This is a genomic window from Streptomyces sp. NPDC002309, assembly GCF_053593375.1.
Genome location: NZ_JBSFCI010000014.1, coordinates 57,672 through 115,342 on the forward strand (window position 1 = coordinate 57,672; position 57,671 = coordinate 115,342).

Annotated in this window: 36 protein-coding genes, 1 tRNA gene and 2 pseudogenes (2 of these 39 cut by a window edge); 13 read left to right on the forward strand and 26 right to left on the reverse strand. The window is 69.7% G+C overall.

Features of this window, described 5'->3' with window-relative positions; all coding sequences use genetic code 11:
- Positions 1–3,806: the 5' portion of an AAA domain-containing protein gene (locus ACWCPM_RS14215; RefSeq protein WP_450976431.1), read on the reverse strand. 2,173 nt of this gene lie to the left of the window's left edge; only the first 3,806 of its 5,979 coding nucleotides appear in the window; the start codon lies at positions 3,804–3,806; its stop codon lies beyond the left edge, outside the window.
- Positions 3,807–4,106: 300 nt separating this feature from the next.
- On the opposite strand from ACWCPM_RS14215, the gene ACWCPM_RS14220 reads away from it, so the two are divergent.
- The 4 genes from ACWCPM_RS14220 (at position 4,107) to ACWCPM_RS14235 (ending at position 10,028) form a co-directional block, all read left to right on the forward strand.
- Positions 4,107–5,018 (forward strand): hypothetical protein, encoded by a 912-nt coding sequence (locus ACWCPM_RS14220; protein ID WP_450976432.1) that lies wholly within the window; start codon positions 4,107–4,109, stop codon positions 5,016–5,018.
- A 162-nt stretch (positions 5,019–5,180) separates the two neighbouring features.
- On the forward strand, positions 5,181–7,727 hold the full coding sequence (locus tag ACWCPM_RS14225; RefSeq protein ID WP_450976433.1) for a GmrSD restriction endonuclease domain-containing protein: 2,547 nt from the start codon (positions 5,181–5,183) through the stop codon (positions 7,725–7,727).
- Positions 7,728–7,805: 78 nt separating this feature from the next.
- Complete coding sequence (locus ACWCPM_RS14230; protein ID WP_450976434.1) at positions 7,806–8,864, forward strand: EcsC family protein; 1,059 nt, start codon at positions 7,806–7,808, stop codon at positions 8,862–8,864.
- A 78-nt stretch (positions 8,865–8,942) separates the two neighbouring features.
- Positions 8,943–10,028, forward strand: coding sequence for a DNA polymerase III subunit beta family protein (locus tag ACWCPM_RS14235; RefSeq protein WP_450976505.1), 1,086 nt, complete (start codon positions 8,943–8,945; stop codon positions 10,026–10,028).
- Positions 10,029–10,092: 64 nt separating this feature from the next.
- Here ACWCPM_RS14235 and ACWCPM_RS14240 read toward each other — a convergent pair whose 3' ends face one another.
- The 3 genes and pseudogenes from ACWCPM_RS14240 to ACWCPM_RS14250 all read right to left on the reverse strand — a co-directional run.
- Entirely contained in the window at positions 10,093–11,160 is a 1,068-nt protein-coding gene (locus ACWCPM_RS14240; protein WP_450976435.1) for an ADP-ribosylglycohydrolase family protein, read from the reverse strand.
- Positions 11,161–11,229: 69 nt separating this feature from the next.
- Positions 11,230–12,867: an ADP-ribosylglycohydrolase family protein gene (locus tag ACWCPM_RS14245; RefSeq protein ID WP_450976436.1), complete on the reverse strand. Its 1,638-nt coding sequence runs from the start codon at positions 12,865–12,867 to the stop codon at positions 11,230–11,232.
- Positions 12,868–13,150: 283 nt separating this feature from the next.
- Positions 13,151–13,534, reverse strand: a pseudogene (locus ACWCPM_RS14250) (CCA tRNA nucleotidyltransferase); the annotation flags it as partial.
- A 630-nt stretch (positions 13,535–14,164) separates the two neighbouring features.
- Between ACWCPM_RS14250 and ACWCPM_RS14255 the strand changes: the two are divergent.
- The gene (locus ACWCPM_RS14255) at positions 14,165–14,764 is read left to right on the forward strand and encodes a hypothetical protein (RefSeq protein WP_450976437.1); all 600 of its coding nucleotides are present in this window, start codon (positions 14,165–14,167) and stop codon (positions 14,762–14,764) included.
- A 428-nt stretch (positions 14,765–15,192) separates the two neighbouring features.
- The gene (locus tag ACWCPM_RS14260) at positions 15,193–15,891 is read left to right on the forward strand and encodes an 8-oxoguanine DNA glycosylase OGG fold protein (protein ID WP_450976438.1); all 699 of its coding nucleotides are present in this window, start codon (positions 15,193–15,195) and stop codon (positions 15,889–15,891) included.
- A gap of 29 nt (positions 15,892–15,920) precedes the next feature.
- Here ACWCPM_RS14260 and ACWCPM_RS14265 read toward each other — a convergent pair whose 3' ends face one another.
- Entirely contained in the window at positions 15,921–16,448 is a 528-nt protein-coding gene (locus tag ACWCPM_RS14265; RefSeq protein WP_450976439.1) for an ATP-binding protein, read from the reverse strand.
- 297 nt (positions 16,449–16,745) lie between these two features.
- Here ACWCPM_RS14265 and ACWCPM_RS14270 point away from each other — a divergent pair, with 297 nt between their 5' ends.
- Entirely contained in the window at positions 16,746–17,540 is a 795-nt protein-coding gene (locus ACWCPM_RS14270; protein WP_450976440.1) for a helix-turn-helix domain-containing protein, read from the forward strand.
- Positions 17,537–17,743 carry a DUF397 domain-containing protein gene (locus ACWCPM_RS14275; RefSeq protein WP_450976441.1) on the forward strand — a complete coding sequence of 69 codons (207 nt, stop codon included), beginning with the start codon at positions 17,537–17,539 and terminating at the stop codon, positions 17,741–17,743. Before ACWCPM_RS14270 ends, ACWCPM_RS14275 begins: the two co-directional genes overlap by 4 nt.
- A gap of 85 nt (positions 17,744–17,828) precedes the next feature.
- Here the strand turns inward: ACWCPM_RS14275 and ACWCPM_RS14280 are convergent, their stop codons facing one another.
- The 4 genes from ACWCPM_RS14280 to ACWCPM_RS14295 all read right to left on the reverse strand — a co-directional run bounded on the left by ACWCPM_RS14280 (position 17,829) and on the right by ACWCPM_RS14295 (position 27,814).
- Entirely contained in the window at positions 17,829–22,145 is a 4,317-nt protein-coding gene (locus ACWCPM_RS14280; protein ID WP_450976442.1) for an Eco57I restriction-modification methylase domain-containing protein, read from the reverse strand.
- The gene (drmD, locus tag ACWCPM_RS14285; RefSeq protein WP_450976443.1) at positions 22,142–25,393 is read right to left on the reverse strand and encodes a DISARM system SNF2-like helicase DrmD; all 3,252 of its coding nucleotides are present in this window, start codon (positions 25,391–25,393) and stop codon (positions 22,142–22,144) included. The genes ACWCPM_RS14280 and drmD overlap by 4 nt, the downstream gene beginning before the upstream one ends.
- Before the next feature lie 138 nt (positions 25,394–25,531).
- Positions 25,532–26,797 (reverse strand): protein kinase domain-containing protein, encoded by a 1,266-nt coding sequence (locus ACWCPM_RS14290; protein ID WP_450976444.1) that lies wholly within the window; start codon positions 26,795–26,797, stop codon positions 25,532–25,534.
- A 99-nt stretch (positions 26,798–26,896) separates the two neighbouring features.
- A complete protein-coding gene (locus tag ACWCPM_RS14295; RefSeq protein WP_450976445.1) occupies positions 26,897–27,814 on the reverse strand; it encodes a serine/threonine-protein kinase in 918 nt (305 codons plus the stop codon).
- Positions 27,815–27,981: 167 nt separating this feature from the next.
- Between ACWCPM_RS14295 and ACWCPM_RS14300 the strand changes: the two genes are divergently transcribed.
- On the forward strand, positions 27,982–29,967 hold the full coding sequence (locus ACWCPM_RS14300; protein WP_450976446.1) for an N-6 DNA methylase: 1,986 nt from the start codon (positions 27,982–27,984) through the stop codon (positions 29,965–29,967).
- Positions 29,968–30,040: 73 nt separating this feature from the next.
- On the opposite strand, the gene ACWCPM_RS14305 is transcribed toward ACWCPM_RS14300, so the two are convergent.
- The 5 genes from ACWCPM_RS14305 to sucC all read right to left on the reverse strand — a co-directional run bounded on the left by ACWCPM_RS14305 (position 30,041) and on the right by sucC (position 35,143).
- On the reverse strand, positions 30,041–30,811 hold the full coding sequence (locus ACWCPM_RS14305) for a hypothetical protein (RefSeq protein ID WP_450976447.1): 771 nt from the start codon (positions 30,809–30,811) through the stop codon (positions 30,041–30,043).
- Between the two features lie 311 nt (positions 30,812–31,122).
- Positions 31,123–31,207: transfer RNA gene (locus tag ACWCPM_RS14310), tRNA-Leu, on the reverse strand.
- 169 nt (positions 31,208–31,376) lie between these two features.
- Positions 31,377–32,945, reverse strand: a complete 1,569-nt coding sequence (locus ACWCPM_RS14315) for an aldehyde dehydrogenase family protein (protein ID WP_450976448.1) — start codon at positions 32,943–32,945, stop codon at positions 31,377–31,379.
- 171 nt (positions 32,946–33,116) lie between these two features.
- Positions 33,117–34,001 (reverse strand): succinate--CoA ligase subunit alpha, encoded by an 885-nt coding sequence (gene sucD / locus ACWCPM_RS14320; RefSeq protein WP_450976449.1) that lies wholly within the window; start codon positions 33,999–34,001, stop codon positions 33,117–33,119.
- An 11-nt stretch (positions 34,002–34,012) separates the two neighbouring features.
- The gene (gene sucC, locus ACWCPM_RS14325) at positions 34,013–35,143 is read right to left on the reverse strand and encodes an ADP-forming succinate--CoA ligase subunit beta (RefSeq protein WP_450976450.1); all 1,131 of its coding nucleotides are present in this window, start codon (positions 35,141–35,143) and stop codon (positions 34,013–34,015) included.
- A 177-nt stretch (positions 35,144–35,320) separates the two neighbouring features.
- On the opposite strand from sucC, the gene ACWCPM_RS14330 reads away from it, so the two are divergent.
- The 4 genes from ACWCPM_RS14330 (at position 35,321) to ACWCPM_RS14345 (ending at position 41,902) form a co-directional block, all read left to right on the forward strand.
- On the forward strand, positions 35,321–37,003 hold the full coding sequence (locus ACWCPM_RS14330; RefSeq protein WP_450976451.1) for a thiamine pyrophosphate-binding protein: 1,683 nt from the start codon (positions 35,321–35,323) through the stop codon (positions 37,001–37,003).
- A gap of 9 nt (positions 37,004–37,012) precedes the next feature.
- Positions 37,013–38,245 carry a formyl-CoA transferase gene (gene frc, locus ACWCPM_RS14335; RefSeq protein WP_450976452.1) on the forward strand — a complete coding sequence of 411 codons (1,233 nt, stop codon included), beginning with the start codon at positions 37,013–37,015 and terminating at the stop codon, positions 38,243–38,245.
- Positions 38,246–38,249: 4 nt separating this feature from the next.
- Positions 38,250–40,394, forward strand: a complete 2,145-nt coding sequence (locus tag ACWCPM_RS14340; RefSeq protein ID WP_450976506.1) for an acetate--CoA ligase family protein — start codon at positions 38,250–38,252, stop codon at positions 40,392–40,394.
- A 122-nt stretch (positions 40,395–40,516) separates the two neighbouring features.
- Complete coding sequence (locus ACWCPM_RS14345; protein ID WP_450976453.1) at positions 40,517–41,902, forward strand: OFA family MFS transporter; 1,386 nt, start codon at positions 40,517–40,519, stop codon at positions 41,900–41,902.
- Between the two features lie 96 nt (positions 41,903–41,998).
- Here ACWCPM_RS14345 and ACWCPM_RS14350 read toward each other — a convergent pair whose 3' ends face one another.
- The 12 genes and pseudogenes from ACWCPM_RS14350 to ACWCPM_RS14405 form a co-directional block, all read right to left on the reverse strand.
- The gene (locus tag ACWCPM_RS14350; protein WP_450976454.1) at positions 41,999–43,192 is read right to left on the reverse strand and encodes a sugar phosphate isomerase/epimerase family protein; all 1,194 of its coding nucleotides are present in this window, start codon (positions 43,190–43,192) and stop codon (positions 41,999–42,001) included.
- A gap of 91 nt (positions 43,193–43,283) precedes the next feature.
- Positions 43,284–44,678 (reverse strand): alkaline phosphatase family protein, encoded by a 1,395-nt coding sequence (locus tag ACWCPM_RS14355; protein WP_450976455.1) that lies wholly within the window; start codon positions 44,676–44,678, stop codon positions 43,284–43,286.
- Positions 44,675–45,844 (reverse strand): metabolite traffic protein EboE, encoded by a 1,170-nt coding sequence (gene eboE / locus ACWCPM_RS14360; protein WP_450976456.1) that lies wholly within the window; start codon positions 45,842–45,844, stop codon positions 44,675–44,677. The genes ACWCPM_RS14355 and eboE overlap by 4 nt, the downstream gene beginning before the upstream one ends.
- A gap of 3 nt (positions 45,845–45,847) precedes the next feature.
- Positions 45,848–46,696 carry a TatD family hydrolase gene (locus ACWCPM_RS14365; protein WP_450976457.1) on the reverse strand — a complete coding sequence of 283 codons (849 nt, stop codon included), beginning with the start codon at positions 46,694–46,696 and terminating at the stop codon, positions 45,848–45,850.
- The gene (locus ACWCPM_RS14370; protein WP_450976458.1) at positions 46,696–47,415 is read right to left on the reverse strand and encodes an EboA domain-containing protein; all 720 of its coding nucleotides are present in this window, start codon (positions 47,413–47,415) and stop codon (positions 46,696–46,698) included. Before ACWCPM_RS14370 ends, ACWCPM_RS14365 begins: the two co-directional genes overlap by 1 nt.
- Positions 47,412–48,386, reverse strand: coding sequence for a sugar phosphate isomerase/epimerase family protein (locus ACWCPM_RS14375; protein ID WP_450976459.1), 975 nt, complete (start codon positions 48,384–48,386; stop codon positions 47,412–47,414). Before ACWCPM_RS14375 ends, ACWCPM_RS14370 begins: the two co-directional genes overlap by 4 nt.
- Positions 48,383–49,306, reverse strand: a complete 924-nt coding sequence (locus tag ACWCPM_RS14380) for an SCO3242 family prenyltransferase (protein ID WP_450976460.1) — start codon at positions 49,304–49,306, stop codon at positions 48,383–48,385. Before ACWCPM_RS14380 ends, ACWCPM_RS14375 begins: the two co-directional genes overlap by 4 nt.
- 266 nt (positions 49,307–49,572) lie before the next feature.
- A pseudogene (locus ACWCPM_RS14385) lies at positions 49,573–50,727 on the reverse strand (inositol-3-phosphate synthase); the annotation flags it as partial.
- 85 nt (positions 50,728–50,812) lie between these two features.
- Positions 50,813–54,532, reverse strand: coding sequence for a ThuA domain-containing protein (locus ACWCPM_RS14390; RefSeq protein ID WP_450976461.1), 3,720 nt, complete (start codon positions 54,530–54,532; stop codon positions 50,813–50,815).
- Between the two features lie 395 nt (positions 54,533–54,927).
- Positions 54,928–55,926: a sugar phosphate isomerase/epimerase family protein gene (locus ACWCPM_RS14395; protein WP_450976462.1), complete on the reverse strand. Its 999-nt coding sequence runs from the start codon at positions 55,924–55,926 to the stop codon at positions 54,928–54,930.
- Between the two features lie 12 nt (positions 55,927–55,938).
- Positions 55,939–57,144: a Gfo/Idh/MocA family protein gene (locus ACWCPM_RS14400; RefSeq protein WP_450976463.1), complete on the reverse strand. Its 1,206-nt coding sequence runs from the start codon at positions 57,142–57,144 to the stop codon at positions 55,939–55,941.
- Positions 57,145–57,229: 85 nt separating this feature from the next.
- On the reverse strand, positions 57,230–57,671 hold the end of the coding sequence (locus tag ACWCPM_RS14405; protein ID WP_450976464.1) for a substrate-binding domain-containing protein. It continues 599 nt past the right edge of the window; 442 of the gene's 1,041 nt are visible here — the last part of the coding sequence; its start codon lies beyond the right edge, outside the window; it ends in the stop codon at positions 57,230–57,232.

The following is a 57,671-nucleotide window of genomic DNA, read 5'->3' on the forward strand; positions in this document are numbered from 1 at the left end:
TCACGCCGATAGCGGTGCTGGTACTTGCCTTTGATCCGGCGGGCGGCCTGCTGGTACGCGCTGAGGGCTCGGGACTGGTCACCGTTGAGCAGTCCGAGACAGCGGTGCCAAGCGCGTGCTGCGGCGAGCCTCGCGAGCATGATGCGTGCCTCGTCATCGGCCTCCGTCAGCCGCTTGCGCAGGGCACTCTCCGCCTCCGGATCGGTGAGCCGTTCCATGCGGTCGCGCCACGCGGACCAGGCCCAGGCTTCGATGAGGAGGGGCAGACGTGCGTCCCACATGATGTCCTGCGGGGCGTCCGTGATCCGCTCGGCGAGCGAGGGGAACGCCTCCTGCACATGAGTGAGCGCAGCGTGTTGTTCGGCCCGGAGCCGGGCAGCCTCACGGACCTCGGCGATCTCGCGGCTGAACTCCCGGTAGCCGTCGGGGTTCTGGGTGCGCACGGCTTCGAGTGCGCGTGTGACCGCGGGCGAGACACCCGGCCGGTCGTTCCAGGCGCGCAGGAGTTCTGCGGCGTCCGCAATGACCCGGCGAGATCGTTCGGCGGCGCGCAGCGTGCCGGCAGCGCGGAGGAGGGCTCGTACCGCGCTCTCGACGGACTGGTCGTGCCAGGTGGCGACGGTCAGCGCCGGCGACGTCGCGGCAGCGGTGAGCACATCGGTGCGGGCGGTGGCAACGGCGAGAAGCGCTTCGAGTGCCTCAGCGTCCTGCCGCAGGCGGGCCAGTCGAGGACCGTGCCCCTGCCAGGCTCCGGCAGCGCTTCCCCACTCGGACTCGACCTGGGCGAGCCGCAGTTCGAGCTGCACACGGGCAAGGACGACAGCCGCGGTTTCGACGTCGTCCGAAGTGCGCCCGTCGACCCGGACACCCTCCACGAACGAGCCGACGGCTTTGGCCAGCTTCGAACGGATTCCGAGCGGGCCGCGCAGCTTCTGCCCTTCACCGAGTCCGTCGTGCAGGGTGGTTGCCTGGCTGAGGGCCACGGCCGGGTCGTACTGCTCGAGGCCACTGACCATCGCGGTACCCAACGTGGAAAGCGAGGCATCGACCGCCGCGAGAGTCTCGGTGACGGCTGCCTGGCGGCTGCGAGCCTGCCAGTCCTGACCCGCGTTCACTTCCTTCAGAAGTGCCCCGGCCCATTCGCCGGCCGCGGCGGCAAGTGACGCGGCCCGGGCACGAGCGGCGGTGAAGGCGTCGAGTGCCGTCGACAGCCGCTGTTGCTCGGCCTCCGTGAGACCGCGCACCGCGGTGTCGTACTCCTCGCTCAACGGATCCTGCCGCACCGTCGCGTGCGCCTGTTCCGCGGACAGCACAACGGAGACAGCTTCCTCGAAGTGGCCGGGGCTGGGCAGTTCCGTGGGGCCGGGGACGTCGGCCGCAAGGAGCTGGTGGTGCGGTGTGAACGCCCGCGTGGTGCGGAGGAGGTCAAGCACGTCGTCGGCAGTCAGCGCGGGCTGTTCCTGCGGGACCTGACCGAGCCACTCGTACTTCCCGGACTCGGAGGTGAGGCGTTCCGCGATCTCCTGGAGGCTGCCGCAGTAGTCGCCGATCTCCCGTTCGAAACGATGGGTCTCCTGTTCACGCAGAAGGGCAAGATCGCGCAGCATGGCCTGCTGGGCGGATCGTGCCGCGGTGAGTCGTGACTGCAGGCCACGGATCTCACGCTGTGAGGCCTTCTCGTCATAGCCGGCGTACTCACTGAGGATCTGCTGTACCGACGCCTCCAGCTCACGCTGAGCGGCGGCACCGTCCTCGGTGCGGCTCACGCACAGGTCACGGATGGACTCCGGCAGCTTGTCGCGCAGCACGCGCAGGGCACGCGGAGTATGGCTCGTGATGAGGACACGTTTGCCCTGCGCGAGCAGGTCCGTCACCAGGTTGGCGATCGTGTGCGTCTTGCCGGTACCGGGCGGGCCCTGCACCACGACGAGGCGGTTGGCGCGCAGACGTTCGGCGATCGTGCGCTGCTCCTCGTTGGCCGGGAGCGCGAAGTACATCTCGCCCGTGTCGGCCTCTGCCCCGCCGTCCTCCACCGCCGCCAGGTCGGCTGCGGTCAACGCCCCGTCCCGACCTGCGATATAGCCGAGCAACTCAGTGGGAGAGGTGCCACCGTCGATCTGTCGGGCGATGGCTTTGAGAGCGTCCATCGTGGAACGACGGTTGCGTTCCCGCAGAACGAGTGCGGGGGTGAGCCCCACCTGCGGCACATCGAGAGTCCGCGGTGTCGTGCGCTCCACGGTCGGAAGGTAACTGCCCGCGCTGTGCACGGCGTTGGCCCAGCTGCGCAAGGCGGTGTGCAGAGCTTCGAGGTGTTCGGGATCGGTCACGTCCAAGGCACCTTCTAGTACCTCGACGATCTCCTCCCGCACCGGCCCCGGGACGTGCTGGGCCCCTTCCAGCATGCCCTCTTCCAGCTCCAGACCTACGCCGGTCGGGTCGGGTGCGGCGGTGAGCATACCGGTGGACGGGTCGAGCTGAAGGGTGGCCCGGCGGGTGACAAGGTGCCGCTCCACACGCTGGCCGCTCGTCGTCTGCCAGGTCAGCCGGCCGAGTCCGAGTACGAGTTCGTACGCTTCGCCCAGGTTGGCGGCGTCCTCATGCATCTTGTGAAGCCGGTCGTACAGTTTGACGAGGGGATCGATCGCGCGCCGCCGCTCCGCCCACACGAACCACGCCTGTTCCCAGGCGGCATACAGCTTCTCGATCGTCTCCCGCTTGGGGTGTGCGTCGAGTTCGTGATAGGCCTTGTCGAGCGGTATCCCCTGGGACCAGTCCGGGAACTCGGGCTCGATCCGGCGACGCAGGTGCGGAGCGCGGTGCTGCTTGAAGTCACGGATCCGCGTCTCGTCCACCCACGGCGCGAGCATCGCCGCCGGGTGTGGGGCGTCCTCGCGTTCAGGGCGCACTACGGTCAGCCAGGCCGGGTCGTCCGTGATGAGCGCCCCGTCAAGCATCACCTCGACGCCGGGCATGTCCGGAAGCTCCTCGAACCACACGGTGCCGGCTGCGCCGTCGAGCGTGCGGACAGGCCGGGCCTTCGATTCTTCGGCTTCTGCGAGGAACCGAAAGATCTGGCGCACGCGCGTGGCGTCCGTCTCGTCGGCGGCCGGCGCCTGCGTCCGGGCGTGCGTGCCCCGTAGGCTTGTGCGACTCGGCTGCGTCGGTACGTCCCCGAACACCTCCCGGACGGGAGCCCCCAGATTTTCGCTGACGTCGGCAAGGCCCTGGCCGGCCACGGCATCCGGCTCCTCGTCCGCGAACAGGAACTGTTGCCGGTCGCCGAAGAGCGAGGTCTGGTCAGGGAGCGGCGTCGCCGTGGTTCGCGCCAAAGCCCCGTGTGCGGGGGCGGGAGCACCCGAAGCGGCAACGGCCGTGGTGAACGTGACGCTCTCACGTTCATGCCCATCCGGGAACCGCACCTCGATGTCCAGCTCCGCGGCCGTGCCTGCCGGGATGCTGTAGGCCCAGGTCACCGAGATCCTGCGCCCTTTCCGCAGGGTACCGTCCAGCTCCTCGTCCAGGACTTCGGTCTGGTGGTCCTGGACCTGGCGCCCCGCCTTTCCGTACGGTCCGCTTCGGACGAGCAGACTGATTCCGTTGACGTCGATCGGCTGTCCGGTTGCGTTGCTCAGGTGCAAGGTGCACCTGACAATGTCGTCGCCCTGCCGGTAACCGTACGAGTCATTGGGATCGACGAGTTCATACGGCACGACGTCGTCGATTCGGACGTGAAGCCCGTCGTCGTACTGATAGACGGAGCCGACCGGCCTCATGCCGTCACCCAGGCCACTCTCACCCTGGCTCACACGCCACCCCACTGTTTCCGAGGGCCACATGGTGGCCACCTTGTGAAATCCCGCCCCGGCCAGCCGAGTTGCGAGCGCGACGCACCCCCCGGCACGTCAACTTCTAGTGTGAACTGAGCACACGGATCGAGAGTATCAGGAACGACGCCCCGACAACCCCTCAAGGGAACATCCGCCACGTCGCGACCCATACAAACCGCCTGAGCGGCACCCGAAACCGTTCAGTCAAGCCTCACCATCGACACCGCGGGGGCGCATTCGACACACCTTCTCACGTTGACTGAGTTCACATTAATCTGCATGATGGTCGTCGCGTCACCCGATCAGCCCCCAATCGCTCCAGGGAAAGGCGCACACGTCATGCGCATGGAAGTGGTCCACGTGTCACCCGAGCTGGCCGCGCGGTGGCTCACCCAGAACACCAACAACCGGCCACTCAGCAAGAACACCGTGCAGCAGCTGGCCAACCAGATCCAGCGCGGGGAATGGCAGTTGACGCACCAGGGCATCGCGTTCGACGAGGACAACGCACTCATCGACGGTCAGCACCGACTGGCGGCCATCGTCAGAGCTGGGCTCACAGTGCCACTGACCGTCACACACGGCGTCCCCCGCACGGCCTTCACGGTGATGGACACGGGTCGCAAGCGCACCGGCCGGGACGCACTCGCGCTCGCGGGTGAAGCCAACGCGACGCACCTGGCCGCGGCCCTGCGCGGACTCCACCTGTACCTCCACGCACCCAACTCCGCATGGAGCGGGGGCTCATCCGTCACCAGCAACGATCAGCTCCTGATCGCTCTGGAACAGCACCCCGGCATCCGTGACGCCCTCCTGCACGGCATCGCGATCAATCGCGCATGCCGCATCACTGTCACCGCGGCGACCATCGGCTGGTACGTCACCACCGCGGCGCGGCCCCACATCGACCAATCATCTTGGAAAGACGGGGTTGTCACCGGTGCGCGGCTGGAGTCCGGCGACCCTCGCCTCACCCTGCGCAACACCATGCTCAGCCTGGCCGCCGGCAAGACCCATCGTCGCCGCGATGACTCACGCGAGCACCTTCTCTACTACCTCAAGTCATGGAACGCCTGGGCCGAGGGCCGCACGATCAAACTGCTGCGCCGGTCCCCCAACGAGACGATGCCCAGGATTTCCGACCGGTCCGTCGCCGCGCCAAGGGAGAGGACCGCATCACGGACAGCCTGACGACTTGCAGGCATGGCAGACATGGCCGCGCCGGCTCCATCGGGATGGCCAAACCATCCTGCCATTGACTGAGTTCACGCTAGATTCAGGTAACCGCTGTCCCCCAGCACGCGTCATCGGGCACATGGGCCGCACTCGTGCGCCCGGCAGGAAAGGAAACGCATGCGCGCTCAGGAGATCACCTTTCTCAAGCTCGTCCAAGGGGACAAGCAGTTCCAAGTGCCTCTCTACCAACGGACGTACAGCTGGGGCCGGGACCAGCTGAAGCGCCTGTGGGAGGACGTCGGTGAGCTCGTCGAGCAGCACGTGTCAGGAGAGTCCGCAACGCCTCACTTCCTGGGATCAGTGGTGCTGGCCCCCGGCCAGATCCAAGCCGGCGGCGTACAGAGATGGCTCGTCGTGGACGGTCAGCAGCGCCTCACCACACTGATGCTGGCCTTCACCGCCTTGCGTGACCACCTCAAGGAGGGCGGTGACTCGCGTGCCGCCGACAGGGTGCACCGACAGGTCCTTGTCAACGAGTTCCACGAGGGATTCGATCACTACCGGCTGCTGCCCACCCAGGCGGACCGAGAGGCGTACACCGCATGTATCCAGTCCCGGGCCGAGGCGGGCGGAGGTGACAACATCGGTACGGCCTACCGCTTCTTCCGCGGTGCACTCGCCGAGGGGCAAGAGGCGGACGTACAAGGCTGGGTGGAAACTGTGGAGACCGTCCTCAAGGACCTGCTCTCCATCGTGGAGATCACCGCCGAGCCGGGCGACAACGTCTATCGCATCTTCGAATCGATCAACAACACGGGCGTCGGGCTCAGTCAGAGCGACCTGCTGCGCAACTACGTGTTCATGCTCCTTCCCAGGCGCGGTGAGCGTGTCTACCAGGAACTGTGGTTGCCCATGCAGCAGGCCCTCGGGCCGAAGAACCTCGAACTCCTCGTCTGGCTGGACCTGATCGTGCGTGGCCACTACAAGACCAAGCAGAGCGAAATCTACCGCGAGCAGCAGAAGCGGCTTCAGCCGCTGGCCGGCGACGAGGACGCGCTGCAGCGCGAGATCGAGCAACTGGCCGAGCGGGGTCGGAGATTCCTGCGCATCGTCGACCACACCCGAGAGCAGTCCCCCGCCCTCCGCACGGTCCTGGAGCGCCTGGCCTCGTGGGGCGGCCAGACCCATTATCCGCTCGCACTGCACCTGCTGGACCTGCTGGACGCCGGCAGGACGACACCCAAGGACGTGGCGCAGGCGCTGGGCTACGTCGAGTCCTATCTGGTAAGACGCCTGATCTGCCAGACGTCGACGGCCGGCCTGAACCGGATCTTCATGGAGGCTCCGAAGGAGCTGGAGACGGACCGGTCGGCCGCCGAGGCTGTCCGGCGGTTCCTGTCCGGACGGCGCCGGCGCTGGCCGAGCGACGAAGAGCTGCGCGAGGCGGTCCGCACCAAACCGTTCTACTGGAGCGGGCGCCCTCCCCAGCGCAGCTACATCCTGCGCCGCCTGGAGGAGAGCTACCGCGCTTCCGAGCCCGTGGACTTCGCCAAGGCGTCCCTCAGCGTGGAGCACGTCCTGCCGCAGCGGCCCGCTCCCGCGTGGTTCGACCTGCTGGCCGAGGAGACGGAGCCGAACCAGACACCGCAGGAACTGCATGATCTGCTGGTACACACGCTCGGCAACCTCACCCTGACCGGGGACAATGCCAAGCTCTCGAACCACCCCTTCGAGCGTAAGCAGCAGATCCTCGACTCGAGTGCCCTGCGCATGAACCTGGAGATCTCCTCCGCGCAACGCTGGGGCAAGGCCGAGATCTTGAAGCGTGCCGACCGTCTGGCCGCCCGCGCGGTGGAGCTGTGGCCCGGACCGATCGGCGGAGTCAAGCCGGCCGCCGAGGAGTCGCCGGGCTGGGCCGAACTGCGCGCGGCACTGGTGGCGATGCCCAGCGGTACATGGACGACGTACGGCGACGTCGCCGAACTGATCGGCAGTCATCCCGTGCCCGTCGGGGCCTACCTGGGCGCCAATACGGGCGTGCTCGGCGCCTACCGCGTGCTCACCGTGGAAGGCAGGATCTCCCCGTCCTTCCGCTGGGCGGACGGCGTCGACCGACCGCCGCCACAGGAGTTGCTGACGAGCGAGGGGGTGCGCTTCGACTCCCTGGGCCGGGCCCATCAGTCCCAGCGTCTGTCGGCCGCCGAACTGGCCACCCTGCTGGGGAGGGACGTTGCCCAGCCGACCGCGCACGACCCGCTCCCCGAGGGAGAGGACAAGGCGGCGGCCGAGCGCTTCCGTACGCAGCTGCGGGAGAGCTGGCCTGACACGTACGAAGGAGTCGTGGCGGCCCTCGACTTCTGGCGCCGCCAGGGCGGCCATGTGACCTACGGCCGGCACGAGGAGACGAGTTGCTTCCCCATGCTGGACGCCGGCACAAGCCGTCGGCCGCACCTGATGTGGCCGGTCGGGATCTACCCCGTCAGCGGAACGGTCGAGGTGGTCTTCCAGTACCTGAAGACCCGCAGCCCCTTCGACGACACGGAACAACGCCGGGAACTCTTGAACCGCCTGAACAAGATCGATGGCATCGACCTGCCCGAGGCGAAGCTGGAGCTGCGCCCGTCCTTCCCGCTGAGCGTCTTCGCGCGGCACGGTGACGAGATCTGCGAGGTACTGGACTGGTTCGTGGGGGCGGCGGCGCTGGATCTGGCCCGCAGGGCCTGACCGAGCTCAAGGCGGTCGCGCCCGAGGCCGCATCCGACCCACCGGACCTGACGATCCCAGTTGAGATGGGGAACCTTCATGAGCATGTACACCGACCCGGCCAACACAACCGACCCAACCGAACCGACCGACCCGACCGACCCGACCGACAACGGCGCAACCCCGATGAGCGCCTACGAGGTGAAGGTGTGGGAGGCCCTCAACGAGCACTGGGAGCGCCGCAACAACCCACGGGGACTGCCGAACTGGGCGAGCAACGCTCTCAGTCGCACCGGCGAGGTCGCGGGAAGCGCCGCGAGCCGGGTCAGGGACGCCGTACCGGACAAGCTCGCGGACCCCGTCCGTCGCGCAGGTGAGGCAGCCGCCGAGCTGGCCTTGCAACCGGCGCTCAGGGCCGCGGTATCGGTGCTCGATCTGGTCAACGACTGGGCCATGGAGCTCAATGACCCGAGGACCGTCGAGGAGCTCGCCCGCAAGAAGGGGTGCGAACTCGACAGTTTCACCGAACTGCGGCAGCAGGACCTCAAGGTCTGCGACCGGCTGCTGACCGCCAACACCCTCAAGTGGCGGACCGCCGGTGCGTTCGAAGGCGGCACCATGGGCCTGCTGGCCATGGTGCCGGTCGCCGGCATACCTGTCGCGATGACGGCTGACATCCTCGTCGTCCAGGTCCTGACCGCGTCGATCGCGGCGCGCATCGCGTACTCCTACGGCTACGACGCGAAAGACCCCGACGAGCAGGAGTTCATCGAGCGCTTGGCGCGCCGGTCCTTCATGGCACAGGCGGCCAAGGCCAAGCCGTTGAACGAGGCCGCGAAGGCGGCGAGCGCGCTCAAGGGGCGTGTGAACTGGTCGGAGAAACTCCGCCAGGACCACCGCCTCGTCGCCGCACTGGAGAAGTTGCTGCAACAACTGGGCCCGGCCGGTTCCAGGGTGCCGGTTCAGAACGTCGCCAAGGTGGTGCCGTTCGTGGGTGTCCTCATCGGGGCCGGCATGAACGCGGCGGTTCTCGGCAGAGTGGCCGCCGAGGCCCAGCGGTACTGCCAGACCCGGTTCCTCTGCGACAAGTACGGGCTGCCGATGCCGGCCGCACTGCAGGTCGACCGGGACGACGACCCCGAGACCGACGCCACGTAAGTGCCTCAGATCCGGACAATGACCGAGGTTGACCCTCGACCTTGTCGAGGGCTCAGGGTTACGGGTGTGAAGAACGAGATGCGCAGCATCGGGGAGATGGCCCGAAACGGTGGACTGAGCGTGAGCGCGCTCCGGTTCTACGACCGGGCCAGCGTCTTGGTCCCCGCCTGGGTGGACCCGGTCAGCGGCTACCGCTGGTACGAGCCCGAGCAGTTGGAGGAGGCCCGACTGCTGGCCCGGCTGCGTCGGGCGGGCATGCCTCTGGCCGACATCCGACTCGTCCTGGCCGCCTGGTCCGGCACGGACACGGACCTGGTGCGCGGCCTCCTTCAGGCGCACCTGCACCGTCTTGAGCTGGGGCTGTTCGATGCCCGCATTGAGTTCTCCGCGCTCCGAGCCCTACTCGATCACAGGGAGAACACCCTCATGACGTCCCTCAGCACCGCCACCGTCCGGCTTTCCGTTCCCGCTCCGGAGCTGGCCGCCGCGCTCGACGCGGTCCGCTTCGCGGCCGGTACCGACCCCGGACTGCCGGTGCTCGGCGGGATCCTGTTCGACGTCGAGGGCGACGGTCTCCACCTCGTGGCCACCGACCGCTACCGGTTGGCCGTCGCGCAGGCTTGCACGGTAGGGTACGGCGGCTCTCGCGTGCAGGCCGTCGTGCCACTGCCGCTCGCCGACGCGATGCGGGTGCTGCTGAACGACGGGGAGTCCGTCCGGCTGGCGGTGGACGGTGGCCGCGTGACAATGGAGACCGGCGACCGGCAGGCGGCCGGGCAGAGCCTCGATCACGAATTCCCCGACTACCGTCGCCTCGTCCAGCTCCCGAGCGGTCGCCGGGCCCACATCGACACGGCGGCCTTCCGGGAGGCGCTGGAGACCGGCCCGGTCCGCGCGGGCGAGACGCGCGAACAGGATGGCGAAGCCTTCGACCTCAGTGTGCTCAGGGTGACGGAGAACGGGACGGTGATCGTGTGCGACGACGGTGACGACGACCCGAACGACGTCGCCGTCAACCGCGCCTTCCTGCTGGACGCGCTGACCGCAGCGGCCGGGGACGAACTGGTCCTGGAACTCGGGGCTCCTACGGCACCGATCGCTGTGCGTCGGGCAGACGACGAGGACAGCTTCTCGATCCTGATGCCGGTCCGCCTGGAGGACTGAGACCGACCTGCCGGGGTGACCCGCCGCTGATGGCCGCGCGGCTCGCACGGCCATCAGCGGCGGGTCACCAACCGGGGTAGCGATCCCACCAGTTCGGGTCCCAGCCCAAGGTGTACTCGGTGCCGCCGGGACGGTCGGTGAGTTGGGCTACGAGGTCACGGGCCAGGATGTCGAGGACCCAAGCCAGTTCGTGACGGCTGACCAGGCCGACGGGCAGGGCCTCGGCACCGTGGGCTGCCCCGAGCTGCGCACCGGCCACGCAGGCGACCGAGTCGCCGTCCGGTGCCCCGGCGGCGAACCGCAACGCGTCGGCAACCTGGTCCCGTTCGGGGAAGGAGGCGGCGACATACGCGCCGCCGAGCAGAGCCGACGGCGCGGTGGCGTCCGGCGCCAGCTTCGCGAGCCGCTCAGGGTCGGCCGGGTGAGAGACGGCCATCTCAAGTGCTTGGCCGAGCCGGTCGAGTTCCTGGGGAGCCGAAGCCAGGTCCGTACCACGAAGGGCACGAAGGCCTTCCCGAAGTGCGTGCTGTACCTGTGTCCGACCGCCGGACGACGCCTGTGCCTCGGTCAGGTCGGTCAGACAGTGCTGGGCCACTACCACCGCCTGGGCAGTCGCGGTGTGGGCGGCGGGGTCGCCATGGGTGAGGGATGCGATCTCACGGGCCGTGTCGACTGCCGGCTCGGTGCCGTAGGCGGCACCGAGCACGGCGACCGGAAGGGTACGGGTGAGCGCGTGGCAGCCACGGCTGGTCGTCGGCGTCTCCACCTGGCCGTGCACGCTCCTGGCCAGCGCGGTCACGGTCGCCGGCGCCGAACCACGCGGTTCGGCCAGGACGGGCACCTGGGCGAGCCAGCCGTCGGGCCACGCGCCCCCGCCCGAACTGCTGCGCTGGGCCTCCAGCCCCTGCAAGGCGGCCCATCGACGGTAAGCGTGCCACACCACCCCCGGGGGATGGCACATGCCCTTGTGGTCGCCGCGCACGAGGGCGCGGATCGTTCCTTCAGTGGTGAAGCATGCCAGCTGCGTGCTCACCCCGGCCCGCAACGGGCCGTCGACCGGCAGCTCGCCCTTGGCGCGGCCGAGCGTGTCGCCGATCGCCAGACCGAGCAGCAGCCCGCGTACTCGGGACACCGCATGCTTCTCCTTCAGGAACTCCCGCGGTATCCGGTCCGTATCCGGCTCGTCGGGCTCCACGGGAAACTACGAATCCTGTTGCGCGGAGGCGCCGTCGCGGGCGCCGCCGGTCCAGTCATCCCTCGTCCCCGCGCTCCCTGTGACCTCATGCACGTGGTTCTTCCGAGAAGCGGTTCCGGCAGTCTTCCCGCCAGAAGCCTTCGGGGTGGCCAACTCGTGCACCGCATCCTGCAGTTCCGGGTGCGCCGACAGATGCCAGCCGTTCACCAGCGCGGTACGCAGGTCCTGCAGCGCGGCCTTGGGGTCGGTGCCGACGGCCAGATGACTGTAGACGGCGGCGACAGCCGGGGTGCGGCTCTGCCCGGCATAGCAGTGGAGCAGGACTCGCTTGCCTTCCTGACGCAGCCGCAGCACTTCACGGGCGGCCTGGTCCACCACGTAGTGGAGGTTGGCGTTGTCTCCCTGCTGGTCCACCAGCCAGACGCGGACGTGCTCGACGTCGGTACCGGGCAGGACCGGTCCCGTGCCCATGCGGCACAGTGACACCACGGCATCGACGTCGACCGGCTCGGCGCCCTGGGCCGTGGTCAGGTTGCCCAGCACCACCCCGGGGTCGTGCGGGTGGCGTATGGCGAAGCCCGGGTGGGAGGACGGCAGCTGCGGCGTCGAGGGCCAGCCGGCGGAGTCGTCGCTGCCGCCGCGGGCGGTGAGCAGCGCCAGCCGGACCAGATCGGCCCCGTTCAGGCCGGGCCAGCCGTTGACAGCCCGCTGCCACTCCAGCGGGACGCCGGAGCAGCCCCAGCGCGCGCCGAGCAGGGCACCGGCGATCGCCGCGACGGTGTCGGTGTCCGTTCCCGCACGTACCGCCGCTTCCAGCGCCGACTGAAGGTGCTGGGCGGGGAAGCTGCCCCCGGCGGGACTCAACTCCGGCACGGCGGTACGGGTGATCGCCGACCAAGCGGCCTGAAGTGCGTGAACGACCCAGCCGTTTTTGGTGAAGTGACGCGGCGGATGAGCCTCGGCCTCGTCCAGCCGCTCGACCCACATGTCCCGACGCTCGGCAGGCAGGAGGTCCAGGCCGGCGCGGACGCCGTCGAAAGTCCCGTCCAGTACGGCGGTTCGGATGCCGGAGCACCACAACACGCAGGCGTCGACGCAGTCAGGGTCGGGGTGGGTGAGCGCGCTGACGGCGATGGCGGCCTCGGCCATCGCGGCGGGGTCACCGAGGTGTGCGAGGGCGACGATTCCGGTCCGCATCAGGGAGCCGTTCCCAGCGCTGCGCGCGTTGCCGGCGGTGTACTCGCGGGCCGCCTCCCGCATCGCCGTGCCCGCCGACCCGGGTGCGCGGGCGGCGATGCTCAGGACCAGGCTGGTCTGATTGCCGACGTCGCTGGCGCCTTCGCCCAGCCAGCCCTGGAAGTTGGCGGCGATCGCGTCCAGGGCTTCCGGTTCGCGCAGATCCGCTCCGGTCGACGCCACCTGGGCGATGCAGACCTGCATCTGGGTGTCGTCGGAGTACTCACCGGGCTCGTACGGCCCCAGGCCGCCGCCGATCATCATCGGCTGCTGGTCCTCGCTCAGCGTCGCCTTGAACTCGTACGGCACGCCCAGCGCGTCACCCACTGCCGCGCCGAGCAGTACTCCGGCGGCCCGATCGGCAGCCCGCGCGTCCAGTTTGGGGTTGGGCAGGGGGATGCGGGCCATGAGGACTCCAGGTGGTGCGACGGCCCGCGTGAGGCCAGCCGGGCGGGTGGTGTGATGCCGGGATGGAGTGGTCGGTCGTCCTGATCGGAACGGTCAGAAGGGCACTGGACACGGCAAGACGCTCGTGGAAGGCGTCTCCAGTGTGACCGCCGCGTCAGCCTCGCACGACGGCCCACTTATCGTCAATAGGACGCTTACTGGTGTCCGGGGTTTGCCGCTGTCGCAGTCGGGGTCGAGCCGAACCGACCGGCTCGACCCCCTTCTGCGAATCCGCGAACTCGATTCAGCGGACCCGCTGGTCCCGCCATTCCAGCAGGGCGTCCCTGGCTGTCTCGAAGTCCATGGGGCCATTCTCGATACGGAGACCCCGCATGTACTCGTAGGCCCTACCGAGTTCGGCTCCGGGACGGATGCCGAGAATCTGCATGATCTGGTAGCCGTCGAGGTCCGGGCGGGCGGCCTGTCGTTCGTCCTCGACCGCCAAGTGCTCGATGCGCTCCTCCAGGGAGTCGTAGGCGCGCGCCAGTGCATGCGCCTTCCGCCGGTTCTGCGTGGTGCAGTCGGCGCGGGTGAGCTTGTGCAGTCGGTCGAGCAGGGGGCCCGCGTCACGGACGTAGCGGCGCACGGCGGAGTCGGTCCATCTCTCCTCGACATAGCCGTGGAACCGGCGAGAGGCGGTCCGCATCGGCCATGAGTTCCTGTGGGCGGCGACCTACGGCGGGCACGACATCCCCGGCCGGGCGCAGATGTCCGGTGAGGGCGGTGTCGACTGTCCCCCGGGCGACCCCAGGCAGGTGAAGTACGAGACGCAAATCGGAACCGCCGTACCCGAGACTCTGACGGACGAGCAACGCAGCCAGCTCACAACGCTCCCCAGAATTTTCTCCAGGCGATGAAGACTCTCGAGCGGGTCGTCCCTTTCATTCACGGAATGCGCGCACCCACCGCAAGCCCGATGACATCAGCACACCCGTCCGCCCGGGGCTCTCTCGCCGGGCACCCACGCATGACAGCCATGCCGAACTTCCGGCAAACCGATACAGATTCACGAGACGCCCTGGTGAGAGGTGGTCCCGGGAGGGCGGCACGACGCCCGGGAGGCCATGGCGCCGGTCGTCCCCGCGCGGATTTGCCGCCCGGGTCCGTGTCTGGGATCTTGTCCGGTGCAGCGACGTCGGACGACGCGCTAGGCCACCGGCACTACTTGACATGAGATCAGGCCAACTCATGGGCCGTGGCCGAGCCATTAGCAGCGGCTCTCTGAACTGTCAGTGATCATACGGAGAAGGCGAACAGCGTGAACACCGAGAAGATTAAGGCCCGGCGTCTTACGGCCGAAGAGGTTGCGGAATTGGGTCCTCAGGATGATGTATTCGTCTCGGCAGAGCTCGACGATCTCCCCCTCGACTGCTTCGCCCCGGCTTTCCTCACCAAGCAGGGCAAGTTTTTCGAGGGAGGATCCGTCATCGCGAGGACGGTCTTCGGCAAGGAGGTTCACGTTCTTCCGGACAACGCCGAAGAGCGCGGGATATGGGTTGCCGACGAGGCCGGGGAGGAGATCGAGGTTCTCCGGAGCGCCGGTGTCCTCCTGAACCTCGCCCTGTTCGTGCCCGACGGCAGCAAGGAGTCCCTGGAGGCGCTCTACGCCTCCGCGCGGGAGGCCTTCGGCGCGGGACTCGTCCAGCGCTGGAACGAGGAAATCGTCGCGGTGCCGGACATCAAGATCGACCTGTTTGAGGAGCCGGTCCGCGGGAGGAAGGGCGCGGGCACGCAGAACCGTGACCGTCGCGCCTTGGACATCTACCCCACCCGTGTGCGGTTCTTTGAGCCCAGCGACGGCTGGAAGTTCATCATCGAACCGCACCAGGAGATCGTCGACGACACCCCGACGATCTGATCCGACGGCAGCCCGCAACAGGCACGCCGCGACACACGGCCCCCTCAGAATTGAGGGGGCTTCCGCGTTTCCGCGGGTCAGCGGCGATCACCGCTGGGCCATCCGGGTCGATACGCAAGGAGAACTGCGGACTGACGCGTGCATAGACGGACCGGTGCGCGGGTTCCGGCACCGTGCACTGGCGGAACGACCGCCCCGCTCCGCCGACTTCCGGATGGCGTCCCGCCGAGTGGTGTATCCGATCAAGGCCCCGGAAGCCGCAGGCCGGCGGCGATGGCTCAGCGCGATCGGGCGCTCAACTCGTCCCAGCAGCAGGGCGCCTCGTGGGCCATCGTCTCGACGAAGATCGCCTGGAGCCTCGTAAACGGAACACGTAACACTTGCCTACGCCATCACACGAGACGCCATCGATGCAGAACACTCGAACCATGGAAGCAGACAGGACATCCGGGACGGTCATTCTGCCCGCTGGGAGCCCCGTTCCCGGCCGTGACGACGTACTCGGCCAGGCGATCCCGTTCGACCGGGCGCGCTGGGTGTCTCTTCTGCCCGACTCAGGCTGGTGGCCCGGCGAACTCGACGCGTGCCCGATCGTCGCGGGCAGGGCGCGAGTCGACCGCAGCACGGTGTTCGACATCTCGCGCCGCGCGGACACCGTGGAAGGACGACGACACCTTCTGACCGCTTCGCTGGTCTGGGGCAGTGGGACCAAGGCCCGGTCGGTCGCCCGGCACACCCGCATCTTCACCTCGTCCTCCGCTTCCGACATCGACGCGCACCTGGCCGCCGTCCTCCGCGTGCTGCGGCGGGAGGGAGCGGTCAGGGCGTACTTCGCCTTCAACAACGACGAACGGATCAAGTTCCTCGGACCGGCGTTCTTCACCAAGGTGCTGTACTTCGCTGGTCACGATCACCCAGTTGGCCCTTGGCGTCCGTTGATCCTGGACAGTGTCGTCGCGCGGTCCCTGCGGGCTGCCGACGCAGAGGTGAAGTGGTCCAGGGGTGGGTGGACGACACCACGCTACGGCCGGTATCTGTCCTTGGCCCACGACTATGCGGGAGTAGCCGGGGTGCTGCCGGATCAGGTCGAGGCCGCGCTGTTCTCCCACGGCAGGCACCTGCCCTGACTCCTGCCTCGTCGGAACTCAAGAGGTCATCAAGTCACTGTGCGGGAGGGATGCGCGAGACTCTTCGCTGAATTCGTCGCCTCCTGCGCCTCGGGCGAAGACGAGAGCGCCACTTCGCCCCACACGGTCTTCGTGTGGGCGTCCAGGCATTCCCAGCCCCAGCGTTCGGTGTACGCCTCCACCAGCAGCAGCCCCCGTCCCGACGGGGCGTCGAGTGACTGCGAGGCGGCGGGAGCGGCGGGTCCAGGACAGCGCTCCGGACGGGTGTCGGTCACCTCGATGCGGAGTGCGTGTGGCAGGAGAAGCAGCGCGAGCCTGAAGTCCCGACCAGAGAGGCTGCCGTGGCGGACCGCGTTCGACGTCAGCTCGGCCGTGACGAGGGCGACGGCGCGGGCCCGGTCTGAGTCGTACGGGAGGGCTGTCCACTCGGTGAACTGCTGGACGGCGAGTTGGCGGGCGAGGCGGGCACCGCGTCTGGTGCCGCTGAAGCACAGGGTCAGTTGGCGGGCGGGCGTGAGAGGCGGCTTCGCCTCGTCGGTGAGGTGCTGGTGCGTCACAGTGTCAGCGTGGTGGGGCGCATGACCCGCTGACCAGGTATGACAGCCGTACGTCGTTCTCGTCGTACGGAGTGGGTGGGCGGCTGTGGGCTGGGTTGTACGGGGCTTGTACCGGCGTTGTACGGGTGCGGCGCGTATCCCGGTTCCCGCGTGTCGCGTTGGACACGGACCGGTGGCGAGCGCGGCCGTGGCGGGGCGCGGAGCAGGACGGAAGGGCGTGGGGCTGTGAGAACGGTAAGGGACGTAGGGGACACGCGGACGAGGCGCGGCGCGAAGACGAAGGACGAAGGGCCCGATGTGCCTGGCGTGTGGTCGGCGTACGGGGTGCTGTTGCAGTACCTGCGCAAGCGGGCCGGGTTGAACCAGCAGCAACTCGGGGACGCGATCGGGTACTCGCTGGAGCAGGTCGCCTCGGTCGAGCAGGGGCGACGGCCGGCGAAGGCGGCGTTCACGGCGGCGGCGGAACGGGTTCTGGAGGCGGGCGGGGTTCTGGAGGCGCTTCAGGGGGAGGTGGATCGGGCGAAGTTGCCGCGGTTCTTCAGGAACTTCGCGCTGTTCGAGGCGGAGGCGGTCAGCCGGTTCGAGTATGAGCCACTGCTGGTTTCGGGGCTGTTGCAGACGGAGGCGTACGCGCGGGCCCTGTTCGCCGGGCACTGCCCGCCGCTGAATGAGGAGATCATCGACCAGCACGCAGAAGCGCGGCTGGGGCGGCAGAGGTCACTGACGCGAGTGCCGCTCGCGGAGCTGTCGTTCATCATCGGCGAGGAGGCACTACGGAATCCGGTTGGCGACAGGGACGTCATGCGCGAACAATGGCAACACCTCTTGCAAGTCGGGGTGCTGCCGAACGTGGAGGTCCAGGTCATGCCTGCCACATGCGGGATCCACCCCGGCTTGAACGGCCCGTTTGTGGTGTTGGAGACCAAGGAGCACCAGCATCTCGGCTACATCGAGTCTCAGGATGTCGGATGTGTGGTGCATGATCCAGCAGAGGTAAGCGCCTTCGGCTTGCGCTATGGGAAGCTGCGGTCGCAGGCTTTGAACGGCGTCGAGTCTGCGCGGCTCATCGAACGGCTGGTGGGAGAGACATGAGCGTGGAGCGGGGATCCGAGAACGCGGACGGACTGCGCTGGTTCAAGAGTAGCTACAGCGGCTCGGGAGGTGGCAACTGCGTGGAGGTGGCTGTCAGCCTGGACGCCGTGCTCGTGCGGGACTCGAAGACCGTGGGCGGCAGGCCGGTTCTGCGGATCAGCCGGGACGAGTGGGCGGCGTTCATGGTGCTCACGGCGAAGTAGGGCCGAGCACGGCTTCTGAGCGAAACAACGGGCTCGCTCACGTGACTTGAGGTGACGCGAGCAAGCCCATTGCCATGCCGACGGCTCAGAATAGGGCGCCCTCAGCACCCTCACCGAAATCCGACCCACCTCGCGCGGCCAGCTGCTCCATGCGCTTCCGGATAGCTTCGGACGATGGCGGGGGAAGGTCGGGGTGTTTCTCCCTCGCCTTATCGACAGTCACGCCCTTGAGTAGACCGAGGTGCACCTCATCGGCGTAGGCCTGGTGGTTCAATCGGCGTAGACGATCGACAATCTCGGTTCGGGCGAGCAAGCCGATGGTGCGACGAGTACCTTGATCGGTTTCGTGGAAGCCATGATCGAGCAGGAAGGTCTCGTGTGTCGGGTCCGCCGGCTGAGTCTGTCTGGACTCGTCCAGCAGGTCGAACCAGCCGTACGCCTCGACAGTCGCTCTGTCGATCTCCTCGTGGATGCGCCGGAGTTCAACGATGCCCTCATCCTGACAATCAGGGTTGTGAACCAGGTTGTAGGTGGCAGTTAGACCCATACCGCGGGTGACCATGAAGTCGCGACGATATCCATCGAGACAGGTTCCAGCAGCACGAAGACGGTCGGTGAGTGGAGGCCGCACGAGCGTTTCGAATACGTCCGTGGGGGTGTACCGGAGGTCACCCTTCATAGTAGAAGCACGATCGAGGGCCCACCAATAGTGCGGAGCGCTCGACAGAACAGCCAGCAGTGCTGGGTCATCAGACGCGATCACAACCGTGGCGTCACTAAACACCTGCGCAGTCGTAACCATCGCCGGCATCACGACATGAGTATGTCGAGTGATTACCATGCAGCGATCAAGTCGCCCGATAGATTTGCGCATCTCCGGAGCGGGACGAGTAAATCGCCACCAAATCTCTCGCCGACTCTTGTCCTTACTCCTTTCCCTCTCCGGCTTCACCTCGCGAATAACTTTAGCAATAGCCTTGTCGTAGCACATCGACTCTTCAAGGGAACGCATCTGGAAGTCAATAATCCATCGGTCCGTAGCATGCCTCGGATGCTGGTTAACGTCCTGCCCATTGAGATACGGGAAAAGAATCTCTGCGTATCGGTTGTCCTCTGCGATCCAGGCGTGCGCCTCTGACTCATCCAGCGTGAAACCCATACCCAGGACATACGAACCGATAAAAGATACTCCGTCATTGTTTTCCAGGGGCTCCACCCACGACGACTCCCTGGTCGCCGGGTTCAACGATGTGGAAATTCCGTTTGGCACCACTGCATCACCCAGGACGCAACGAGCTTCCTCCGCCAGTGGCGTCCTGCTGGTCCACACCGCACAGTACTCAAGGACCGCCGAACTAGACGGCCACCGCTTACTCTTGACAGCCCGGCGAATGGTGATCCCCGCTGACCCTAGCTGGTCAAGACCGACCTCGCGAGAATCACCCTGCGCCAGAGTATTCGTGGCGATCAGGCCCGTCTGCCCACCGACGTTCAACAGCTGATGCGCTCGTAGCTCAAAGTACGCGACCAGATCAGCACTGCCGCGCTTGCCGCTCGCAAGGTAGTCGATCACGTGCTCGCGATAGGCCTCGCCCATCGCACTCGTGAGCTTCTGTCCACCCAGGAACGGCGGATTCCCAACAATCGCATCGAACCCACCTCTCAAGGTAAACACCTCCGGAAACACCAGAGTCCAATGCACTGGCTGCCGTTCCAGAGCCTCCTCCGGCACCTCCGCTTCCAGCCAGCCCTCCGCTCTATCCCGAGCCGCCCGCACCACCTCAGAGTCGTCCTCGACCCCGTCCTCCATGATCCGCTGCACGATCCACGCAGCCCTGGGGAACAGATCCCTGACCCGATCCCCACCGTCCTCCTCGTACCAAGGCACCCGCCCAGAAGCACAGGTAGCCAGCGCGGCCCCCGCGATCAGGTCCCCCACCAACCGCAGCCTCCGCGAATGCCGGTTGACCTCCTCCAGGCGCTCCCGCTTCTCCTGAAGCGCCGGCAGGTCCACGCCCTTGATGGCCGTGATGGCCAACCGCTCCCGCGTCAACTGGTCCACCAACTGCCGGGCCTGCTCGGCCAGGACGTCGGTCTGTCCGCTCGGCTTCATGTGCACTGACTGGATCTGCTCCATGGTGTGCACGCCCAGCAGCGAATCCCCCGCCACCAGCCGGTCGTCCAGGAAGGTGAACGGCCGGCCCGGATCCATCGACACCAGCCACAGCGACAGCTTGGCCATCTCCACGGCCATGGGGTTGATGTCGACGCCGTACAGGCAGTGCTCGATGATCTGGCGACGCGCCTCGACCACGACCGGGTCCTGCTCCGCGTCCGCGGACGTCACCGCGTCGACGGCCCGCCCCGCCCGGTACGCCATCGCGTCCGCGCGGCCCTCGGACTCCCACGCCTCGATCAGGCGGTCGCCCAGGTAACGGCAGGCCGCCACCAGGAACGCCGCCGAGCCCATCGCGATGTCGGCGACCTTCAGGTCCAGGATCTGGTCGGCAGATTTGAGGCGCCACTCCCCCGTGTCCGCCGTCTGGAGCGGGCCCGGCTCGTACACCAGGGGCTCCAGCGCGTGCAGCACGACCTCCTCCGCGAGGAAGCGGGGCGTGTAGTGCGTCCCCGTGTTCTTCCTGAGGGACGACTCCGTGACGTACAGCGCGCCGTTCGGGATGACCGTCGGCAGGCTCCGCAGGTCGTCCCGCAGGATGCCGACGAACGGCAACAGCCGCTCCGTCAGCGCCACGTCCTTGGTGACCGCGTTCAGCCGGCGCCGTGCCTCCGCCGCCGCCTCCGTGCCGAGCGGAGCCAGCTTCTTCTCCAACTGGCCCGCCGTCGCCGGGGGCTTCGGGTCCTTCCACTTCTCGTGGATGGACTTGGCCAGGCCGGACAGCGAACCGCCCGCCTTCGCCGCCAGTGACTCCAACTCCCGCAGCGTGACCTCGTGTTCGAGGCCCTCGGGGCCGATCAGGCCCACCATGTGCTCGACGGCCCTGCGTCCGTCGAAGGACAGCAGGCCCTCGTACACGTAACCGATCTGCTCGACGTCCAGCGCGCGGAAGCTGAGCGTGCGGACCTCGCGGTCCTTGCCCTTGCCGACGCGGACCTCCTGCACGGCCTGGAGCATGTGCAGGACCGTGCGGTCGTCGATCGCGAGGAGCGGGGTGGTTCGCTCCAGCCACGGGAACTTGTCCGGGTCGAAGATCGAGCCGTCGTAGGCAGGGAGGTGGAAGCCGGAACCCGGGTGGTCCACTCCCCCGTGTACGGCGTGGAAGAGGGCGATGAGGCGGTGCCATGCCGACGTCGTGTGTTCGAGGGACGTCTCGCCCTCCTCGTCCGCCCGCGCCTTCAGTTCGTCGCGCAGGAAGCGGGCGGAGTAGGAGCGGGCGTACACCTCGTTGTCGGCCGGGAGCAGACCTCGCTCCTCCGCGAAGAGGAGGAAGACGACGCGCATCATGACCGCGACCGCGCCGCGGTAGACCTCGCCCGCGCCGACGCCCGACGCGTGCAGTCCCGGCGCCCCGTGCTCGATGGCGCGGACGTCCGCGCGCCCTATGGCGTCCACGAGGAGTTCGACGGCCTGGCGGACCTGGACGCCCATCGCCTCGGTGACGTCCTCGCCCGCCGCGAGGCTCGCCTTCAGCAGGCCCACCAGCGTCTCGGCGTCGTCGTACTCGAAGAAGCGACGGCGGCGCAGCAACGAGACGAACGCCCGAACGAGATTCCGGTCCGCAGCCGTGTTCCAGTCGATCGCGTCGAACACCGCCGTCGTCGTGACGCCGCCCAGCGGGGCCCAGACCAAGCACCACCAGCGGCCGTCGGTCACCAGTCCGAGCGGTACCCCGTGATGGCGCAGGAGGCGGGCCAGGCGGTCGGCGGGGGCCGCGGACCAGTCGCCGCCACCGCCGACGCGGGCCGTGGGGGCCGTACCGGCCGGGACCGTCATGCCGAGCAGGCGTACGCGCTTGGCGGCCGACGCCACGTCCGGCTCGATCGCGAGATCCGCGCCCGGTTCGACAAGGGCGAAGTCGGGGCGTACCTCGGTGTTGTGCTCCGCGACCCGCAGAGTGAGGCGGTCAAGACCGTGGTGCTCCGCATCGCCCTGCCGGAAAGTCAACGCGTCGCCCCAACCGAGCAGGCGGCCCAGCACATACGCCACCCACTCGTCGCGGCCGGCCGTGGTGTCGGTCTGCCAGTCGGCGTGCCGGGCGCGGATCCGGGCGCGTTCGTCCTTCTCCAGAACATCGAGCTGGGGCCAGGCGCGCAGCAGGACGGGCATGGTCAGGAAGGGGCCGGAGACCTCGGTGAGGTCGAGCCACTCCTGGTGCTGACGGCGGCCGTCGGCGGCCTTGGCCTTGGCGGCGGCGACTCCGGCGCTCATCTGGCGGGGGCTCATCGGCGGGCTTCCTTTGCGGGGATCACGAAGACGACGGCGGCGGGGAAGAGGTGGGAGCGGGGCTCGCGGTAGCGGGCGGCGATGGCGGCGAGTTCGCGTTCGCGTTCGGCGGGGAGACCTTCCAGGCGTTCCTGCCAGCGGCGGCGGTCGTCCTCGAACTGGCGGCGTTCGTGGCCGGTCAGTTCGTGGGTGGACAGGAGCGCGAGCTGCTCGCCCTCGCCTTCGCCCTCCTCCTTGAGCTTGGCGCGCAGGGTGGCCTCGAAGCGGTCGAGGGTCCCGGTGATGCGGCGCTCCTCCTCCGTCCGGCGTTCCGCGAGCCTGCTCTCCAGCTGGCGGCCGAGTTCGCCAGAGCGGGCTTCCAGGGAGCGGTAGAGGGGATCGCGGAGCTTGGCCCAGGCCTCGGTGAGTTCCTTGCGGAGGTGCGGGGCGGCCTCGATGCCCTCGGTGAGCGCCTGCGAGAGGACCCTGCCCTGTTCGTTGACCGACTCCCAGCGGCGGAAGCGGCCGGTGTCGCCGAACCAGCCGCCCGCGTAGAGGACTTCCTCGTGCAGGCGGGTGCCGTCGGTGCCGACGAGGACGTACCGCGCGTACGCGGAGACGAGGGTCGTGGTCACGGCGGGGTCGTCGGAGACGACCGCGGTGACGCGGTTGAGGCCGATCGAGTCCGCGTTCCAGACGGCCGCCGTCAGCAGGCGGGTGGAGAGGGCCACGAGCGGGTGCTTGAGGTGGGCGAGGACCACGTCGTCCCTGCCGTGCGCGGCCACCCGCGAGGAGAAGGTGAGCGGACGCTGTTCGCCCTCGCGGAGCTTGTGGGCGAGGCCGCGGGTCGCCCGCTCCCAGCTGCCGGACAGGGGCTGTACGTCGAAGAGGTCACCCGGCTCGAAGTCCTCCGCGCGGAGCGTGGACGGCAGCAGCGGCGGCTGGTTGTCCAGTGCCAGCGCGGTGTCCACGACCCGCTTGACGTTGGCCGGGGTGAGGCCGAGCGCGGTGACGGTGTCGTCGTACTGGTCAGCGAGGCGCTTCGTCTGCGCGGTGACGTTCTGCTCGGGGGCGACCTCGCCGCCCGTGCGACGGCCCTTGATCGTCTTCGGCTTGGCGTTGTCGATGTCGACCGGTGCGGTGTCGCCGGTCATCCGGCGCTGTACGGCGTCGGCGAGGACGGCGTTGACGGAGCCGAGGTCGTGCTCCATGCGCGCGACCTTCTTGGCGACACGGGAGAGGAACTCCAGGTCGGCCTCGTAGGAGCCGGCCTGGGCCTGCTGCCAGCCGGAGCCGATGAAGTGCGTGATCTCCGGGTCCTTCTTCTGGCCCCAGCGGTCGATGCGGCCGATGCGCTGTTCGAGCTTGTTGGGGTTGAAGGGGATGTCGTAGTTGATCAGGCGGTGGCAGTGGTTCTGGAGGTCGATGCCCTCGCCGGCGGCGTCGGTGGCCAGCAGGATGCGGACCTTGCCCTCCGCGCGGGACGGCTCGGTCTGGAAGCCGAGGCGGATACGCTCGCGCTCCTCGGCGGACAGGCCGCCGTGGAGGCGTTCGACGCGGCCACCGTCGGTCAGTTCCTCCTGCTGGAGGAGGTCGTGGAGCCACTTCTGGGTGTCGCGGTACTCGGTGAAGACGACGACACGTTCGTTCGTCCAGTGCTTGCCGTCGGAGGTCCGGCAGATCGCCTTGAGTTCGCGGATCAGGGCGTCCGCCTTGGAGTCGGGCGCCGCCTCGTGGGTGAGGGCCCAGCGCTCCATCTCCTGGAGCAGGTCGAGTTCCTGACCGTCCTCCGCCGGGGTGAGCGAGGTGGAGCGGGTCAGGGCGTCGTCCTCGGCGTCGACCAGGCCGGTGTCGTCGAGATCGGCGACGAGGTCGGCGAACTCCTCAAGCCACTCGGGGACTTCGGCCGCCGCCGTACGGCCGCGCGCGGGGCCGGTGTCCTCCACGTGGGAGAGGTAGACCTGCACGGTGTGGAGGAAGGCGGCCGGGGAGGAGAACAGCCGCTTCTTCAGCAGCAGGGTCACCAGGTCGGCGGCGCGGCGACCGCCCCGGGCCGTCGGGTTCAGCTTCTTGCGGCGCAACTCGGCGAAGGAACCGAGCAGTTCGTGGATCGCGCGTTCCTGCTGGGTGTAGTCGACGGAGAGGTCGTGCATCCGGCGACCGCGGAAGCGCTGCGTCACGCCGTCCCGCTCGGTGATGGTCGACTTCAGGCGTCGTACGACCGTGTCCTTGAGGGCTTCCTTGTCGGGGTCGACGCCGCGGGCGAAGCGCTGGTCGTCGATCAGTTCCAGGAGGGCGGTGTACGACTCGGGGTAGCCGTTGTGCGGGGTGGCGGAGAGGAAGAGGCGGTGCTCGAAGTGCGGGACGAGGCGCCGGATCAGCTTGGTCTGCTGGGAGTCGACCGCGTACACCTGCTTGGGCGCGGCGGGCGCCACGTGGTGGGCCTCGTCGAGGACGAGGAGGTCGAAGAAGCGCTTGTGTTCGCCGTCGGAGCTCTCCTCGGGGGCGCCGATGACCTCGTCGAGGAGGCGCTGGGCCTTCTGTCCGCGCAGCCAGGGCAGGGAGACGATGGTGAGCGGGTGGACACGGAACGGGTTGGCGGCCGTGCCGTGGGTGCGGCGCAGGCGGGCACAGTGCTCGGAGTCGACGATGGTGAACTCCAGGCCGAACTTCTCGGCCATCTCGTCGCGCCACTTGAGGGTGAGGCCGGCCGGGCAGACGACCATGGTGCGGCGAGCCCGGCCGCGCAGCATCAGCTCCTGGACGACGAGACCGGCCTCGATGGTCTTGCCGAGGCCCACGTCGTCGGCGAGGAGCAGGTTGACGCGGGGCGCGCCGACGGCGCGGGAGACGGGCTCCAGCTGGTACGGCTCGACGGCGACGCCGGACCGGAACGGGGCCTGAAGGGTCCTGGCGTCGGCGGAGGCGACGGCGGACCAGCGCACGGCGTCGAGGAACGCGGCGAGGCGGTTCGGGGAGTCGTAGGAGCCCGTGGACGCGTCAGGGAGGGAGCCGGCGGGCAGGACTCGGCGGCCGGGCTCGACCTCCCAGATGACGGAGAGGGTGTCGCCGAAGCGGCCGTCGGCGACGGACTGGAGATGGAGCAGGGTCGCGGGGCGCCGGTCCTCCTCGCCGTCGGAGGCGGCCGGGGACGGCTCGACGCGGGCGACCACCCAGGACTGGCCGCGCACCTCGACCAGATTTCCTTCTTCGGGGAGCGCTTGCGCCGCCCCCGTCCGCTCGGTCTCACCCTGAGCTGCTGGCGTCATCGGCGCTGTTCCCCTCGGTGTCTCCCGCTGCCGTCCGTAGACAGTGTCCTGCCTCCCCACCGGAACGGTGCAGCCGGAGACTAACATGAGTGATTTACTGTGAACAGAGATTACAGAACAATGGTGCGGGGCACCCCTTCAGGACATACGTCGTAGCCGGTCCAGGAGGGAGCCGGTACGTCCCCTGCGTATGTCATCCGCGGGAAAGACCCTCTCTTCGTCGCCGACCAGGCGCCGCAGCAGTTCCACGGCCGCGTGGCGCTCTCCCGTCCGGACCAGCAGCACCGCGATCTCGTACCGCGTGTCCAGCACCGCGGGGTCGCCCGGTCCGAGGAGGCTGCGCTGTTCGGCGAGGACCGACTTCAGCTCGTCCAGGGCCTCACGGGTGCGGCCGAGCACGCCCGCGCACAGGGCGGCTCCGGCTCGGGCGGCAAGGAAGTCGGCCCGGCCGAGGCCGGGGACGGCCATGAGTTCCTCGTACTCCTCCAGGGCGCGGGCCGGGCGGCCCGCCCGGCGCAGGGCGGCGATCTCGGCGAGACGCGGATGCGCGAGCGCCGTCACGGACGTCGAGCCGGGCCGGGCCGGGGCCCACGCGGCGAGCAGAGCGGCCACCTCGGCCGCGGAGGCCGGTCGGTCCTCGGGCTTCTTCTCCAGCAACGCCGCCACCAGCGTACGCAAGCCGGCCGGCACACCGGAACGACGGTCGGCGAGCGGGGGCACCGGCTCGTTCGCGTGCCGGTGGTACAGCATGAACGGGCTGCCGTCGGTGAACGGCGGGTCTCCGGCGAGCAGTTCATAAAGGACACAGCCGAGCGAGTAGAGGTCGCTCGCCGGCACGGTCCTGCCCACGGCCTGCTCGGGTGCCATGTAGACGACCGTGCCGGGGGTGGCGTTGGCCGCGGTGAAGCGGGTCTCGCCGGGCTGGGGCTCCAGGGCGGCCGCGACACCGAAGTCGAGGACCTTGATCTCACCGTCCGGGGTGATCATCAGGTTCGACGGCTTGAGGTCGCGGTGCACCACACTCTGGCTGTGGGCGTAGGCGAGCACGTCGGCGACACGGCGCGCGGCATCCGCGGCCCGCTCGACGGAGAGTGGGCCGTCGCTTTCGAGAACGGCGTCAAGGGCGCGGCCCGGGACCAGATCCATGACGAGATAGAGCTCGCCGTCATGGCTGCCGTGATCATGGACGGCCGGGATGCCCGGGTGATCCAGTCGGCTGGTGAGGCGCGCTTCACGGAGGAATCGGCGCTCCAGTGTCGTGAGCTCGGCGCCGCGGCTGCGGGGCGCGAGGAGTTTTACGGCTACTTCCCGACCGTGGTCACGGTCGCATGCCGCCCAGACGACACCCATACCTCCCCGGCCGAGCTCGTGGGTGAGCTCGTACCGTCCAAGGCTTCGCCGCATTGCGCCCGTCCCCAGTCCCGGCGCCCGCGGCGCCTGCCACACCCCCTGCGACCGGGGGCGACGCGGCGCACCCGGTCAGTTGGGTCATCCTCTCACTGTTCACACGGGCCTCGGCCCCTGCGGTACGAGGAAGGGGCGGCGGGGATCCTCCGGCAGACCGCGGCGGGTGGCCAGACCGGGCGCCGGTTCCGGCAGGTAGGGGGCGAGAGCCGCGTAGACCTCGGTCGCGGAGGACGGGCGGTCGTCCGGACGCTTGGCGAGCAGCGCCGTGACGAGTTCCTGCAAGGCCTCGGGAACCTCCACCCCCGCATCGGAGATGACGGGCGGAGGCGAGCTCAGATGGCGGGAGGCGAGGAGCGCCGGCTGGCCGGTGGCGAACGGGGCTCTCCCCGTGAGCATGTGGTGGAGCAGACAACCGACGGCGTAGAGATCACTGCGGCCGTCGAGCCGGTGCCGACCGGAAAGCAATTCGGGGGACGCGCAGAGAATGTTGCCGATGCCTTCACCGGTCATGGTCAGGCGCGGGTCCGCGTCGGTGAGCAGTTTCACCAGTCCGAAGTCGAGGATCTTCACGACGCCATCTCGCCGGATCATGACATTCTGTGTTTTCAGGTCACGATGGACGAGGTCGGCGGCGTGGGCCGCGGACAGTCCGGCACACAGCTGGGCGGCGACGGCCGCGGCAGAGGCCACGTCGAATCGTTCGTCCTCCTGCTGATCGAAGAGGAATTCCAGAGTGGTGCCCTCGATCAGTTCCATGACCAGACAGCAGGTGTCGTCCGTGATCGAGGCGTCGAAGACCGTGGTGATGTTGGAATGGTCGAGCCTCGCCGCAGCCTGCGCCTCTCTCTTGAAGCGAGCCAGCGCCTCCTCGCGGCTCGCCGGGACGGCGAGCAGTTCCGCCGCGATCGTCTTCACGGCCACGGGCCGCTCGAGAGAGAGATCACGCCCTTGCCAGACCTGCCCCATCACGCCCCGGCCGAGAACCGACTGCAGCTGATAGCGGTCGCGCAGCACTGTTCCCGGCGCGAAATCCGACATTCCTCTCCTCCTCCACACTTCCCACACATCGACCTCGCAGTTTCACACTGTGAACAAAGTCAATGAGCGTAGTAGCCTTCGACGCAACACCGCCGCCGGGACACTGACCAGCGCTGCCGGCCCAGCACCTCGGAGACTGTTCGATGAGTACACCCAAGGCCGTACCCGTCAGTTTGGCCGAGATCGCCCGGATCGCCGGTGTGGGACGCGCGGCCGTGAGCAACTGGCGCCGCCGCCATGACTCCTTCCCCACCCGCATCGGCGGCACCGACGTCAGTCCGCAGTTCTCACTGGCAGAGGTGGAACAGTGGCTGCGGGACAACGGCAAGCTCAAGGACTTCGGTGGTCGTGAGTTCCTCTGGCCGCGGTTCGAGGCGCTCGGCAGCAGGGACGAGTCGGGCTTGGCCATTGCCGAGTCGGTCCGCTTGATGCGCGCTCCTCGCGCTCGGGTAGCCCAATCCGAACTCTCAGGCACAGCAAGAGAATTGGCAGGCGAAGCAGCACGACTGGGGCGGAGCGAGGGACAACGCGAGACCTTTGAGTTCCTGCTGCAACGATGGCTCGAGACGCATGTACGACAACTCAGCACCACGCCCTCACAGCTCGCTTCGCTGATGACCCGGATCGCCCTCACCACGAGGCTGGGGAGGGATGGAGAAGGGCTTACCGTCTTCGACTGCGCCTGCGGTACAGGCCACCTGTCGGCCGCGGCCGCGCAGGAATACGACGGTCCGGGTCTGGTGGTGCTCGGGTGCGAAAGGGATCCGGCACTCGCGGCGCTGGCTTCCTCCCGGCTCGGATTCATCACCGAGAACCGGAACATCCGTACGGAGATCGCCACGGCAGACGCGCTGCGCGATGACCCCTTCGCAGGGATGCGCGCCGACATCGCGCTGTGCAATCCCCCCTTCAACGAACGTGACTGGGGCTACGAGGAGCTCGCCACCGACCAGCGTTGGACTCACGGACTGCCCCCACGGACCGAACCGGAACTGGCCTGGGTACAGCACCTGCTCTCCCACCTCAAACCCGGCGGGACGGCTGTCGTCGTCCTTCCGCCCGCCGTCGCGTCCCGCAAGGCGGGCCGCCGCATCCGGGGCTCGCTCCTGCGTACCGGGGTGCTTCGCGCGGTGGTGGCGCTGCCGCCCGGAAGCGCGCAACCGCACAGTGTGTCACTGCAGTTGTGGGTCCTGAGAGCCGCCCCGGACAGCCCGGTTCCCGCCGGTCCCGCTCAGGACGCGCTGCTTGTCGATGCAACGGGCTTCGCACGGCCCGGCGCGCGCGAGCCAGGACCGGACTGGGATGCTCTCGGCGCTTTCGTCCTCTCCGCTCTGGAGGTCCTCGACCACCCGGACGCCGATCCACCGGAAAGCGCCGTCCGCGTCCCCCTGCTCGACCTGCTGGACGACGAGGTGGATGTCACCCCCGGGCGCTACACCGCGTCGAGCACAGAACCTTCCGGCGTCGAAATGGCGGCTTCATGGGGCCAGTTGGGCGGCTTCCTGACCGACCTCGCAGGACATGTGCAGCATCTGTCCAAGCTCGGTTTCGAGAGCGATACACCGCAGGTCACAGCGACAGTCGGGGACCTCGTCAAGGCCGGCGCCCTCACACTCCTGGCCGGGCAACAGCCCTCGGAGACAGCTGCGCCTTCCCCTGAGACCACCGTTCCGCTCCTGACGGTCCCCGACCTGTTGATGGACGGCGCTCCCAGAGGGCGGGTCCCCGCCGGCTCGGCCAACGCTGTCGTCGAGCAGGGCGATGTCGTGGTCGCCGGTGTGGTCAGGGCGTTCCAGGCGTGGGTGCACGAGGGCACCCCGGTGGCCCTGGGCCCTCAGCTCTACGCCTTGCGGGTGGACCCGGAGAAGCTGGATGCCCACTTCCTCGCCGGTTGTCTGCGTGCGCCCGCCAACGGACGCCAGGCAGGGACCCACGCATCGAGCTCGTCAAGGATCGACATCCGGCGCCTTCAGGTGCTTCAGCTCCCTCTGGAGGAGCAAGCGGGGTATGCCGAAACCTTCCGTCGGCTCAGGACCTTCGAGAACCTGCTCACCGAGGCTCAAGGACTGGGCAAGGGGCTGGTGAACGATGTGAGCGATCGACTCGCGGTGGGCGGACTGGCCGTCTGACGGCATGCGTAAGTGTGACCCTGCTCGGTGTTTTCGGGTGAGCCGCACGCCAGATCGTCGGAACTGCCGGATGTCAGCCCCCTGCATCCGGATCGGCACAACGCTCCTCGACATCGACGGTCACTTCGGAACACACATCGGTGATCCGTTTCGCCAGTTGCGCAGGCAGTTCGCCCGCGAGAGAAAGACAGTCCGTGATCACACGCAGGGCGGCGTCGATCTCCCCGAAGGCGAGCCGGCACTCCGCCGCACGCAACCGGGCCACGGCCCGTGCGGCCACAGCGTTTTCACCGTCGCCGGGTTCGAGCTCCCCGGCCAGCCCGTCGTAGAGCTTGGCCGCGTCTCCGCACTCCCCGGCCAGCCGCAACCCTTCCGCGGCGATCCGCCAGACCCGCGCGACGACAGGTCGACGTACGCCCCACTCGGCTCGCACCCGTGAGGCAAGTTCCGCCAGCCGTCCGACGGCCTCGGCCGGAGCGTTCTCCTCGATTTCGCGGGAGGCGGCGTCACAGAGATCGGCGACGTCGGACGGGTCGAGCCACTCCTCGGCCTCAGGCGCCGGCCGAGCGGGCCTGGCGGAGGACGTGCGGGGAGAACGGAACGGGGCCGTGGGGTCGGGCACCAGGCGCGGCCTCGGTGCCGGGTCGCCCGAGCGAGGTGCCAGCGGCCGGAAGGCCTCCAGTGCCTCGCCGGCATCGGGCCGCTCCTGCGGTGACTTGGCAAGCATGCGGAGAATGAGCTCGTCGAGTTCCGGCGGAACGCCGGCACCGTGGAGGCTCGGGGCCAACGGCTCCGCCTTCAGGTGCATGTCGCGGCAGCAGTGGAATGCCACCGACACGGACACGGCGCGCAACCTGCAAGCCATCGCCCAGGACCTGACTCTCGCCCTGGCCATGACCTCCTCCCAGCGCGGCGCTTCGCTCGCCGGCACAGTCACGTCGCGGTCGGCGACACTCCGGTTCCGGCTCGGGACAAGGAGCCGGACTGCCGCAAGGACCGGCCTCGCTTGAGATCACCGCCGGAACGTGCGTGAAACCAGGAGCGCCGCAGGCCAAAGACCGAGGCGCCCCAGGAACGACGAAAAACCGGCGAGTAACATCACTCGACCGGTAATTCGTGAACGCTTCGGGACGATCTCGTGAACGTCCCACATTGTGTCCGAGGGGGGACTTGAACCCCCACGCCCGATAAAGGGCACTAGCACCTCAAGCTAGCGCGTCTGCCATTCCGCCACCCGGACCAGGTGTCTGTCGCCTTGCCGGAGCTGTTCCCGGCGGCGACATGGACAACAATACCAAGGTTTCGGAGTGCCCTTCACCTGCATTTCCGCCCCTCGCGCGGGCGGCGTCAGTGACAGAGGGTGCCCATGTGGCTACCTCGGGGCACCCTCTCGCGAGGGGCGGACGCCACTACGGCATCAGGTGGTACTCCGGGAAGTTCCCCGGCAGCCTCTCCCCCGCCGGGCCCTGGGTCACGGCCCGCACGAGCAGTTCGCCGCCGACGAAGGCGCCCCGCCAGGACGCGCCGAAGCCGCCGAACAGTTCCTCGCGGTCGCCGCGGGAGCGCGGCTTGCCGTGGCCGGTCTTGAAGGCGCGGATCTGCGGGGCCAGCCGCTCGAAGGTCGTGCGGTCGTCGGTGGACAGCGTGGCGACCAGCGCGCCGTTGGACGCGTTCATGGCGGCCAGCAGCTCGGCCTCGGTGTCGACCAGGACGATCGTGTCGACCGGGCCGAAGGGTTCCGCGTGGTGCAGCGGGGAGGACGGCGGCGGGTTGAGGAGCGTGACCGGCTGGACGTACGCGGAGGTGTCCTGGCCGGGCAGGAACCGGGCGTCGTCCGGTTTGCCGCGGTGCAGCGGGACGGCTCCTCGGTCGACTGCCTCGGCGACCTGGTCGTCGAGGTCCTTGGCCTTGGCGGCGTTGATCAACGGGCCGAAGTCGAGTGCCGGGTAGGGGTCGTCACGCTTCTCGACGGCGAGCGGGTGCCCGACCTTGAGCGTGCGGACGGCCGGGAGGTAGGCCGCGAGGAACTCGTCGAAGAGGGCGCGCTGGACGACGAAGCGCGGGTAGGCGGTGCAGCGCTGTTTGCCGTAGTCGAAGAGCTTGGGCACGACCGCCGTGAGCGTGTCCCAGTCCGAGTAGTTCCAGATGCCCCAGGTGTTGAGTCCCTCCTGTTCGAGGATATGCCGCTTGCCGAGGTCGGCGACGGCCGTGGCCACCGCGGCGCCGGTGTCGCGACCGCCGACGAAGGAGACGCAGCCGATCTCGGGCGCCCGCACCAGCGCCTCCGACAACTCCCGTCCGCTGCCGCTGACAAGGGTGACGGGCAGTCCCTCGCGGGCGGCGAGGGCGCAGGCCAGTGTCAGACACGCGACACCGCCGTCGGTCGGGGTCTTGGCGATGACCGCGTTGCCCGCCAGGGCCTGTATGAGCATGGCGTGGACGAGCACGCTCATCGGGTAGTTCCAGCTCGCGACGTTGGACACCGGTCCGTCCAGCGGGGCGCGCCCGGCGAGCATCGGCTCGATGCCGTCGACGTACCAGCGGACCCCGTCGATGGCCCGGTCGACGTCCGCCTGGGCGAGCCGCCAGGGCTTGCCGATCTCCCAGACGAGCAGCAGCGCGAGGAGTTCGCGGTGTTCGGTGAGCGCGTCGAGGGTCGCGGCGACGCGGGCGCGGCGTTCGTCGAGCGGGATGTGCCGCCAGGCGCGGTGCTGGTCGAGCGAGGCGCGGACGGCCTGGTGGGCGGTGGCCCGGTCCAGGCGCGGCGGGGCAGCGATCGGGGTGCCGTCGACGGGGGTGGTGGCGGGAAGGACATGGCCGTCCGCCTGCCAGGTGGCGTTCCAGAGGTTGAGGACGCGGTCGTCCCGGAACGCTTCGGGCGCGACGGCCAGACAGCGCTGCCAGGCGTCGGCCCAGGAGGTGCCGGCCTTCAGGGTGAGGGCCTGGGAAGAGGGGCTCGGGTTGAGGGAGGGTGCCATCGTTCTGCTCCGCTCTCGGTGCACAGTCGGGGCGGGAGGTGCGTGGCCCGGCGCCGTGCACGGCTCGCACTGCCGTGTACGGCGCCGTACTTTCGAGCATGTCTCACACGGAAGCTACTGACGAGTCAGGATGTGCGACAGTCACCGGGTGGCGACTATGAGTGACGTCACTCACTCCGTGGCCCCGAGGGCGGCGAGCACCAGGCGGGCCGTCTCGGTCGGTGTGCTCCCCACCCGCACTCCGACCGCCTCCAGCGCCTCCTTCTTCGCCTGCGCCGTGCCGGAGGAGCCGGAGACGATGGCGCCGGCGTGTCCCATCGTCTTGCCCTCGGGGGCGGTGAATCCCGCGATGTAGCCGACGACCGGCTTGGTGACGTGCTCGCGGATGTACGCGGCGGCGCGTTCCTCCGCGTCGCCGCCGATCTCGCCGATCAGGACGATCAGTTCGGTGTCGGGGTCGTCCTGGAAGGCGGCGAGGCAGTCGATGTGGGTGGTGCCGACGACGGGGTCGCCGCCGATGCCGACACAGGACGAGAAGCCGATGTCGCGCAGCTCGTACATGAGTTGGTAGGTCAGCGTGCCGGACTTCGACACCAGGCCGATCGGGCCGGGCTTGGCGATGTCGGCCGGGATGATGCCCGCGTTGGACTGGCCGGGGGTGATCAGACCGGGGCAGTTGGGGCCGATGATCCGGGTGCCCTTCTGCTGGGCGTAGGCCGTGAAGGCGACCGAGTCGTGCACGGGGATGCCCTCGGTGATGACGACCGCCAGGCCGATGCCGGCGTCGGCGGCCTCCAGCACCGCCGCCTTGGCGAAGGCGGGCGGCACGAAGACGACGGTGACGTCCGCCCCGGTGGCCGCCATGCCCTCGCCGACCGAGCCGAAGACGGGCACGGCGCGCTCGTCGAAGTCGACGGTCTGGCCCGCCTTGCGCGGGTTGACGCCGCCGACGACGTCGGTGCCGGCGGCGAGCATGCGTCGGGTGTGCTTCATGCCCTCGCCGCCGGTCATGCCCTGGACGAGGACCTTGCTCTCCTTGGTGAGGTGGATGGCCATGTCCCGGCTCCTTAAGTGGCGTTGGCGAGTCGGGCCGCCGAGCGGGCGGCGCCGTCCATGGTGGTGGCCTGCTGGACCAGCGGGTGCGCGCGTTCGTCGAGGATCGCCCGGCCGCGCGCGGCGTTGTTGCCGTCGAGCCGGACGACCAGCGGTTTGGTCAGCCGGACGGTGTCCAGCGCCTGGACGATGCCGTCGGCGACGGCGTCGCACGCCGTGATGCCGCCGAAGACGTTGACGAAGACCGACTTCACCGCCGGGTCGGAGAGGATGACGGACAGGCCGTCGGCCATAATCTGGGCGGAGGCCCCGCCGCCGATGTCGAGGAAGTTGGCGGGGCGGGCTCCGCACCCCGCGACGACGTCGAGCGTGGACATGACGAGGCCGGCGCCGTTGCCGATGATGCCGACCTCGCCGTCCAGCTTGACGTAGTTCAGGCCCCGTTCGGCGGCGACCGCCTCCAGCGGGTCGTCGTGTTCCGCGCCGTCGGCACCCCAGCGGGTCTGCCGGAAGCGGGCGTTGTCGTCCAGCGTGACCTTGCCGTCGAGGGCGAGGATCTGCCCCTGGGCGGTGCGGACCAGCGGGTTCACCTCGACGAGCAGGGCGTCCTCGCGGACCAGCACCTCCCACAGCCGTACGAGCGCGTCGACGGTCTGCGGCGGCAGTCCGGCCTCCTCGGCGATCCGGCCCGCCACGGCGGAGGTGACGCCCTCGGCCGGGTCGATCGGGATGCGCGCCACGGCCTCGGGCCTGGTCGCGGCGACCTCCTCGATGTCCATCCCGCCCTCGGCGGACGCGATCGCGAGGAAGCGGCCGGCGGCGCGGTCGAGGACGTAGGAGGCGTAGTACTCGGTCTCGATGTCGACGGGCTGGGCCAGCATGACCTTGCCGACCGTGTGCCCCTTGATGTCCATGCCGAGGATCTGGCGTGCCGTCAGCTCGGCCGCGGCCGGGTCGGCGGCGAGCTTCACGCCGCCCGCCTTGCCGCGCCCGCCGGTCTTGACCTGTGCCTTGACGACGACACGGCCGCCGAGCCGGCGGGCGATCTCGCGTGCCTCCTTGGGCGAGTCGGTGACTTCCGCCCTCGGCACCAAGATGCCGCGTTCCTCGAAGAGTTCCCTTGCTTGGTGTTCGTACAGGTCCATCTCGGCTCCTGACTACTGAGTCCTGCGTGGGCGAAACCCGCGCCCTCGAAAACTGCCGCACGCCCCCTGGACACCACCCACCGGATGCGGGATAACAAGCTTCATACAGTATTCGTCGACTGTATGCAATGTACCGCGAGAGCGTTCCAACCCCCTACGAAGGGACAGGACTTCGCCATGCCCGACGACACCCAGGACGTCATTTCCGGCGGTCATCTCGTCGCCAAGGCCCTCAAGGCCGAGGGGGTAGAACGCATCTACACCCTCTGCGGCGGCCACATCATCGACATCTACGACGGCTGCGTCGACGAGGGCATCGAAGTCGTCGACGTCCGCCACGAACAGGTCGCCGCGCACGCCGCCGACGGTTACGCGCGGATCACCGGCAAGCCCGGCTGCGCGGTCGTCACCGCCGGCCCGGGGACGACCGACGCCGTCACCGGCGTCGCCAACGCCTTCCGCGCCGAGTCACCGATGCTGCTCATCGGCGGCCAGGGCGCCCTCACCCAGCACAAGATGGGGTCCCTCCAGGACCTGCCGCACGTCGACATGATGACGCCGATCACCAAGTTCGCGGCGGCCGTGCCGGACACGGCGCGCGCGGCGGACATGGTGTCCATGGCGTTCCGCGAGTGCTACCACGGCGCGCCCGGCCCCTCCTTCCTGGAGATCCCGCGCGACGTCCTCGACGCCAAGGTGCCGGCGGACAAGGCGCGCGTGCCGAAGGCCGGGGCCTACCGCGCCTCGACCCGCTCGGCCGGCGACCCCGAGGCCATCGAGAAGCTCGCCGACCTGCTCGTGCACGCCGAGAAGCCCGCGATACTGCTGGGCAGCCAGGTGTGGACGACCCGCGGCACCGAGTCGGCCATCGAGCTGGTCCGCACGCTGAACGTCCCGGCGTACATGAACGGCGCCGGCCGTGGCACCCTGCCGCCCGGCGACCCGCACCACTTCCAGCTCTCGCGCCGCTACGCCTTCTCCAACGCCGACGTCATCGTCATCGTCGGCACGCCCTTCGACTTCCGCATGGGGTACGGCAAGCGGCTGTCGGCGAACGCGACCGTCGTGCAGATCGACCTCGATTACCGCACCGTCGGCAAGAACCGCGACATCGACCTCGGCATCGTCGGCGACGCGGGACTGGTGCTGAAGTCGGTGACGGAGGCCGCCTCGGGGCGCGTCAACGGAGGCGCGTCCCAGCGCAAGGAGTGGCTCGACGAGCTGCGGGCCGCCGAGCAGACCGCGTTGGAGAAGCGGCTGCCGCAACTGCGCTCGGACGCCTCGCCGATCCACCCGTACCGGCTGGTCAGCGAGATCAACGACTTCCTCACCGAGGACTCGATCTACATCGGCGACGGCGGCGACATCGTCACCTTCTCCGGTCAGGTCGTGCAGCCCAAGTCGCCGGGCCACTGGATGGACCCGGGCCCGCTGGGCACGCTCGGCGTCGGCGTGCCGTTCGTGCTCGCGGCCAAGCAGGCGCGGCCCGACAAGGAGGTCGTCGCGCTCTTCGGCGACGGCGCCTTCTCGCTCACCGGCTGGGACTTCGAGACCCTCGTCCGCTACGACCTGCCCTTCGTCGGCATCGTCGGCAACAACTCCTCCATGAACCAGATCCGCTACGGCCAGGCCGCCAAGTACGGCAAGGAGCGCGAGCGGATCGGCAACACCCTCGGCGACGTCCACTACGACAAGTTCGCCCAGATGCTGGGTGGTTACGGCGAGGAGGTCCGTGACCCCGCCGACATCGGCCCGGCGCTGCGGCGCGCCCGCGAGTCGGGCAAGCCGTCGCTGATCAACGTCTGGGTCGACCCGGACGCGTACGCCCCCGGAACCATGAACCAGACCATGTACAAGTGAGGTGATCCGGTGACCGCACAGGCTCTCCAGGGCATCCGCGTCCTGGACATGACCCACGTCCAGTCCGGGCCCTCCGCGACCCAGCTGCTCGCCTGGCTCGGCGCGGACGTCGTCAAGCTGGAGGCGCCGTCCGGGGACATCACGCGCAAGCAGTTGCGTGATCTCCCGGACGTCGACTCCCTCTACTTCACGATGCTCAACTGCAACAAGCGGAGCATCACCCTGAACACCAAGACCGAGCGCGGCAAGGAGCTCCTGACCGAGCTGATCCGGCGCTCCGACGTCATGGTCGAGAACTTCGGACCGGGCGCCGTCGACCGCATGGGCTTCACCTGGGACCGCATCCAGGAGATCAACCCCCGTATCGTCTACGCCTCCATCAAGGGGTTCGGCGAAGGCCCGTACACCGACTTCAAGGCGTACGAGGTCGTCGCGCAGGCCATGGGCGGGTCGATGTCGACCACCGGTTTCGAGGACGGGCCGCCCATGGCGACGGGCGCCCAGATCGGGGACTCGGGCACCGGTGTGCACGCCGTGGCGGGCATCCTCGCGGCGCTGTACCAGCGCGAGCACACCGGGCGCGGCCAGCGGGTCAACGTGGCCATGCAGCACGCCGTGCTCAACCTCTGCCGGGTGAAGCTGCGCGACCAGCAGCGCCTGGCGCACGGCCCGCTCGCCGAGTATCCGAACGACGACTTCGGCACCGAGGTCCCCCGCTCGGGCAACGCCTCCGGCGGCGGGCAGCCCGGCTGGGCAGTCAAGTGCGCGCCCGGCGGCCCGAACGACTACGTGTACGTCATCGTGCAGCCCGTCGGCTGGAAGCCGATCAGCGAGCTCATCGGCCGGCCCGAACTGGCCGACGACCCCGAGTGGTCGACGCCCGAGGCTCGACTGCCCCAGCTCAACAAGATGTTCCAGCTGATCGAGGAGTGGTCCTCGACCCTGCCCAAGTGGGAGGTGCTGGAGCGGCTCAACGCCCACAACATCCCGTGCGGGCCGATCCTGTCCACCAAGGAGATCATCGAGGACGCCTCGCTGGCGGCGAACGAGATGGTCGTCCGGGTGCCGCACCCCGAGCGGGGCGAGTTCATGACCGTCGGCAGCCCGCTGAAGCTGTCCGACTCCCCGGTGGAAGTGACCAGTTCACCGCTGCTGGGGGAGCACAACGCCGAGGTCTACGTCGGCGAGCTCGGCCTCGGTGACGAGGAGCTGCGCCTGCTCAAGTCGAACGGAGTGATCTGACGTGATGGCCGAAGACCGGGTGCTGAGGGTGCGCACGCTCCTCGACACCGTCCGGGCGGAGGGGCGCACGGCGCTGACCGCTCCCGAGGGCAAGGTGCTCGCGGACGCGTACGGGATCGCCGTACCCGGTGAGGAGCTGGCGACCGACGTCGACGAGGCCGTGGCCTTCGCGGCGCGGTTCGCCGGACCCGTCGTGATGAAGATCGTCTCGCCGGACATCCTGCACAAGACCGACGCCGGCGGGGTGATCGTCGGCGTCGAGGGAGCCGCCGACGTACGGGCCGCGTTCCACACGATCGTCGACAACGCCCGCGCCTACGACGCGAACGCCCGTATCGAGGGTGTGCAGGTGCAGGAGCTGCTCCCCAAGGGGCAGGAGGTCATCGTCGGCGCGGTGACCGACCCGACGTTCGGGAAGGTCGTGGCCTTCGGGCTCGGCGGCGTGCTGGTCGAGGTCCTCAAGGACATCACCTTCCGGCTCGCGCCGGTGGACGCCGACGAGGCGCTGTCGATGCTGGACTCGATCCGGTCGGCGGAGATCCTGCGCGGGGTGCGCGGCGCGGCGGCCGTGGACCGCTGGGCGGTCGCCGAGCAGATCCGCCGGGTGTCCCAACTGGTCACGGACTTCCCGGAGATCGCGGAGGTCGACCTCAACCCGGTGATCGCCACGCCGGAGGGGGCCCTCGCCGCGGACATCCGGGTGATCCTCTCCGAGGCACCGGTCAAGCAGCGCCGCCGCTACTCGCGCGAGGAGATCCTCACCTCCATGCGCCGGCTGATGGAGCCGCGGGCGGTCGCCGTGATCGGCGCCTCCAACGAGCAGGGGAAGATCGGCAATTCGGTGATGCGCAACCTCATCGACGGCGGCTTCTCCGGGGAGATCCTTCCGGTGAACCCCAAGGCCGATGACATTCTGGGCCGCAAGGCGTACAAGAGTGTCACGGACGTTCCCGGTGAGGTGGATGTGGCCGTGTTCGCCATTCCCGCCAAGTTCGTGGCCGCTGCGCTGGAGGAGGTGGGACGCAAGGGGATACCCAACGCCGTCCTCATCCCCTCCGGGTTCGCGGAGACCGGCGAGCACGCGCTCCAGGACGAGATCGTGGAGATCGCCGAACGGCACGGCACCCGGCTGCTGGGCCCGAACATCTACGGCTACTACTCCACCTGGCAGGACCTGTGCGCCACGTTCTGCACGCCGTACGACGTGAAGGGCGGCGTCGCGCTGACCTCGCAGTCGGGCGGCATCGGCATGGCCATCCTGGGTTTCGCCCGCACCACGAAGACGGGCGTGTCCGCGATCGTGGGCCTGGGCAACAAGTCCGACCTCGATGAGGACGACCTACTGACCTGGTTCGGTGAGGACCCTCGCACCGAGTGCATCGCCATGCACCTGGAGGACCTCAAGGACGGCCGGGCCTTCGTGGAGGCCGCGCGGGAGACGGTGCCGAAGAAGCCGGTGGTCGTCCTGAAGGCGGGTCGTACGGCCGCCGGCGCGAAGGCCGCGGGCTCGCACACCGGCGCCCTCGCGGGCGACGACGCGGTGTACGAGGACATCCTCCGGCAGGCGGGCGTGATCCGGGCGCCCGGCCTGAACGACATGCTGGAGTACGCGCGCGCGCTGCCGGTGCTCCCCGCCCCCAAGGGCGACAACGTCGTGATCATCACCGGGGCGGGCGGCAGCGGCGTACTGCTCTCCGACGCGGTGACCGACAACGGCCTGTCCCTGATGGAGATCCCGCCGGACCTCGACGAGGCCTTCCGCAAGTTCATCCCGCCGTTCGGGGCCGCGGGCAACCCGGTGGACATCACCGGGGGCGAGCCGCCGTCGACGTACGAGGCGACCATCCGGCTCGGCCTGGAGGACCCGCGCATCCACGCGCTCGTCCTCGGTTACTGGCACACCATCGTCACCCCTCCCATGGTCTTCGCCGAACTCACCGCGCGCGTGGTGGCCGAGTTCCGGGAGCGCGGGATCGAGAAGCCGGTGGTGGCGTCGCTCGCGGGCGACGTCGAGGTCGAGGAGGCGTGCCAGTACCTCTACGAGCGGGGGGTCGTGGCCTACCCCTACACGACGGAGCAGCCGGTGGCCGTGCTCGGCGCGAAGTACCGGTGGGCACGGGCGGCGGGCCTGTTGGGGGGCGGCTCATGAGGTGAGCGAGCAAGGAGCCGGCCGACGGTGCGCGTCGGCCGGCTCCGGGACCCGTGCGCGCACGAAAGGCATGGGACAGGGGGCGCTGGCCAGATCTTTCGACGCAAGGGGTGCAGAACGACATGACAACGACCGATCTGCCGACTTCGGTTGCCTACCGTGAGGTGACCGACAAGAACGGACGCGTGTACCGGGTCGGCGAGTCCGACATCGACATCATGGGGCGCAAGCGCAAGTGGATGGTGATCCTGCCCTGGGTGGGCATGATGGGCATCTCCTCCGCGGAGTACGCGTTCGCCTCCGCCGAGGAGACGATCCACCAGGCCCACCACTGGTCCGAGGGCAGCATCTTCTGGATGCTGAGCGTCTGGGTGTTCTTCCAGGCCGCGGTGGCCTTCCCGGCGGGACGGCTGCGGGAGACCGGCAGGCTGCCCGCGCGCTGGGCGATGATGCTGGGCGCGGCCGGCACGCTGATGGGCTATCTGTCCCTGGCCTTCGCACCGCACGTCCTCCTCGCCTTCATAGGCTTCGGTATGTTCAGCGGTATGGGCGCGGGCATGGTGTACGCCACCTGCGTCAACATGGTCGGCAAGTGGTATCCGGAGCGCAAGGGCGGCAAGACCGGCTTCGTCAACGGCGGCTTCGCCTACGGCTCGGTGCCCTTCGTCTTCCTCTTCTCGACCGTGATGGACATCTCCAACTTCAAGGTCATCCTGGTGTCGGTCGGCTGCTTCCTCGCGCTGACCGTCGCCGTCGCCGGCTTCTTCTTCCAGGACCCGCCGAAGAACTGGTGGCCCGCCGCGATCGACCCGCTGAACCCGCCGGACGACCCGCGCGCGCGCCGTTCCCTGGAGAAGAACCCGCCGGCCGTCCACCAGTACAGCCCCGCGGAGGCCTGGCGGACCGGCCGGGTGGCGCTCATGTGGTTCTGTCTCGCCTGCACCTCGGGCGTGAACATCTTCGGCATCGCCTTCCAGGTCGAGATCGGCGAGCACGCCGGATTCGCCGCCGGGATCGTGGCTACCGCCATGTCACTCAAGGCCATCGTCAACGGCACCGGACGCGGTGTCATCGGCTGGCTCTCCGACCTGTACGGCCGCAAGCAGTGCCTGCTGTACGTCTGTGTCATCCTGGGCCTCGCCCAGTTCGGCATCATCTGGTCGGCGGAGATCAGTAACCTGCCGCTGTTCCTGTTCTTCTCCGCGGTCTCCGGCTTCGGCGGCGGCGCCATCTTCCCGATGTTCGCGGCGATGACGGCGGACTACTTCGGGGAGAACAACAACGCGACCAACTACGGCATGGTGTACAGCTCCAAGCTGGTCTCCGGCCTCGGCTCCGGCATGGGCATCGTCGTCGTGTCGGCGTGGGGCCTGAACGGCGCCTTCATCCTGGCCGGCTGCATCTCGTTCTTCGCCGGTTTCGTGGCGCTGTTCCTCAGCCCGCCGGGACGGCCCAAGGACAAGCGCATCACTCCCAACCCGCAACCCCTGGGCGAGGAGACGGCCTGACGTGACATGTGGCCCGCGAGGCCGCACGAGGAGCCGCGAACGGACCGGGCGGCCCTTCCCCACCATGGGGAAGGGCCGCCCGATTCGCGTGGTGGATCAGCGGCGCCGCCTGCGCAGGGCAGCCATGTTGTCGTAGCTGATCTTGGCCTCGCGCAGCGACTGCGCGGGGTCGGTGGCGCTCGGGGAGTTGTCGTCCTCGACCATCGGGTTGTGGTAGTTGCGGTCCCCGACCCGGGAGAAGAACGTCGTGTAGTCGATGACGCCGGTCCCGAAGGGCACCATGTCGTAGCCCATGCCGTTGGTCGTGCTGACGACGCCGTCCTTCGCGTGGAACAGCGGGTAGCGCTTGTTGTGGCAGGCCACCAGGCCCGCCGGGTCGAAGACGCTGCGGCGGCTGGAGCCGTCGTGGGCGGTGTAGGTGTGGAACTTGTACTGGGCGACGTGCGCCCAGAAGACGTCCATCTCCAGCCAGACGAGCCTCGGGTCGGTGACCTTCAGGAAGTACTCCAGCTTCCGGATGCCGGAGCTGCGGGTCGGCCGGCCCTGGTCGTCCAGGGGACCCCGGTCGAGCAGGAAGCCGTACGCGCTGTCGTGGTTGTGGGTGTAGAGCTTGATGCCCTCGCGACGGGCGATCGCGCCGAGGGCGTTCCACTTGTCGGCGGCCACGTCCCAGTCGGCGCGGTAGGAGCTGCCGGTGGGGTCACCGCCGGTGCCCATGTGGTCCATGCCGATGATGTTGGCTATCTCCAGCTGCTTCTTGAAGGCGTCCAGGTCCGCCGTGGTCAGCGGCCAGGACGACGGGATGAAGCCGTGGTTGCCCTGGGCGCGCAGACCGTGGTCGTCGAGCCAGGAGCGCAGCAGCCTGGCTCCCTCGACGGTGCCCAGGTCGGCGCCGCCGGGTGCGTTGGCGTGCTGGCGGTAGCCCGCGAACTCCACCTGCCGGTAGCCGTGCCGGGCCAGCTGCTTGAACACCTCGCGGAAGCCGGAGGGCAGATCGGTCGCGAGGGGGTCGCGGCCGGTGGCGTCACGGACGGTGTAGAGGATGATGCCGCGCCGGTGCGGCGGGACGAGCACGTGGCCGTCGTGGCCGTGCCCGTGGTCGTGGTCTCTGCCGCGGTCCTGGGCCAGGGCCGGGGCGGAGCCGAAGACCGGGGCGGCGACGGCGCCGGCCGCCACGGCGGTGCAGGTGCTCAGGAAACGGCGCCGGTCCACTCCGAGGGTGCGGCGCAGTCCCTCGTCGGGGGCGTCGGTGGCGGCTTCGGTGCGGGACGGGTCGGAATACAGGGTCACGAATGGCCTGCCTTCTCGGTCGTGGCCGGCTCCGGTGCCGTCGGGACCGGCCGTTGTCAGTGCCGTGTGTTTCACTCTCAGTAGTCGGATCTCAGCCGAGTCCGGCCAGCTGGAGCAGGAGTTGTTTCACATCGGTGGCCTCCACGCGGTCACCGAGTGCACGGGGGGTGGAGCAGATGAACAGCGGACCGTCGTCGTCGCTGTCGGGAAGGCGGCCATGGCTGCCGCGAACAGGGGAGGGATCCAGTGGCACGACCGCCATGCGGTAGCGCATGCCGAGCTTCTTGCGGGCCAGCGCGGTGGCCGCCTTGACCTTGACGTAGGGGTCGAGGGGATCCATGAACAGCTCGACCGGGTCGTAGCCGGGTTTGCGGTGGATCTCGACGAGTTGGGCGAAGTCGGGCGCGCGCTCGTCGTCGAGCCAGTAGTAGTACGTGAACCAGGCGTCCGGCTCCGCGACGGCGACCAGCTCGCCGGCCCGCGGATGGTCGAGATGGTGGGCCTTCTTGCCCTGGTCGTCGAGGAGCCGCTCGATGCCGGGCAGTCCGTCGAGCGCGGCCCGGGTCGCGTCGAGGTCCTCGGGGCGGCGCACATAGACATGGGCGATCTGGTGGTCGGCGACGGCGAAGGCCCGTGAGGCCATCGGGTCGAGGTACTCCATGCCGTCCTGCGTGTGCACCTCCAGCAGGCCCGCGCGGCGCAGTGCGCGGTTGATGTCGACGGGCCGGCTGACCTTGGTGATGCCGTACTCGGAGAGCGCGACGACGGTACGGCCCTGCGCGCGCGCGTCGGCCAGCAGGGGGGCCACGGCCCTGTCCAGGTCGGCGGCCGCCTTCAGGGAGCGCGGGTCGTCGGGGCCGAAGCGCTGGAGGTCGTAGTCGAGGTGAGGGAGGTAGCACAGGGCCAGGTCGGGGCCCCGGGTCCGCAGGACGTGACGGGTCGCGTCGATGATCCACTGGCTGGAGACGAGATCCGCGCCGGGCCCCCAGAAGCGGAAGAGCGGAAAGGTGCCCAGTTTCTCCGTGAGTTCGTCGTGGAGGTCCGGCGGGCGTGTGTAGCAGTCGGGTTCCTTGCGGCCGTCGGCGTAGTAGACCGGACGAGGGGTGACGGTGATGTCGGTGTCGGCGCCCATGGCGTACCACCAGCAGATGTTGGCGACCGTGTAGCCGGGGTACGCGCGGCGGGCGGCGTCCCAGAGCTTGTCGCCGGCGACGAGGCCGTTGTGCTGGCGCCACAGCAGGACGTCGCCGAGTTCGCGGAAGTACCAGCCGTTGCCGACGATGCCGTGCTCGGAAGGCGTCGTGCCGGTCAGGAAGGTGGACTGGGCGGCGCAGGTGACGGCGGGCAGGACGGTGCCCAGCGGGGCGTGGGCGCCGGACCGGGCGAGGGTCTTGAGGTGCGGCATGTGGTCGAGGAGACGGGGGGTGAGGCCCACGACATCGAGCACGAGGAGCGGGGTGGGGCGTTCGGAGGCGGGGGCGTTCACGGCAGCTCCTTGAGGCCGAGGTCCGTCAGCAGGTCCCGGGCGAGGGTGAGTTCGGCCGCGATGCCGTCGGTCAGCTGGGCGCGGGCGCGGGGCCGCAGCTCCGGCGGGAGCGCCTGCCACGTGTAGGTCTCGACCTCCAGGTGGCGGGTGAGGGGGGCGGCTCCGCCGACGAGCCGGGCCAGGGCGGTCTTCAGCACGTCGAGCGTGGAGGTGAGCGGGGCGGCGGGGTCCGCGTGCAACGGGACGTGGAAGTGGGCGCGCCACGGCGAGGCGTCGGGCAGAGCGGCGTCCTCGAGGGCGGGGCCGAGGTCGTCGGTGCCGCGCAGCCCCGCGGCGGTGGCGGTGCGGGTCTGGTGCAGGAAACGGGGCTCGTCGAAGGCGGCGAGGGCTTCCCTGACCTCGGGGAGATGGGGGTGCTCGGCATGCAGGGCGGCGGAGAGCTGGGACTTGACGACCGGGACGCCGGCGCGGACGAGGGCGTCGACGGCGGTGTTCGGGTCCTCGAAGGAGGTGGCGAGATGGCAGGTGTCGACGCAGATACCGATGCGGTCGTGGGCGATGGCGGTCAGCGGGGCGATGGCGTCGCCGGTGGTCTCGACGACGCAGCCGGGCTCCGGTTCCAGGCCGACGCGCAGGGAGCGGCCGGTCAGCTCCTGGAGGGCGTCCAGGCGTTCACCGAGGGTGCGCAGGGCGGCGTGGGCGGCGTCGGCCCGCGGCCCGTCCTGGGCGGTGCGCCAGGCGAGCGGGAGTGTCGAGATGCTGCCCTCGGTGACGTCATCGGGCAGGAGGCCGGCGAGGACCCGGGCGAGGGCGGTGGTGTGCTCCAGGCGTTCCGGGTCGGCCCAGTCCGGCTTGTAGACGCGGTACTTGACCTCTTCGGCGCCGAAGCCCTCGTAGGGGAAGCCGTTGAGGGTGACCACCTCCAGTCCGCGCCGGTCCAGTTCGGTGCGCAGGGTGCGCAGCGCGGCCGGGTCGGTGACGAGCGCGTGGGCGGCGTCCTTGGCGAGCCACAGGCCGATGCCGAGCCGGTCGCGGCCGAGGCGGCGGCGCACGGGTTCGCAGTGGTCGCGCAGTTGGGCGAGGACACCGTCGAGAGTCTCCGCGGGATGGACGTTGGTGCAGTAGGCGAGATGCACCGTGGAGCCGTCGGGATGGCGGAAGCGCATGGCTCACTCCCCGCCGCGCAGGATGGAGTTGCCCTCGTGGGTGGCGTCGGTGGTGGCGATGTCGAGGTGGAGCCGGCCGCTGAGGCCGTAGAACGCGACGGGGTTGCGCCACAGCACCTGGTCGACGTCGTCCTCGGTGAAGCCCTCGGCGAGCATCAGATCGCCGACCTTGCGGGTCTTCAAGGGGTCGCTGCGCCCCCAGTCGGCGGCGGAGTTCACCAGTACCTGCTCGGTCCCGTAGGCGCGCAGGATCGCGACCATCCGCTCCTCGTCCATCTTGGTGTCCGGATAGACGGAGAAGCCGAGCCAGCAGCCGCCGTCCTTGGCCTCCTTGACGGTGGTCTCGTTGAGGTGGTCGATCAGGACGCGGTCCATGGCCAGGGCGGACTCCCGCACCAGGTCGAGAGTGCGGCGCAGTCCGGCCAGCTTGTCGCGGTGCGGGGTGTGGACGAGCGCGGGCAGCTCGTGGTCGGCGGCGAGCTGGAGCTGCGTGGCGAGCGCGGTGTCCTCGGCGGGCGTCATCGAGTCGTAGCCGATCTCGCCGACGGCCACCACCTGGTCCTTGACGAGATAGCGGGGAAGTTCGTCGAGGACGGGAAGACAGCGCGGGTCGTTCGCCTCCTTGGGGTTCAGGGCGATCGTGCAGTGGTGGGTGATGCCGTACTGGGCGGCGCGGAAGGGCTCCCAGCCGAGCAGGGAGTCGAAGTAGTCGAAGAAGCTGGCGGGCGAGGTACGGGGCTGGCCGAGCCAGAAGGCGGGCTCGACGACGGCGCGGACGCCGGCGGCGTGCATGGCCTCGTAGTCGTCGGTGGTCCTGGACGTCATATGGATGTGGGGGTCGAAGATGCGCATCAGGACTCCTTGGCGTGGGGGGTTTCCGATCCGTGCGGTGCGGTCGCGGGATCGGTCAGGGCCAGGACACGGTGCAGGTCATCGGGTACGGGACGGCCCGCGGCGGTGCGTTCGGTGGCGTAGTCGCCGAGCATGCGGGCGAGTTCGGCGTCGCCGCGGGCCCGGCGCTGCAGGTCGGCGACGCTGTCGACGGGGACGCCGGTGAACAGGCACTTCAGCACGGCGTGGCGCCAGTTGTGCGCGTCGAGGTGCCGGGCGGCGTACGGGCCGACGGCGGCGGCGACGAGCCGGGTGTCGTTGGTGCGCAGGGCGTCCTCGATCAGCGGGAGACCGTCGGGTCCGGCGACCAGATGGGGCAGGGCGTTCAGCACGGCGCGGCGTTCGGCACCGGTGCCCTGGCGGTAGACGCGCCCTAGCGCCTCCAAGTCGGCGCCGGCGGCATGGAGGACCAGCACACGGGCGGCGTCGGCGTGCTCGTCCCCGCAGCGACGGCCCGCCTCGGCGATGCGCAGCTCCCACACGGAGATGGGCCCGTGCGTGCCGGGGTGGGAGGCGGCCTCGTCGAGGGCCTGGTCGAGCCAGACGCGGGCGGCTCCCGGGAGGTGGGAGGTGAGGTGGGCGCGCAGTTCCGCGAGGGAGGCCGGGGCGTCGGGCCGGGTGCTGCTCGGGCCGCCGGATCTCGCCGCCGGGGTGGCCGCGGTGGTGTCGCGGTGCTTCACGGGATGCTCCCTTCAGGGGTGGCGGAGGGTTCGCCGTGGGGTGCGGCGGGCGGGGTCGGGGGTGGGACCGGCCCGTCGGATGGCGCGGCGGCGCGCAGGAACGGGAGGGAGGCTGCGGCGTAGTGGGGGCCCGCGTGGGAGTGGCGGGGCAGTTCGACGACGGTCAGGCCCTGGTAGCCGGTGGCGGCGAGGGCCGCCAGGACGGGCGGGAAGTCGATCTCCCCCTCCCCGAACGGCAGGTGTTCGTGGACACCGCGGCGCATGTCCTCGATCTGGACGTGGCGCAGCCAGGGCCCGGCGGCGCGGACGCAGTCGGCGGGCGGAAGGGGTTCGAGGCACTGGCAGTGGCCGATGTCGAGGGTGAGACCGAGGAGGCCGGGGTCGCCGAGGGTGCGGCGCAGACGGTGGAAGTCGTCGAGGGTGGAGAGGAGGTGGCCGGGCTCGGGTTCGACGGCGAGCGGGACGCCGGCGGCGGCCGCCGCGTCCAGGACGGGGGCGAGGCTGTCGGCCAGGCGTTTCCACGCCGTGTCCTCGTCGGTGCCGGGCGGGAGGACCCCGCTGAAGCAGTGCACGGCGTGGGCGCCGAGGTCGGCGGCGACCCGGACGGCCCGGAGCAGCAGGCCCACGCGGCGGGCGCGGTCGTCGGGCTCCGCGTCCAGGAGGGAGGGTCCGTGTTTGCGGCGGGGGTCGAGCACGTAGCGGGCACCCGTCTCCACGGTGACACCCAGCCCGAGCGCGTCGAGCCGCCGCGCGACCCGGCGGGTGCGGGCCGACAGCTCGGGGGCGAGGGGGTCGAGGTGCATGTGGTCGAGGGTGAGTCCGACGCCGTCGTAGCCGAGGTCGGCGAGCAGTCCGAGGGCGTCGTCGAGGCGGAGGTCGGCGAGGCCGTTGGTGCCGTAGCCGAAGCGGAGGGCGGCGTGGGAGGCGGCCGGTTCGCCGGGGTGCTGCGCCGGGTGGGGCCGGGGGCTCATGTGATGCTGACCTTCCTCGCGTACCTGCGTCCGATCGGGGCGAGCGCGGCGATGGCCAGGGCGGTAAGGCCGGCGCCGGCGCGGGCCGCGAGCGCGGCCTGGAGGGGGATGGTGGCGCGGATGCCGCCGCCGACGGCCCGTTGGGTGAGCGGTGGGGAGGGGTTGAGGGCGGCGTGCGTGTAGGGGCGGCCCGCGGTCGCGGCGTAGGCCGTGGCCAGTGCGGTGCGCAGGGCGAGGTCGAGCGTCACGCCCGGCCTCCCGTGCCCGGACGTCCGGCGACCGGCCCCGTCGCCGGTGCGGGCCCGGGCACCCGGGGCGCGTGTCACCAGGCGGGTGAGGACGGCCGTCGCGGCGAGGGCGGCGAGGGGCGGCAGGGAGGTGCCGCCCTGGGTCTCCCGGCGGGAGACGGTGGTGACCGCGAGGGTGTGGGTGCCCAGGAGGGCGGCGGACGGGAGTGCCTCGCGGGTGCGGCCGGTGGTCGCGGCGGCACCGAGGAGGTGGTCGAGGCCGCGTGCGGCGGCCATCGCCACGGGACCGGCGGGGGTGTGCTTCAGGACGAGGTCATAGGCCCAGACGGTGGCCGCGAGGGGCGCGGCCACGGTCAGGGCGGGGCGGCCCGCGCGGGCGGCGAGGGCCAGTCCGGCGGCGGTCAGGGCACAGGCTGCCGCGAGGGCGGAGGACGGCTGGACGCGGCCCGACGGGAGGGGCCGGTGGGGGCGTTCGACGGCGTCCTCCTCGCGGTCGGCCCAGTCGTTGAGGGCCATGCCGGCCTCGTAGAGACAGAGGGAGGAACCGATGGCGAGCAGGGTCCGGGAGTTGGGCGCGGCGCCGGTGGACGCCGCGCCGCTCAGGGCGTCCCCGGGAACGGTGAACAGGGCGGGGAGCCGCAGGAGTTCGGCCCAGGCCCGGCCACGGCTCATGCCCGCTTCCCCTGGCTGTCCTCGTCGTGGGTGCCGTCGCCCCGGATGCCGTCGCCGTGGGGCCGCTCCTCGGGCCACGCGGGCCCCGCTCCCGCGACAGCGAGCGCGTCCGCGTACGTGTCCGTGTCCACGTCCACGTCCGCCTCGGCTTCCCCTTCCACATCCGGATCCACATGCAGATCCACATCCGGATCCACGTCCGCGTCCATATCCGCGTCCGGACGCGGCTTCGGCTCCGCCACCGGATCCGCGACCGCACCCGGCGTCGCGGCCGACGTCGCGCCCGCGACACCCGCCCCGGCGGTCCGCAGGCGCTCCGCCAGCCGGCCCAGTGCCACGTACTGCTCCCCCAGGCTCGCGGGCCCGTCCCCCACCGGGTCCTTGAAGTAGAAGCCCAGTTCACCGAGCGGGCCGGAGACGCCGGCCTCGTGGGCGCGGGCGGTCAGGCGGGCCAGATCGAGGACCAGGGGTGCGGCGAGGGCCGAATCGCAGCCCTGCCAGATGGTCTGGAGAACCATGCGGGTGCCGAGGAAGCCGTCGAAGGCGATGTGGTCCCAGGCGGTCTTCCAGTCACCGAGGGCCGGAACGTCGTCGATGTGCACCTCGCCCTCGGGGACGGTGCCGAGGGTGTCCGCGAGGACGCGCTCCTTGCCCGCGTTCTTCGCCGCCGCGGCGGCCGGGTCGGCGAGCGCCGCTCCGTCGCCGCCGCCGAGCAGGTTGGTACCGGACCAGGCCCGTACGTTCAGCGCCCGCTGAGCGAACATCGGGCCCAGCACGGCACGCAGCAGGGTCTGTCCGGTCTTGCCGTCCCGGCCGGCGTGGGGCAGCGCGCTCCGCTCGGCCTCGCGGGCCGCGACGGGGTGGTGCAGGCCCTCGGACGGGGTGAAGTTGACGTAGGGGCAGCCCGCGCGCAGGGCGGCCAGCGCGTACAGGGTGCTGGCCGGGAGCGGCGCGCCCGGTCCCTGGGAGGCGGGTTCGGTGGAGGCGACGTTCACCACCACGGCCCGCTCCAGTGCGTGGCGGTGCACGAAGTCACGTATGTCGTCCGCGAATGCCGTGATCAGTTCGGCCTCGCTTCGGGTGTCCCCCGGGGTGGGGCCGCCGGGCCTGATCTCGCTGTCGGCTGCGGCGAGTTCGGCGGTGACGGCGGCGGCGACGCCGGGCGGGAGGACACCGCCGGCGGTCAGGGTCTCGGCGCGCTTGGGCAGCGGGCAGTCCACGGTGTCATGGCCACCGAAGACGAGGTCGGACAGCGCGGGCAGGCCGCTGTCGGTGAACACGGGGGTCTCGGTCACCATGCCGGTGGGTGGGTGCAGTCCCGCGGTGACTGCGGCGCACCCCGTGACGACGGTGGTGGCGACGGAGCCTCGTGCTCCGATCAGCCACACCCCCACACGGGGTCGGGAGAGGGACGCGGACATGGGCAGCCTCCTTGTCGTGCGCGAACCCCGGGCGGAGCGGCAAGAACGGCGGGCGGGGGTCCGGCGTCCCCCGCCCGCCGCCCGCTCAGCCGCCCGTGGTGGGCAGTTCCTTCAACTGGATGTTGCGGAAGGAGACCTGGTCGTCGGCGCCGTGGTTCTGGAGGCCGATGTGACCGTCGGTCAGGCTCCGCTGGGGGTCCGTGTTGGTGAAGTCGTTGATCTTGACTCCGTTGAGGAACACCTGGAGGCGTTCGCCCTGGACCTTGATCTCGTAGGAGTTCCACTGGCCGGGCGGACGCAGGACCTGGTCACGGGCCTTGATGTTCGCCGACTTGAAGGAGTAGACGGAGCCCGTGGTGCGGTCGGGTGCGTCCGTGGCGTCGATCTGGATCTCGTAGCCCTTGTTGACCGCGGACCACGGGTCGTCGGAGGCGGGGAAGCCCACGAAGATCCCGGAGTTGTCGTCGCCCTGCATCTTCCAGTCGAGCTTGAGCGAGTACGACTTCAGCTCCTTGGCCTGGTACCAGAGCAGACCCATGCCGCCCACGGACTCCAGGGTGCCGTCCTTGACGTCGAAGCTGCCGGGACCGGCCTGCTTCCAGCCCTCCAGGGTCTGGCCGTTGAAGATCTTCCGGTAGTCCTTGCTCGGCTTGCAGTCGGCCTTGACCTGGCCGGTGGCGTACTGCAGGCCGCCGAGCAGGTGGGCCCGGAAGGCCTCCTCGGCGTACGACTCCTTGGTGTGGCCGCCGCCGGTGTAGAAGGACCGGCCGCCGCCGTAGCTCTGGCACCAGGCGATCGGGTGGTCGCCCTTCATGTTCCCGCCCTGGTAGGTGGTCTCGTCCAGGGTGGCGAGGACCTTGGCCTGCTCACGCGGGTTGGTGCGGTAGTTGTACCACTCGTCGGTGCGCTCCCAGGCGTCGCCCAGGTGCGCGGTGGAGGGGTGGTCGTGGTCCTCGACGCGTACGGTGGCCTTCTGGATGGCCGGGTGCGAGTCGAAGTAGGCGCCGACGAGGCCGCCGTAGAACTCCCATTCGTACTCGGTGTCGGCGGCGGCGTGGATGCCCATGTAGCCGCCGCCGTTCTTGACGTAGTTCTCGAACGCCGTCTGCTGGGCGGCGTTGAGGACGTCGCCGGTGGTGGACAGGAAGGCCACCGCGTCGTACTTCGCGAGGTTGGTCGTGGTGAACTGCCCGGCCTCCTCGGTCGCGTCGACCGTGATGCCGGCCGGGGCACCGAGCTCCTTCAGCGCGGCGATGCCGGCCGGGATGGAGTCGTGCCGGAAGCCGGCGGTCCTGGAGAAGACCAGGACCTTCTTGCCGCCCTTGAACGGCTGCTTCGAGAACTCGAAGTCGTCGATGTCGTAGAGCGCGCCCTCGCCGCCCTTGAAGACCAGGTAGATCTCCGTGGTGCCCTTGGGCAGTGCGCGCAGCGGCACGTCGACGTTCTGGAAGGTGTCCCAGCTGCCGGTCGGCGGGATGTAGGCCGAGCCGTGCAGCGGGCCGTCGGGCGAGCCGGTGCGCAGTTCGACGAAGCCGCCCGCGCCGCCGGAGGAGGCCCGCACGGTCACCTTCTTCTGCCCGTCGAAACGGTAGGGGGTGAAGGAGATCCAGTCGCCGTCGCTGATGTCGCCGACGGTCTTGCCGCCGTGGGCGCCGGCCTTGTTGTAGGTCTTGATGCCCGACTGGGCGCCGAAGTGCTCGGCCTGGCGGTGCGGGGGCTGGAGCACGGTCCGGGCGGTGCCGGTCAGGGCCTCCTGGCCGTTCGCGCCACCGTCGGTGTAGCTGGCGCCGACGACGCCGTAGATGTTGGCGTTGGGGTCGTGTCCGCCGTCACCGGCGGGCGGCTTCAGGGTGCCCTCGCAGCCCATCTCGCTGGTCAGCTCGTGGGCGTGGGAGTCGTGGCCGAGGCTGTAGGCGACCTTGACCTTGGAGCAGTCGACCGTCTCCTCGGGGTCGGTGACGGTCACCTTGAAGGGGACGGGCTCACCGAAGGCTGCCAGGGCGCCGTTGCCCGGGAGGTCGATCCGCACCTTGGGCGCGGTGTTGCCGACCACGATCCGGACGCTGGCGTTGCCGGAGTTGCCCTCGGCGTCCCTGGCGGTGAAGGTGGCGGTGTAGGTGCCGACCTTCTTGTACCTGTGGGTGGGGTTGAGACCCGTGCCCGTGGTGCCGTCGCCGAAGTCCCAGCTGTAGGTGAGTTCCGGGGAGTCCGCGTCGGTGGCGGAGCCGGTGAACGCGACCTTCAGGCCGGCCGCTCCGGAGGTCTTGTCGGCCTTCGCCTCGGCGATCGGGGAGAAGCCGTCCTCGGCGTACTCGATCCGGTACAGCGCGGAGTGCTCGTCGCCCTGGAACCAGGAGATGCCGTAGTCGAGGACGTAGAGGGCGCCGTCGGGGCCGAACTCCATGTCCATGATCTGGGTGCCGGTCCACGGGAAGTCGTTGATCTTCGCGACCGAGCCGTCCGCGTTCTGCTCGATCCGCTTGATCCAGCGGCGGCCGAACTCACCCGCGAAGAAGTCTCCGTCGTACGCCTCGGGGAACTTCACGCTGGAGTCGAGGTCGGGGTCGTAGCGGTAGACCGGGCCGGCCATCGGGGACTCGGAGCCGCTGCCGAACTCGGGCAGGGAACCGCCGTCGTACGGGATCCAGGCGGCCTGCGCGGGCGGCAGGTCGACCAGGCCCGTGTTGTGCGGCGAGGTGTTCTTCGGGGCGGCGCAGTCGAACTTCTCGCCGGAGGCGCCGGTGGCGAAGTCGTAGTCGACGTAGGCGTCGTTGTTCCCGGTGCAGAACGGCCAGCCGAAGTTGGCCGGTTCGGTGACCTTGGCGAACTCGACCTGGCCCGCCGGGCCCCTGCCCGGGTTGGCGGCGCCGGCGTCGGGCCCGTAGTCGCCGACGTACACGATGCCGGTCTCGTCGTCGACGCTCATCCGGAACGGGTTGCGGAAGCCCATCGCGTAGATCTCGGGACGGGTCTTCTCGGTGCCCGGGGCGAAGAGGTTGCCCTCCGGGACGGTGTAGGAACCGTCCTCGGCGACCGTGATGCGCAGGATCTTGCCGCGCAGGTCGTTGGTGTTGCCCGAGCTGCGGCGGGCGTCGAAGGCGGGGTTGCGGCCCTCGCGGTCGTCGATCGGCGTGTAGCCGTCGGACGCGAAGGGATTGGTGTCGTCGCCGGTCGACAGGTAGAGGTTGCCGGCCGCGTCGAAGTCGATGTCGCCGCCGACGTGGCAGCAGATGCCGCGGGAGGCCTTGACGTCCAGGACCTGCTTCTCGCTGGCCATGTCCAGGGTGCCGTTGGGGTTCAGCACGAAGCGGGAGAGGCGGTTGACGCCGTCGAACCTCGCGAGCTCCTCGGCGGTGCCGGACTCCGGGGCGTCACCCGCCGGAGTGTCGAGCGGCGGGGCGTAGTAGAGGAAGATCGCCCGGTTGTTCTCGAAGTCCGGGTCGATGCCGACGCCCTGCAGGCCCTCCTCGTCGTGGCTGTAGACGGGGATCTTGCCGGCGATCGAGGTGACGCCGCTCTGGTCGGTCAGGCGCAGTGTGCCGTCGCGCGAGGTGTGCAGGACGCTGCGGTCCGGGAGCACGGCGAGCGACATCGGCTCGCCCGTCTCGGGCTCCCCCTTGGCGAGGGGCACCTGCTGGAACTGCCCCTCGGCGACCGGTTCGTCGTGTTCGGGGTGGCCGGGGTGGGCGCCGGCGACGGTGGCCGGGGAGCCCACGGCCAGCAGCAGGCCGGTTAACAGGGCCAGGGCGGTACGAAGCCTGGGACGCCTCGGGGTACGGGTACTGCTGTGTCTGGTGCTGTGCACGAAGTCCCTCCGGGAACGGGGTGGGCCGTACGGGATGGGTGCGAAGACGTGCGGTGCGGGCGCCGGGGTGCGCCGTCACCCCGGAGGTGTGGGTCGTGGACCTTTCTGTGTGTCCTGAGCACTTCCGTGCGCCGTGAACACTCCTGTGTATCCAGAGCACTTCCGTGCGTCGCGAGTACTCCTGTACGTCCTGAGCACTTGCGTGCATCGTGAACACTGCTGCGTGTCCTGAACACATCAGGGACGGTAACCGCCCGCGTCCGGGGCGAACACCCCTTGCGTCAGGATCGGTTGAACTTTTTCCCATCTCAGGACAAAGCAGGATCCAGGCAGGTCGGAGGGGGGACCGGCGATTTCTCCGGCCCCCGTCCCCGACCTGCCACGGAGTGCGTGGTTCAGCTGTTGAACGCCGCGTCGAAGGACGCGCTGGGCGGCTCGAAGTCGAACGCCTTGAGACGGGTCAGGGCCTCGGGCGCGCCCTGGAGCCGGTCCATGCCGGCGTCCTCCCACTCGACGGAGATGGGGCCCTGGTAGTCGATGGAGCGCAGCATGCGGAAGACGTCCTCCCAGGGCACGTCCCCATGTCCCGCGGAGACGAAGTCCCAGCCGCGGCGCGGGTCGCCCCACGGCAGATGGGAGCCGAGGCGCCCGTTGCGGCCGTCGAGGCGCTTGCGTGCCTCCTTGCAGTCCACGTGGTAGATGCGGTCGCGGAAGTCCCACAGGAAGCCGACCGGGTCGAGGTCCTGCCACACGAAGTGCGAGGGGTCGAAGTTCAGCCCGAAGGCGGACCGGTGGCCGACGGCCTCCAGCGCCAGCTGGGTCGTCCAGTAGTCGTAGGCGATCTCGCTCGGGTGCACCTCGTGTGCGAACCGCACGCCCTCGGCGTCGAAGACGTCCAGGATCGGGTTCCAGCGCGTGGCGAAGTCCTCGTAGCCCCGCTCGATCATCGCCTCGGGGGCCGGCGGGAACATCGCGACCAGGTGCCAGATGGCGGAGCCGGTGAAGCCGATGACGGTGTCGACGCCGAACGCGGCCGCGGCGCGCGCGGTGTCGGCGATCTCGGCGGCGGCGCGCTGCCGTACGCCCTCCGCCTCGCCGTCGCCCCAGATCCGGGCCGGCAGGATGGCCTGGTGCCGCTCGTCGATGATGGCGTCGCAGACAGCCTGGCCGACCAGATGGTTGGAGACGGCCCAGCACTTGAGGCCGTACTTGTCGAGCAGCTGGTGCCTCGACTGGATGTAGGAGGGGTCGCTCAGGGCCTTGTCGACCTCGAAGTGGTCGCCCCAGCAGGCCAGTTCGAGGCCGTCGTAACCGAAGTCACGGGCCAGGCGGCAGACCTCTTCGAGGGGCAGGTCGGCCCACTGGCCGGTGAAGAGCGTGAACGTGCGCGGCATGACCAACGCCTCCTAGACCGCGATCGGGGTGTAGACGGAGTTCTTCTCGGCGCTCTCCTCCACCGCCGCGAGCACGCGCTGCACCTGCAGCCCGTCGGCGAAGGACGGTTCGGGGAGGCGGCCCTCGGCGACCGCGTGAACCAGGTCCCGGGCCTGGTGGACAAAGGTGTGCTCGTAGCCGAGGCCGTGGCCCGGCGGCCACCAGGCCTCCAGGTAGGGGTGGTCGGGTTCGGTGACGAGGATGCGGCGGAAGCCGGCCCGGGTGCCGGGCTCGGTGCCGTCGTGGTACCAGAGCTCGTTGAGCCGCTCCAGGTCGAAGGCGACCGAGCCGCGCTCGCCGTTGAGCTCGATGCGCAGGGCGTTCTTGCGGCCGGTGGCGTACCGGGTGGCCTCGAAGGACGCGAGCGCGCCGGAGGTGAAGCGCGCCGTGAACAGGGCGGCGTCGTCGACGGTGACCTGCCCGGTCCCCTCGGCCGAGGCCGCGCCCAGGCCACGGGCGGCTCCGGCGAGCGGCCGTTCCCTCACGAAGGTCTCCGTGAGCGCCGACACTCCGGCCAGGTGCTCCCCCGCCAGGTACTGCGCCAGGTCGACGATGTGGGCGCCCAGGTCGCCGAGCGAGCCCGAGCCGGCCAGTTCCTTGCGCAGCCGCCAGGTGAGCGGTGCCTGCGGATCGACCAGCCAGTCCTGGAGGTACGACACCCTGACGTGCCGCAGGGTGCCGAGGAGGCCCTCGGCGACCATCTGCCGGGCCAGCGCGGTGGCCGGTACCCGGCGGTAGTTGAAGCCGACCATCGCCAGCTGACCCCGCTCGTGTGCCGCCCGCGCGGCATCCGCCATCGCCTCGGCCTCTTCCACGGTGTTCGCGAGGGGCTTCTCGCACAGGACGTGCTTGCCCGCGGCCAGCGCGGCGATCGCGATCTCGGCGTGGCTGTCGCCGGGAGTGCAGATGTCGACCAGGTCGACATCGTCCCGGGCGATCAGCGCCCGCCAGTCGGTCTCGGTCGCCGCCCAGCCGTGCCGGTCCGCCGCCGCCCGTACGGCCGCCTCGTCCCGCCCGCAGATGACGGCCGGCTCGACCTGCCGGGGCAGGTCGAAGACGCGGCCCGCGGTGCGCCAGCCCTGGGAGTGGGCGGCGCCCATGAAGGCGTAGCCGACCATGCCGATGCGCAGCGGGGGCTTCGCGGCGCCGGCCCCTTCGGGCGCTTGCGGCTGTGCCATGGGGATGTCCTCCTCGTCGTCGTGGCGCGGTGGGGGGTGCGGGCCCGGCCCACTCACAGGGGCCGGACCCGTGGAGCGGGGCGCCTCACTCGAAGCCGGTGGACATGTACTGGTCGACGTTGGTCTTGTCGACGACGGCCGAGTAGCAGGTGACCGACGCCGGGATCTCGAACTCGGCGAGGCCGCCGACCCCCTTGGCCTGGCCGAGGGCACGGGCCAGGTCGATGGCCGAGGCCGCCATCGTCGGCGGGTAGAGGACCGTCGCCTTCAGCACGCCGTCGTCCGCCTTGATGGCCTGGAACGCGGAGAGCGCGCCCGCGCCGCCGACCATCAGGAAGCCGTCGCGCCCGGCCTGCTCGATGGCGCGCAGCGCGCCGACGCCCTGGTCGTCGTCGTGGTTCCACAGCGCGTCGAACTGGGACTGCGCCTGCAGCAGCTGGGCCATCTTGGCCTGGCCGGACTCCACGGTGAACTCGGCGGCCTGACGCGCCACCTTGCGGATGTTGGGGTAGTTCTTCAGCGCGTCG

Bases quoted from the DNA above. Each gene is read 5' to 3' on its own strand.
- ACWCPM_RS14220 (WP_450976432.1), top strand. From the start codon at position 4,107: ATGATGGTCGTCGCGTCACCCGATCAGCCCCCAATCGCTCCAGGGAAA.
- ACWCPM_RS14225 (WP_450976433.1), top strand. From the start codon at position 5,181: ATGCGCGCTCAGGAGATCACCTTTCTCAAGCTCGTCCAAGGGGACAAG.
- ACWCPM_RS14230 (WP_450976434.1), top strand. From the start codon at position 7,806: ATGAGCATGTACACCGACCCGGCCAACACAACCGACCCAACCGAACCG.
- ACWCPM_RS14235 (WP_450976505.1), top strand. From the start codon at position 8,943: ATGCGCAGCATCGGGGAGATGGCCCGAAACGGTGGACTGAGCGTGAGC.
- ACWCPM_RS14245 (WP_450976436.1), bottom strand. From the start codon at position 12,867: ATGGCCCGCATCCCCCTGCCCAACCCCAAACTGGACGCGCGGGCTGCC.
- ACWCPM_RS14260 (WP_450976438.1), top strand. From the start codon at position 15,193: ATGGAAGCAGACAGGACATCCGGGACGGTCATTCTGCCCGCTGGGAGC.
- ACWCPM_RS14275 (WP_450976441.1), top strand. From the start codon at position 17,537: ATGAGCGTGGAGCGGGGATCCGAGAACGCGGACGGACTGCGCTGGTTC.
- ACWCPM_RS14280 (WP_450976442.1), bottom strand. From the start codon at position 22,145: ATGAGCCCCCGCCAGATGAGCGCCGGAGTCGCCGCCGCCAAGGCCAAG.
- drmD (WP_450976443.1), bottom strand. From the start codon at position 25,393: ATGACGCCAGCAGCTCAGGGTGAGACCGAGCGGACGGGGGCGGCGCAA.
- ACWCPM_RS14290 (WP_450976444.1), bottom strand. From the start codon at position 26,797: ATGCGGCGAAGCCTTGGACGGTACGAGCTCACCCACGAGCTCGGCCGG.
- ACWCPM_RS14300 (WP_450976446.1), top strand. From the start codon at position 27,982: ATGAGTACACCCAAGGCCGTACCCGTCAGTTTGGCCGAGATCGCCCGG.
- ACWCPM_RS14315 (WP_450976448.1), bottom strand. From the start codon at position 32,945: ATGGCACCCTCCCTCAACCCGAGCCCCTCTTCCCAGGCCCTCACCCTG.
- sucD (WP_450976449.1), bottom strand. From the start codon at position 34,001: ATGGCCATCCACCTCACCAAGGAGAGCAAGGTCCTCGTCCAGGGCATG.
- sucC (WP_450976450.1), bottom strand. From the start codon at position 35,143: ATGGACCTGTACGAACACCAAGCAAGGGAACTCTTCGAGGAACGCGGC.
- ACWCPM_RS14330 (WP_450976451.1), top strand. From the start codon at position 35,321: ATGCCCGACGACACCCAGGACGTCATTTCCGGCGGTCATCTCGTCGCC.
- ACWCPM_RS14340 (WP_450976506.1), top strand. From the start codon at position 38,250: ATGGCCGAAGACCGGGTGCTGAGGGTGCGCACGCTCCTCGACACCGTC.
- ACWCPM_RS14345 (WP_450976453.1), top strand. From the start codon at position 40,517: ATGACAACGACCGATCTGCCGACTTCGGTTGCCTACCGTGAGGTGACC.
- eboE (WP_450976456.1), bottom strand. From the start codon at position 45,844: ATGCGCTTCCGCCATCCCGACGGCTCCACGGTGCATCTCGCCTACTGC.
- ACWCPM_RS14365 (WP_450976457.1), bottom strand. From the start codon at position 46,696: ATGCGCATCTTCGACCCCCACATCCATATGACGTCCAGGACCACCGAC.
- ACWCPM_RS14375 (WP_450976459.1), bottom strand. From the start codon at position 48,386: ATGAGCCCCCGGCCCCACCCGGCGCAGCACCCCGGCGAACCGGCCGCC.
- ACWCPM_RS14380 (WP_450976460.1), bottom strand. From the start codon at position 49,306: ATGAGCCGTGGCCGGGCCTGGGCCGAACTCCTGCGGCTCCCCGCCCTG.
- ACWCPM_RS14395 (WP_450976462.1), bottom strand. From the start codon at position 55,926: ATGCCGCGCACGTTCACGCTCTTCACCGGCCAGTGGGCCGACCTGCCC.
- ACWCPM_RS14400 (WP_450976463.1), bottom strand. From the start codon at position 57,144: ATGGCACAGCCGCAAGCGCCCGAAGGGGCCGGCGCCGCGAAGCCCCCG.